The organism is Oceanospirillum multiglobuliferum (assembly GCF_900167095.1).
Classification (GTDB): Bacteria; Pseudomonadota; Gammaproteobacteria; order Pseudomonadales; family Halomonadaceae; genus Oceanospirillum; species Oceanospirillum multiglobuliferum.
The window spans coordinates 1-48,964 of sequence record NZ_FUXG01000024.1 but is presented as its reverse complement, the minus strand read 5'-3'; the positions used below and the strand labels follow the sequence as shown (position 1 = coordinate 48,964).

Sequence of the window (48,964 nt, the reverse complement as noted above, 5' to 3'; positions counted from 1 at the left end):
GTCTTGGCGGAGTAAGTGGGAAAATCTCTCAGTTTACTTCAAATACCCAGAGCAAGTGCGAAGGGCGATTTATACAACGAATGCGGTTGAAGCGGTGCACCGTCAGTTCCGTAAACTGACCAAGACGAAAGGGGGCTTTGCTAATGAAAATGCATTGCTCAAGCTGCTATACGCGGGTATGTTGAAGGCATCAGAGAAGTGGACGCATCCGGTGCAAAACTGGAACCTGACATTGTCTCAGTTGAGCATCCACTTCGAAGGCCGAATAGACCAGCACGTCGATCTTTAAGAAATGGGTGACACAGAACTATGAACACCCTCGACATTCCACACGATATTGCCACTGCTGCTATTTCTCGATTTGATAAATCAGCCTGCTTACCCATATCAAATAAACTTTGATTTGATAAATCTATACCAACATCAGCGTCATCAATTATCATAACTGGAGTTTCATTTTTATATGCTTCAGCTAATTTTTTTAGCCAACCATCTTCACTTGTTCTTATAGTTATGTTTGCCATGGTTTCTCCTTTTGGCTTAACGTCAAATTCAGGGGCGCCACAGGCGTCCCATGGAATTTTTTGTTAGCCGCCTTGTTTGAGGTAGCGTGACTGTTCAATAAAGTGCTCTGTCTTTGCAATTGCATCTTGCATTGCAAGTACAGTAGCATTTCTAATTTTATCTAATTCTGAAATTGTTAAATTCCTACAGGACTCTTTAAACATTACCTCGCCATGAGCAATTTTGTTTCTGAGATTTTTCACTATTAGCAATTTTTCTCTTTTCTCAGACTGGATTTTACCGATACCATACTTTGATAAAACATTATCTATTTCTCGCGCATCCAAATTTCCAGAGAAAGTTTTAACTCTCTTATCAAATTCATTAAAAGAGGGGAATTGTGCGTTATTGAGCATTATCATATCTAAATGCTGCTTATGCTTATTCCCACTCTGGCTGACGAAATAGTATTCTACAAACAATAATTTTAACTTATCAGAAAGTTCGCCATAATTATGTATAGAGGCAGTTTCGTGAACCTTTTCGAGTAATAATGATATCGTTGACTCTATTGTGTTATAGAGCAGGAGCATAAAAGAAGATTTAAGGATAGCTACTTTATGAACATTAGCCCCCTTAGAAATAGATACCTCATTGATATGGTTCAATAAAATATCGATATCAATCTTCTTTTCTTCAAAGTCCGACTTCACAGAAATCAATTTAATACCCCTAGCGATTAATTAGCTTATCTTTAACATAATCAATTCGCTGACGTATTTTTTCTGGAGTATGTGTCCTATGCTTTCCCGATATAAGCAATTTAAAGTCTTTATCCTTCAACCACACCCCAGGATCAATTTTATCTCTGCTTATATTTGGGTTTTCTTCAAGGGCAAAGTGAACACCAGCAGAAAGTGCTTCGACAAAAATTCTAGATACACCTTGATCAGCACGTTTTGCGAATCCATTTACAAACGCATCGTTCACAAATTTAATCATTCTTTCATATTGTGCTGACTTAATTTTCTGCTCATTAGCATCAAAACTATTGTTTTTCTTGTCCATATACTCATCAAGAACTACACCAATACCACGGCTATGAGTTTTAAACCTTGGATAATCGTCAATCAGTAAGAAGAAGCGTAAAATCAATTCTTCATGTTCTTGCCTATTTTTAACTGACTTTGATAAGGGCGCGAGTTTTTTCAATAAGTCATTTTTGGCACAGTTATTATAGATAAATCCATTGAATGGACCTTGATAAATACCTTTTCTTTTCTCCATGTTTCTTAGAAGATCACTTCCTCTATTAATTCTTTCAAAAAGATCATTTCTAACCTCTTCTGTAGCTGCTTCTGAAAGCACAATCATTCTAATGGGAGTATTATTTATTTTCTTCTGCCTTGACTTAGGCAAATCAGAGTATTTTAATTCATTAAGCTCGGTCAATCTATCAAGTGCTTTTAAAGTTAAATCATCTTCAAGAAATGCAGCAAGAGTTCTTATTCGCTGCGAGCCATCAACTATTTCTAACCTTCCATTGCTGTCTTCTGCCATAAAAACTATTGGGATAGGTAAACCTAAGGTAATCGATTCGATTAGCTTTGACTGCCTGATCTCATCCCAAACAAAATCTCTCTGATAATCAGGAACGAAAATATCATTTTCATCTGTTTCAAGATCTTTTAAATATTTTCCAACTAAGAATTCCACAGTAAATTCTCTTGTATCAAAGTCAACGGCTTTCTTCTCTTCAATAATTTGTTCTTCGATACGTTGTAATTTTTCTTCAGTTATCATTTCTGTCAACTTCCTCTTTGTTGAGTGAGATATTGTGAGCTAAACCTGGCGGCTAACGCCGCAAGCAGCGGCGAGCGTTAGCGAGTCCAGCACCAAAGGTGCGATGCTGACTTGCCTTGTTATATTTCATTTTGAAAATTCACCAACTTTATCAATCGCTTGTTCTGGTGTAAAAATTCCTGCGCCTATAAACAGAACCATTAATAGGCCAAGAATTGCGATTAAAGTTACTATATTGTCTTTGAACTTCATATGAACAGACATAGCTGCCAATGTAGCGAAAATTAAGCCCACAACAAAAACATAGCTGCTTACCGATGGACTAAACGGAGGCTGCCAAAATTTTATTGCAGCTATGGCTAGGAGCACAAAGGTGATGCATCCGATCATGCTAACTAACGGCCAGTCTCTCTCTGATGTTGATTTTTTAGAAGGAGAAACCTGTGCATTTAGTAAACTAGCATCAAAATTATGATTTTCTGCAAAGTCTTTTATAAGCCGAACATCTTCTGCAAGCGCTTTAATTTGGTCGACTGGTACGTTATTGGTCATGCTGTTTTACCTCCCTGCGAGGTAGAAACGACACGCTGAACATCTTCTAAGACAGCATTTCCGGACCAGCTAGATGAATCATCTTCACCCTTAATTATTAGTATCCTGTTGCCTTCGAGATATAAGTTTGTTCCACTAAATCTGACACTGTCTATATTTCCTACGATTAATCTCTGAGGAATTTCAGATAAAACGCTCCCTACCGTTGGGCGTGCTTTTTCGATTACCTCATTATTATCATTGGTGTTATTAAGTAGGAACTCGAATACCGCTCCTTCTGATTCCACTGGATAGATAGTTGATCTGATCTCAATGCCATCAGCGAGGTATCGACTAATATTTTTTTTAAACAGCTCAACGTACTTTTTTAATCGTGAAGCTTTCTGCATAGTTGAACCTTAAGAAATATAACTATTAAGCGGTTATACAGATGGCGAAGCCATGGCTATAACCGTTTGTTGAACGGCCGCTGGCACTCTAGGGAATTTGCTTTTTAACATGATGTTTTCCCTGTCAACCTGTGGCTTATCTACGCGCTACTTTCTGGCCTGTTCCACGCCTAAGTCGCTCGCTTGGTTCACTATTTTTTCTAATAAAGCTATCTTCTACCTGTTTTTTGATGCGCTGGCAACAATCACCCCTCGGGCTATACCCAAAGCGCTTAACACCTTGCTATTGATCAAGGTTTCGGTGCTAAGTCGTATTAGCTATTTTTAATATCAGGGTTATCACTTTTCTGACCTGATTCGCTTCACCTAAGCTGTGAATGTAATCACACTTTAAGCAATGAGGCCGTGCTTACTAACATTAGGGCTGATTCTTACGAGCGTCCTATTTTCTGGTATTCCTCCACTCCACTAAAGAAAAATCGACACACTATGCAGTCATGATGAGAGCGTTTAGATTGCGTTCACCATACATATTTCAGGAAAACAAAGAAGTGTTTGATTAGAAAGGAGAATTCCATCTCTTGATCTGGCCGCTTCCTTGCCAAGTGCGCTTGCGCTTTGATCCATACAACGCCTGTATCAGGGCGGGTTTGAGTCTATCCGATGCCACTCAACCCGTAAATCACGTATTAAGTCTAAGAAGAGAACACCCACCCTTCAATCAGGGTGGGTGTTTGTGCTAGGAGGGGGATTATAAGCGCGCGAATCCATCACGGGTGTAGTTTTCGCTGCCGCTGTCTTGCACGCAGAGGTTGTCTTCAATGCGGATACCGCCATAAGGCAGTAGTTGTTCTACCAATGCCCAGTTGATGTGTTGGCTGTTGGGGCTGTTACGCAGTTCGTTCAGCAGTTGCGGGATAAAGTAAACCCCCGGTTCGATGGTGATGACGTAGCCCGATTGCAAGGTGCGGGTTAAACGCAGGAAGGGGTGTTCCTCTGGTGGTGTTAAGAGGGTGCCTGCTTCGTCTTGTTGCCAACCGCCCACGTCGTGTACTTGTAAGCCTAGTAAATGCCCCAAGCCGTGCGGGTAGAAGGTGCGGGTTAAGCCCAGTTCCATCTGTACTTCTGGGTTGGCGGTGATGATGCCAAAGCGGTTCAGCAGGTCGGCGATCATCAGGTGCATCTGTTCGTGCAGGGCGATAAAGTCGCTACCCGCGCTGATCTGTTGGCACAGTTGCTGTTGCAGGTCATCTAGGCCGCGCACTAGGTCAGCAAATAGGCTGCCTTGACGGGTAAAGGTGCGGGTGATGTCGGCTGCGTAGCCGTTAAAGCGTGCGCCTGCGTCGATTAACAGGGTGCGGTCTTGGGCAGGGGCGCTACGCTCTTGAAACTGGTAGTGCAGCACGGCGGCGTGTTCATTTAAAGCTACGATATTGTCGTAAGGCATATCGCGCTCATTATGACCAATGGCGCTGAGGTAGAGCTGGTTGATCTGGTATTCGCTTTTACCCGCTTTAAAGGCGGCTTCTGCTGCGCGATGGCCTTTTACGGCAAGGTAGTTGGCTTGGCGTAGGCAGTGCTGTTCCCACTCGGTTTTAATGGCGCGGTGGAAGTTAAGCGCTTGAATGAATGCGTTGGGGTTATGGCTGACCTGCGCTGCTTCTGCCTGAATGTTTTGTTCGTTGATTAGGGCATTGTTGTGGCCGTTTAACAGGCTGGCGATGTCGGCAAAGTTGTCATACGCCTGTAGGTCAAAGGCGCTTGTCCACTCGCCCGTTGGTAATGCGGGGGTTAAGTGCCAAAAATCTGTTGGGGTGTAGTAAAACAGCTGCGGCTTTTGGTTGGCTTTAATCAATAACCAGCAGTTGGGGTGTTCGGTTAAAAAGGGTGCCCATTGTACAAAGTGCGGGTTAGGGCGAAAAGGATAGCGGGTGTCGTCTAAAAAGTGGGTATGCAAACTGCCTGAGCCAATCAACAGTTGATCAAATCCTTGTTGGGCAAGCAGCTCGACGCTGCGCTGTTGCAGTTGAGCAATATGCTGGAAAAACGCTTGAATCATGATAGGCAGCCTGTGGCAAATGTCGTGATTAATGAGCGGGGTTACACCGACAGCGATTGATGCTGTATGGCGGTTTCTAACAAGCTCCAAAGCTGGCGCAAGTTAGGCTGTATATTTTGTCGATTACGGTAAATTCTAATCTGCAATGGCACATGCCATTGGGCATCGCCCGCTAACTGTAGGTTACCGTAGTCCAGATTGTCTTTAACCAAACGCTGCGGTAGCCAACCAAAACCAAAGCCCTCTTTGATCATCGCTTTAACGCTGACCGAGTGGACGTTTTCATTCATGGTGACCAGTTGCGGTGGCTCTGGTTGCTGCTGTAGGAAATGTTCCAGTACCGCGCGCAGCATAGAGCTTTCGTAATAGCCGATATAGGGCAAGGGTTTGGTTTTTTGGCCGGGCAGTTTGAAGAGCGGCATGCCGTCGCTGTTCAGTGCGGTAACGGGTACGAGCAACTCTTCGGCGATCACTAAGTTCTCGAAACGCTCATCGTCTAAGTCTCTCGCCACTTTCATGGCAGGGTGCCAATAACACAGCACCAGATCACACTCCCCTTGCGCCAGTGCGTTAACAAAATCTGGCCCCACCCAAGAGGTTGATTTTAAGTTCAAATCAACGGGTAGGTTATGGCGCTCAGAAAAGGGCAGCAATAGGGCGCGGTACAAGGTGAGGTAGAGCGTTTGTGAGGTGGCAAAGATGAGGCGGTTGCTCTCTTGTTCGCGGATCTCGTTGCAACGCACTTTGGTTTCGCGGGCGATGCGCGACATCTGCTCGGCACCCGCTAAAAACACTTCGCCTGCCGGAGTCAAAGACAACGGCAGGCTGTTGCGGTCGATGAGCGTGGTGCCCATCTCTTCCTCAAGGAGTTTAATACGGCGGCTTAAAGTCGGCTGAGTCACATTGCGCTCATCTGCCGCACGGGAGAAATGTCGCGTGCGGGCTAAGGCAATAAAGTCATCTAACCATCTTACTTCCATAGACCGACTACTCGTTTACAGTTGGTGAGGTTGAACGAAGCCACTGAGCAATCGGGAACAGCAAGCTTTCACCCAACTGAATGGAACGCTCTGCTGACCAACCTGCGTAGTGATCTGGGCGCAAATCGTAGTCTTTAAACGGCATCTCTAAGGTCATAGAGGGGCAGTTAAATTCACGCCCTACCCAAAAGCCTGCCACGGTATAAGCTTCTGCCCCAAATTTGCCAACGGGATAACCACGCTCCAGTTGGAAATCAGGGTTAATGGCGGCAAGTTGCTGTTTGAAGTGTAGTTCTTCTTGTAGCACTTGGTCGCTTAAATGCGGTGCGCCTTCTTGTCCGGCAATAAAGTTGCAAGGTAGCGCTTCGTCGCCGTGTAGGTCTAAGAACAGATCAACCCCAATTTGAGACATGGCAGCGCGCACATGGAACACTTCTGGGCTGCGTTCAAGGCTGGGTTCTAACCACTCGCGGTTCAGGTTGGCACCACAAGCGTTGGTGCGTAGGTGACCACGAATAGCACCATCGGGGTTCATATTCGGTACGATGTAGAACACCACTTGATCGAGCAGTTGTTTGCAGAGGGCGTCATTTTCATCTAACAGACGGCTGATCAAGCCTTCCGCGCACCACTCGGCCATGCTTTCACCGGGGTGTTGACGGGCGGTGACCCAAATCTTTTTCTTGTTGCTGTCGTCTTGTCCAATCTGCAACAGATTAAGGTCACGGCCATCTAAAGTTGCCCCTAAATCAAACACTTGGCATAGAGGCGACTGCTGGGCAAAGGCGATCAGGTCAAGGTGGCGCTCAAAGCTGTAAGGGGCAAAGTAAGCGTAATAGACGCTGTTTTGCTCAGGGCTGTGCTGAATCAGCAGCTCACCCTCTTCAAAACTGGTGGGGACACGGAACCAATCTTGACGGTCGTATGAGGCCACCGCTTGGTAATCTTCCCAACCATCGGGATAGGCCGCTTGCGCTGCATTGGTGATGCGTAGCACTAAGCTTTGATCCGCAGCCCCCTGCACTCGAAAGTGGAACCACTGATAAAAGTTTGACTGGTGGTCTGGGCGAATTGCTAACTGAATATCATGGGGGTTGGTTTGATCCAACACTTCGATATTGCCGGAGTCAAAGGCCGCGCTGATTTTAATCGCAGAGTGGAGCATTTAGATTCGCCCCTCTTCTACCGCGTGACAGGCCACTTGGCCGCCTTCGCTGGTGGTGATCAATTTTGGAATCTCTTGTTTGCAGCGGTCGGTGACATAAGGGCAGCGTCCGTGGAACACACAGCCTGAAGGCAGGTTCACAGGCGTAGGCACTTCACCCGTCAGTTTAATCGGCTCTGGGCGGTCATCCTGTAAACGTGGAATCGCCGACAACAAAGCTTTGGTGTACGGGTGGCGCGGCGTGGCAAACAGGGTTTTGGTGGGGGCCAGTTCACACAGCGAACCTAAATACATCACCGCCACACGGGTGCCGAAGTGTTCAACCACCGCCAAGTCGTGGGTGATAAACAGATAAGTGAGGTTGCGCTTTTCTTGCGCGTCCATCAGCAGGTTTAACACCTGTGCTTGAATCGACACATCCAGTGCAGAGATCGGCTCATCGGCCACGATAAACTCAGGGTCTACCGCCAAAGCACGGGCAATACTGATCCGTTGACGCTGACCACCAGAAAACTCATGGGCAAAACGATCCGCCCAGCTGGGGTCAATACCCACAGAGAACATCACCTCATGTACCTTGTCGCGCACCTGTTGGGCGTTCCAATCAGGATTGTGCAAACGCACGGGTTCTTCCAGTGTTTGCCCAATGGTCATACGCGGATTCAATGACGCATAAGGGTTCTGGAAAATCATCTGCATTTTTTTGCGGTAGGGTAGCAGCGCTTTGTCATCTAAATGATCAATACGCTCGCCACGGTAGCTGATGGTGCCACCGCTAGGCGTTAACAAACCCATAACGGTACGGGCAACGGTTGACTTACCACAGCCTGATTCACCCACCACACATAGGGCTTCGCCCTTATGCACATCTAGAGAGACACCGTTGATCGCATGAACATGTTCTTGTTCACGCACGATCTTGCCGCCTTTGAACTTCAGCTGATCCAGAAAATCACCTGAGATATTGAATTTCTTATACAGACCACGAATTTGGACTAATGACTCTGGCTGTGTCGTATTTTCAGTTTGGTTCTGGCTCATCACTTACACCCCTTCCTGCGTTTGTTCAGCTTTTCTCATGGCCGCAACCATGTGACAAGCCACCTGACAGTTACCAGAACGCGTAAAGGTTGGTAACTCTCGTTTGCAGGCCTCTTCTGCGTAATCACAACGCGGATTAAACGCACAACCTGTTGGAATACGTTGCAAAGGCGGCATGGCACCTCGAATCTGATTCAAACGCTGCCCCGGTATTGCCATTTGTGGCAGCGCATTCATCAAACCTTGGGTGTAAGGGTGCTGTGCATCGTTGATAATCTCTTTAGTTGGCCCTTGTTCAATAATGCGGCCTGCGTACATCACGATGGTTTTTTGGGTGGCTTGTGATACCACGCCCAAATCATGGGTGATTAAGATCAGTGCAACGTTGTTGCGCTCACAAAGCTCAACCATCAGTTCCATGATCTCGGCTTGAATGGTTACATCCAAGGCGGTGGTTGGCTCATCGGCAATAATAATGTCTGGATCAAGCAGTAGCGCAATGGCGATCACGATACGCTGACGCATACCGCCCGACAGCTCGTGCGGATATTGATCAAAACGGGTTTCTGGCGATGGAATGTATACCTGCTTCAACTTTTGCACTGCAATGGTTTTTGCCGCGTCAAAGCTGATCTTCCGGTGGGCTTGTAAACATTCCACCATCTGCTGGCCGATGGTCAGCACAGGGTTTAGGGTCATCATTGGGTCTTGAAAGATCATCGAAATTCGGTTGCCCCGAATCGCGCGAATACCCTCGGCAGACAGATTGGCGAGGTTCTGACCATCAAACCAGATCTCACCGGCGCTGATACGCCCCGGTCTAGAGATTAAGTTTAGAATGGAGAAGCCCAACACCGACTTACCTGCACCAGATTCACCCACCAAGCCTAAACGCTCACCACGGTCTAGGTTAAAACTGATATTGCGTAGTGCTTTGACTTCACCGCTGCGTAAACCAAAACTCACTTCAAGGTTTTTTACTTCTAATAACGCCATGATCTTAGCCCTTATAAAGTTTTGGATTGAGGACGTCACGCAGCCAGTCGCCTAGCATGTTCATCACCAGTACTAATACCACTAAGATCACACCCGGAATCACCGTGATCCACCAAGCACCAGAGAAGATATATTCAAAGCCGCTGGAGATTAAAGAGCCTAAAGAGGGTTGCGACACGGGCATACCCAAACCTAAAAACGACAGCGAGGCTTCAGAGATAATAGCGTTAGCCACCTGTACCGTTGAGATCACCAAAATCGGCGACAAGGTATTAGGTAAGATATGACGGAACATGATGCGAATCGGGCCTAAACCCATTACACGAGCGGCATCAATGTATTCTTTTTTCTTTTCGGCCAGTACTGAGGCGCGAATGGTACGGGCATATTGCGGCCACTCAGCGATACCGATCACCAAAATCAGCATGGTCATCGCCAGTTCTTGATACAACTCTGTACCAAAGCTTGCCTGAAAGATTGCCAAGACAATGATCGCCACCATCATGGTGGAAAACGACAACTGTACATCTGCAAAGCGCATCAGCAGGCTGTCTACACGGCCACCGCGATAGCCCGCAATCAAACCGATAATAATCCCAATGGTCGCTTGCAGCAGAACAGCGCAGATGCCGATGGTCAACGAAATGCGGGTGCCGTACAGAATGGTTGACCACAGATCACGACCCTGTGCATCGGTGCCTAACCAGAACTGTTCATCACCATTCTCGGCATCCCAACTAGGGGGTAGCTCAGAGTTCATAATGTCGATCTGATTGGGATCGTAAGGATCAAACGGGGCGATCAACGGCGCAAATAGCGCCATAATCACGTAGCCTAGGAAAATAGTGAAACTGATTTGCGCCACACGGTCACGAATAAAGCTGTGGCCGATATTGCTGTCTTTGAAACGCTGCCAAGCGCTGGGCGTAGGCTCTGGCAGTTTGTTTTGGCTTTGAGTTGTCATAATGTTCTGCCTATTATTTGCCTGCGAGTTTAACGGTTGGGTTCACCAAGCCGTAAATCAGGTCAACAATGGTGTTGGTGACGACGAAAACAGCACCCACCACAATCAGGTACGCCACAATCAACGGCGTATCCACACGGTTGACCGCTTCTAAGAATAGAAAGCCCATCCCCGGCCATTGGAAAACGGTTTCAGTTAAAATGGTGTACGCCACCATCGTACCGATCTGCACACCACCAACGGTGATGACAGGCAGCATGGTGTTCTTTAAGGCGTGTAAGAAATAGATACGACGTGAGTGCAGGCCCTTGGCCCATGCAAATTTCACATACTCCGATTGCAACACTTCCATCATTTCAGAACGAATCAGACGGATAAACAGCGGCAACATAATCGAAGCCAGTGTAAAGCTTGGCAAAATCAGATGGTGTAAGCCATCAAGGGTGAACAAGCCACTGTCCCAACCCCAGAACATGTCAACGGTGTCGCCGCGACCGTAAGAGGGCATCCAACCTAGCTCAATGGCAAATAGATAGATCAAACCGATAGCGGTTAAGAAAACGGGTACAGAAATCCCCACAATACTGACGCCCATCACCACGCGCGAGAACCAGCTGAACGGCTTAATGGCGGAATACACGCCCAGTGGTACTGAGAACAACACAATAATAATAGTCGCGCCAAACACCAGTTCTAAAGTGGCGGGCATTTTCTTTAAAATCACTTCTAAGGCAGGTTCTTTAAAGAAATAAGAGGTGCCTAAGTCCCCTTGTAATACATTACCGAGAAAGCGACCGTATTGAATTAAAAACGGATCGTTCAGCCCCATCTCATCCCGTAAGGCTTGACGCTCTGCTTCAGATACGGATTGCCCCACCATTTCACGCAGGGGGTCACCCAAATTATCTTGGATTGAAAAGCTAATCAGGCTGATGACAAACATCACGATAATGGCCTGAAACAGCCGTTTAATAAAAAAAGCAATCATGGTAGTTCTGCCTTTATCACCGAGCATTCCGTGCGCTGGCTTATTGTATGAGAGTTGATAGTGCCCAGCTTATCAGCAGTCGCCCTAACTCGACTGCCGACAAGCTTTGCACAGGGTACTAGACCCTAATAGGCGGCTTACAGAGTGTAAGCCAGCCCATCATCAAAAATTACTTTTTGATGACCAGATCACCCAAGTATGGGAAATCCATTACGTTTAACACAGGCTCGATTTCTACGTTTTTCGCAGCTGCCCAAGCCAGATTCTGCCAATGTAGCGGAATGAAAGCCGCGTCATCGTATAGAATTTGCTCGATCTCTTGCATCAACGCCGCACGTTTCTTCGGACTGGTTTCAGTATTCGCTTGAACCATCAGCGCATCTGCTTTCGGGTTGCAGTAGTTGCCGCTGTTGTATTGGCCTAGACCTTTCTCAGCATCTGGGCAAGCTGTCAGGAACTCGAAGAAGTTGTTTGAGTCTTCAGTATCCGCGTGCCAGCCAATCATCATCATGTCTGCTGCACGGGCATCAAATTCACCCCAGTATTGCGCTTTAGGCATGGTTTTCAGGTCAACTTTGATGTTGATTTTCGCCAACATTGCCGCAGCCGCTTGTGCGATTTTCTCGTCGTTCACATAGCGGTTGTTAGGTGCCATCATGGTGATGCTAAAGCCTTTCTCGTAACCGGCCTCTTTCATCAGCTGTTTAGCTTTTGCTAAATCAAAACGTGGCTTCAGCGCAGCGTTATGACCTAGGTAACCCCAAGGGCTCATTTGTGCCGCTGGTGTTGCAAAGCCTTTCATGATCTTTTTCACGATACCTTGCTGGTTAATGGCATAAGCCACTGCCTGACGTACACGGGCGTCTTTGAAGGCTTCAACACGGTTTTGGTTCATCTGGAATGTGATGATACGTGTGCCGCCCATAGTGACTAGGTCAACTTTTTTGTTGCCCTGAATACGCTCATGGTCGGTTGGTGGTACAGGTGCGATAAAGTCAACATCACCTGAAAGCAGTGCAGCTACACGTGTTGGCGCTTCTTTAATCGGAGTCAGTACGATTTTGTCAACGTTGCCTGGTGACTTAGTATCCCAGTAGCCACTGTTACGTTCAAACTCAACACGAACGCCTTGCTCACGGTATGACACGGTGAAAGGGCCTGTACCTGACATGTTGCGAGAGGCAAAAGAGTTACCGTGCTTGATCAGCTTGGCCTTGTCTTCTCCGTTCTCGTCTTTACCGCTATAGAACTTGCTGTCCATTGGGAACAGGTAAGTAACGTTGTTTAAGACAAGAGGGAAAGGTTCTGCGGTTTTCAGTTCGATCGTGTAATCATCAACAACTTTTATTCCAGAGAAAGGCGCGAATACACCTTTGAAGTCTGGAGATTCACGTAGACGCTCAAAAGTAAACGCCACGTCTTTAGCGGTAAAATCATTACCTGAGTGGAATTTTACGCCTTTGCGTAGGTGGAAACGCATGGTTAGCGGGTCAACTCGCTCCCATTTTTCCGCCAAACGGGCTTCAAAACCCAGTTTACGATCCCAGCGTACTAGCGGATCAAAGGTCATATGAGACAGCTGCAAAGTACCGCCAGACAGTTGCTCATGCGGGTCTAAGGAAACTGGGTCAGCATCGTAGGCCATTTTCAAAGTTGCTGCCTGTGCGCCAGTCATCAGACCTAGGCTAAGCACAGCGCCAGCAAACAGGGATACGGTTTTCTTCATTTTGGTGTCCCGTTATTGTTTGTTGTTCATTGTTATTAGAGGGTTTTGCTGGGTATTAGATACCCTTTTGAATCATCAAAAAGTCTAACTACAACTTGCAATTGTCACCAATTGGAATTACGGAACAGGTTATGCAGAAATTAAATACAGGCGTAAGAATGCCTATTTCAGCCCTTTTGATGCGTAAAAAAGCCTAAGTTATGCAGGGGTAATGAGGTGAAATCTTGGTTTTTTATGGCTTGTAGGGCTATGATGCGAGTGCGATTTTCCCCTGCATTTTAAGATAGAGACAAACCATGGAATACGATTTTACCCGTGATAAAGATGGCCGCTTAACCGCAGAATTATCAATGGGACATGAAGCTTTTGGCCACTGGTTAAACAGCGAAAAAAATGCCGGATTACCACTGCTAGAAGAGATTGAACAGACCATTGCCAAGCTGCAATCGGGTGAAATCCGAGAGAAACAGTTTGTCGGTACAGAGTACAGCTTGCAGCTTTCCCAAGATGAAGTAGAGGTGCGCGCCAACCACTTGTTTTATGCTGATGACTATCAAAACCAAGAGGAGCAGGATGAGGCTCTCTCTAATGATGATGAACAAAGCTTTGCAGCTTGTGGATTAGACGATTTTTCTGCATTACTCAGTGAATGGCGCGAGTTTGTTGAGCGCTATGCCTAACGATAGCCAATGCTTTAACGGGTGTTGTTAAGCTTCAACCGAAACTAGCTTGACTTGATTCCAGTGTTTTACGGGTAACCAGTCTAAAGCGACAGGAGCAGCACTCAGCTGGTGCTGTTTCTGATAGTTTTGCCAATGTATTTTTTTATCTTCGTCGATACTCAGGCGCTCTAAGTTAATTTGCACTAGAAACTCATCTAACGCAGTTAATAGCTGCTTAGGTTTGAAACGGCTCTCACCTTGAATCAGCAGCAAGACCCCCGTTTGCTGTGCAATCTCTTGATAGCCAAGATGAACGATATAACCTAAGCGCTGCTTCACTCTCAACTGGTAATAAGCTGTTTGTTGATAATGCCAGACAAACTGATGTGCAATCTGTTTTTCAGCCTGTTTAAACTGTTGTGGGGTAATTTCAGGTATTAGCGTGTTGGCATTCAGCGTAGGTTGCAGCCAGATCAGAGCGGCATGATTAAAAGGGTCATGGCAAGGTACAGATTGTGGCTGATCAAAGTTCAATTCGCCGCCTTTCATCAGCGTGTTGCGTAATGTGATAAAAGGCATCTGCACAATTTCAGTATTCGCAGGTAAAGCGGGGAAGTCAGCCTCTATTAACTGGAATCTGGTTGGAAAAACTTCGGTTTGTTGTGTGCCTTGTACCTGCGGATGACAGATCAATTGTAGTTGTGCAGGGCGGTTTAAATAGCGCATTAAGCTGTTTTTCAGAATATCAGGCTGAATAATGGGTAGATCATAATGATGATAGAGCGCTTGTTGTACCACCTGTGCCAAGCTTAGGCAGTGGCTGCTTAGGTATTTTAGCTCTAGCTGTTCTAACAAGAACTGGCGCTCATTTTCCATATCGTTTAGCGACAGTGTTAATGCACTACTCAGCTGTATCCCTAAAATTAACTGTTCTGGACTGAGCATCCTTATACGTGCTTGGAAACCATCGGGTAAACTGAGCTGATCCACCGCAGGTAATAATAAACTAGGTAGCGCCCAACACCACTCATAGCCGGAGTGACTTGTTTTGATAGCATATTGTTGTGAGGCTAAAGGTAACGATGGGCAGTCGGGCATTGAAGAGGACTGCAAATTTTCAGCCGTTAATGGACAAGGTAATGGCGCTAATAACCTAACCTCTGAGGTTATGGTCGAAAGTGTATCCGCACAGTAATCAAGCAAGTGCTGTCGACTGAATTGAGCTTGATCAAAAGCTTCGCTAATCTGCTTTTCAACGTAGTATCTCAGCGTAATTTCATCTTTGATCAGAGGTTGAGAGGCGTAGAGCTGCTGAAATAAACTCGGATCATGATCAATGGCTGGATGCTGTATAAATAAGCTGATATTGCCAAGTTGATACTGTTGTAGATAAAACTCACTTAAGGCTTTGATAAGTGCAGTATCAGAGCCGCCTAAGCTGGTTTTGTTACCCGCACAAAAATGATGAAACGGATGTGTCTCTAGGCTGATCTGTTGAATAACAGCTTGCACTTGTTGCCAGCTATCACCACAGCGAGCTTGATATTCCGCTTCAATAATATCCAGCTCTGCGATCACCGAAGCTAGATCAAATATTGGATTGAACACTAATAAACAGAGTAGCGCTAAGGCTCTCTCAAACTGATTGGCAGGGCACTCTAGCATATAGCTGGTATGAAATAGCTGTGTGCTGGCGTTAATACTACCACCCATCTGCAACAGTTCGGCTTGTATCGCTCCCGCCTGTAAAGATTCTGTTTGGCTTTGGCTACCTAAGAACAGGCTATGTTCAAGCAGATGGGCAAGCCCTTGCCAGTGCTCAGGCTCATGGGCACTGCCGCTGCCAACCGTCAGTACAATTTTGCAGTTTTGGCTATGTTCGCCCTGCAACAATATTTTAATGGCATCCATGACTCAATATCCCTTTTGCTAGGTAGAACGCATACTCTGTTTTGAGCTGATGCAGCCGATTATCGAAGGCTCTAAAGCCGTGCCCCTCATTATCATAGACTACGGTTTCACAGTTGTGGCCTAAAGCGCGATAATGTTGTGCAAATAGGGTAACTTGGTCTAAAGGTACTACAGGGTCTTCTGCGCCTTGAAACAGTAGCAGGTCGGGTAATTTAGCTTGTTGATTGAGGCTATAAAGCGGTGAGCGTAACTGATAGAGCATAGCGTCCTCTTTGGGGTCACCAATCAGCCAGTTTAAATAGTAAGACTCAAACTTATGGGTACTGGTGGCCAATCGCTGTAGGTCACTGATGCCATACAAACTAACCGCCGCTTGAAAATAGCCTAGGGTTGCAGCCCGTAATGCACTGTACCCCCCCGCACTTTGGCCTCTAATCACAACTTTATCAGGCAAAATACGGCCACTTTTAGTTAACCAATGCACCATCAAGCGAGCATCCTCTAAATCGACCTCTCCCCATTGTCCTTTCAATGCTTGTCTATAGAGGCGACCAAAGCCCGTACTGCCTCGATGATTCAGGTCTAATACACTAAAACCTTGTTGGCACCAAAACTGAATATTGGCTTGTAAACCGGGGAAGGCAGCGGAGGTTGGCCCGCCGTGTACGTTAATCATTAGCGGGGCTTGGGGCAGCATGGGATTAGGGTAAAAAAGCCCTTCTACCTGATGAGCTTTTAAATTAAGACTTATTGTTTCTGGTTTCACCGCATTAGAGCAGTAAACCCCTTGAGCAAGAAACTGAGCGGATGATGTATCGGCTGATTGGGTGTCTAAATCAAAAGTGAGAATAGATAGCGCATATTGTTCAGAAGCGACTAAAGCCAACAGGCTATGTTTACTAGGTTGATCAGGACGCTTTAGGCTGCTGATCTGAGCGAAAAAACTAAACGAATGGGCTGGAAAGGTAAGCCTTGAGACTTGCTGATCAAGTAGATTACCTTGTTTATCCCTTGTCAGTGTGACCCGCTCTAATTGCCATTGGCCGCCACGAGTTACACAGATCAAAAGCTGAAGCTTATCAGCCTTTTGTTCTAGCAGTTGAAAATGCTGGTTACCAAACTGCCAAGGTGCAGAGGCGCAGTCGGCCTCTACGCTGTAGAGTCTTTGTAACTGTCCATCCAAGCGTTGCAAATAAAGATTCCAGTAACCCTCATGGTCTGAGATAAACAGCAATTCACCTTGAGCGTTAAAACAAGGCTGTTGCACTGAAGCAGCTTGTTGGTGCTGAGTTGGAAAGATTGGCTGTTTAGTCAGTATTGTCCCAGTTTGCCACGGCGCTTTACAAAGCTGAGTCTCAGTCCAGGGTTGATGCGGATGTTGCCACTCGATCCAAGCAAGCTCAGAACCATCGGCATTGAAACAAGGGCTGGTGTAAAAATCAGCGCCACAAGCTATGACCTGCTGTTTGCCTGTTGTGAGTTCAATGGCGACCAATCGGTTGATGATGGGTTGTGCTTTAATCTCTGGGTGCTGCTCTTCAATGGCGACTACCCAGTTTTGAGTGGGGTGAAAAATTGGCTCACCAAAACGGCTATTAGGGCTGTCGGTTAACACTGACAGGCTGTTTAAATCAATTGGGCTATTAACACCGTTGCCGTTGAGGTTACGGGTCGTATCAGCGCTGGCACGGGTCAACCTGTTAGCGCAGAACAGCTGCTGGCTCTGCTCATCCACCCAAACGATTCGAGCCTCACTCAAGCCATAGGGCAACCCACCATATTCATGCACTTTCGAGCGTACGCCATAAGATTCCGGCAGCGCCAATAGGCTTTGCCCCTGAATATGGCAATAGAGCTGAGTGAGTGGATTTCTTTCAGGGTCATGCTTAAGCCAAAAATACTCCCCCGCGTGCTGACGTGGAAAACTCACCTGCGCCAAAGCCGCCACCACTTGCTCTGGGCTAAGTGGTGGCGTGGTGTTAGAACTTGCTTTAGAGGTTGTAGCGGTCAGATGCGATGAAACTGACCCTTGCACAGAGGGCATATAGACGATTATTCCATCTCAACTTGTTGTGCCGGAATCAGATCAGCGGCTTGTGTTTGGCTGAGTTGCTGAGAGTTTTTCCGATTACGGTAGATCATGCTGCCTTGCGCAGGCTGTGCTAAGTCAGCGTTATCACGCGCTTCGGTAATCAGGTGATGATGCGGTGATTTGGCACAAACGGGATCAGCGTTACTGGCGTCCCCTGTCAGCATAAAGGCTTGACAACGACAACCTCCAAAGTCTTTCTCTTTTTCATCACAAGAGCGGCAAGGCTCTTTCATCCAGCCATAGCCTCGGAAATGATTGAAGCCTGTTGAGCGATACCAGATCGACTCAATACTTTCCTCTGTCACTTTAGGAAACTGAATGGGAAGTTCACGGGCACTATGACAAGGTAACGCCGTGCCATCTGGTGTGATGGTTAAAAACAGATTGCCCCACCCGTTCATACAGCCTTTTGGGCGCTCTTCGTAATAATCCGGCACCACAAAAATTAGCTTAGTGCGGCTTTTGCCTTTGATCTGTTCACGGTAGCGATTGGTGGTGGCTTCTGCGGCCACAAGCTGCGCTTTTGAGGGCAGTAGATGATCGCGGTTTTTCAGCGCCCAGCCGTAGTATTGTGAGGTGGCCAGTTCAACGTAATCGGATTCAAGCGCTAAGGACAGCTCGATGATTTTGTCGATCTGGTCGATATTCTCGCGGTGAATCACACAGTTGAATACCATCGGATAACCCAACTTTTTCACCGTGCGCGCCACTTCGAGCTTCTCTTGAAATGAACGTTTGTTGCCTGAAAGGTAGTCGTTCATCTCGGCATCACTGGCTTGAAAGCTGACCTGAATATGGTCTAAACCTGCCTCTTTAAAGGCTTGCATCCGCTCAAGGGTTAACCCCATGCCGGAGGTGATCAGATTGGTATAAAAGCCTAATTCACGAGCCGCTTTGATCAGTTGCTCTAAGTCATCGCGCAGTAAAGGCTCGCCGCCGGAGAACCCCAACTGTGCCGCACCCATCTTGCGAGCCTGCCGAAAGGTTTCAATCCACTGCTCGGTGCTCAACTCTGTTTTATTGAGATCATAATTCAGCGGGTTTGAACAATAAGGGCATTGTAGCGGGCAACGATAGGTCAGCTCAGCCAATAGCCATAAGGGCTGGCCGACACCCTCAGGTAAATTCGATCCAATGCAATTCATGGTGCGCCTCGGTGAAAAAGTCGATGACATCCTGAATTAAGCTGTCGTCAGCCTCTGGGAACTGAGCCTGTAGAGCCTCAATGATTTGGGCAATTGAACGTTCACCATCCACATGGGTGAGAATTGCGCCCGCGCTTTCGTTCAGTTGCACCATTCCTTCTGGATAAAGCAGTACGTGACGGTGGGAGCTAGGCTCCCACTGAAAACGAAACAGCCTGTTCAGGATAGGAATCTGAGTCAGTATGCTGTTTTCGGTCATGGCGGACTCCTAAACGATCCGGCTGTGAAAGATCGTTTGATCCGTAATAGTATGGTAAGGCGGGCGCTTAAGCTCATGCGCCATCGACAGCGAATCTAGTAAACACCAGAGCACATCCAGCTTGAATTGCAGGATATTCAGCGCACGCTCTTGCTGTTCACGGGTGGTGAAGTGTTCTAGGGTGATCTGAATACCATGCACCACATCACGACGGGCTTCTGTTAGGCGGTTACGGAAATATTGTAAGCCTTCCGACTCAATCCAAGGGTAGTTATCCGGCCAAGTGTCTAAGCGCGACTGGTGAATTTTAGGTGCAAACATCTCGGTCAAAGAGGAGCAAGCCGCTTCTTGCCAAGTGGCTTTACGGGCAAAGTTCACATAAGCATCAACCGCAAAACGAACGCCGGGCAGCACATGACGGTGGTCTAGCAACTCTTCTCTTGGAATACCTACCGCCTCACCTAAGCGCAACCAAGCTTCAATACCGCCTTCGGTGCCTTCACGGCCATCATGGTCGATAATGCGTTGAATCCAGTGACGACGTACCGCTTGATCATGACAGTTGGCCATAATCGCAGCATCTTTAATCGGGATGCTCACCTGATAATAAAAGCGGTTAGCAACCCAAGCACGAATCTGCTCAGGTGTGCATTCGCCTTGATGCATGGCCACATGATAAGGGTGATGGATATGGTAAAGCTCACCTTTGGCACGTAGGCGGGTTTCAAACTCTTCTCTGCTCCAAGGCATGACATCAGTGGGTTGTGGTTGGCTCATGGTCTGCTCCGTTATTGTTGTTGTATAGCGTCAGCATTGATTAGGTTGCAATGGCTTGACGCAGGTCTGATGTAGCTGACGTTAAACTCTGCCTTGAGTGGTTATAGTATTCCTGAGTGTCTTCTAGTTTGTGCGGTTATAAATGGATATCCATACCGTCATAAGAGACTTCAATACCCGCGGCATCCAGTTGCGCCCGTTCAGGGGAGTCTTCCACCAAAATTGGGTTGGTGTTGTTGATATGGATCAGCACCCGTTTTTTGTTGGGGTACTGGGACAGGAACTCAATCATACCGCCTGCGCCATTCTCACCCTCGCCATATTGCGGCAAGTGGCCGATGTCACTGCCACGTTTGTCAGCACCCATCAGTTCAATTAATTCATCATCACGCCATAAGGTGCCATCCACTAGCAGGCAATCGGCCTGTTCTATTAATGGCAGCAGGTGATCTTCAATCTCACCCAGCCCAGGCGCATAAAACAGTTTGCCGCCTGTATTGGTGTCGGTGATCAACACACCAATATTGTCTCCGGGATGCGGATCATTACGATGCGGTGAGTAAGGTGGGGCTTTACTGCTCAGCGATACCGCTTGCAGGCGAATATTGGGTACTTCTGGAATATAAAAATGCTCGCCATATAGTGGGATCGGACGGCGTTGTAAGCCGCCATTCCAAGCCTCTAGCATTGGAAAAATAGGATAGCCCTTGGTCAAATCCTGAAACACCATATCGGTGCAATAAACCGTATGAGGACAGCCTTCACGCAGCATGAGTAAACCTGTTGTGTGGTCAATTTGGCTGTCGATCAGCAACACCGCAGAGACGCCTGTGTCACGGATTTTGCGATTCGGTTGTAACGGCGCAAAAGACTCTAATTGCGCACGAATATCAGGTGAGGCATTAAAAAGTAACCAGTGTTCACCATCGCCACTGACGGCAATAGAGGATTGCGTGCGGGCTTTAGCGTTGATTGTGCCTTGGCGAACACCTGTGCAATTGGGGCAATTGCAATTCCATTGCGGAAAGCCGCCACCGGCTGCTGAACCTAAAATTCTGATATGCATGGCGTGGCTCCTGCGGTAAGGTTTTAAAAAAGAGAAAAACAAAAGCGCCTGAAATATTCAGACGCTTTTTGCGTGCTTAGCGGTGGCTGAAGTACATTGTCACTTCAAAACCGATGCGCAAATCTCTATAGCTTGGTTTCTTCCACATAACCGTTACCTCTGGCTGTATTCTCACTGAAATAGTGAGCTTTTTTGTTGTTAAGCCTTTGCTAATTGCAAAGCCGAATAGCAGGATCAATGTTAGGCAGGAGAGGCGGTAGTCCAATATAGTACTTCGGGACTATATCGAACCCCTTATAGTCGTAGTAAAAAGGTTGGCGAAATAACGTGCGACGGTCTAGTCTCTTTGGCTGACCGAAACTGCACTGAACGAATCATGGTGGACAGGCGTGACAAGTATTATAAAAACTGCTCTGTATGGCCAAGCTGCGTCGTTGTCAGATCATACTGTTGCTCAGGAGGAGCGCAGGAAATCAGACGGCCACAGCCAAGGAGCATCAATGACTTTGGCAATACCCGATCAACATGATCAATCCAATACAAGATCATTTCAACCTAACCCCTCGGTTGTTCGCGTGATGTCTTGCCAGCAAGAAGCTCAACTCTGCGCGCAAGAGCTGGCTGGGCAACTGTACGATGAGCAGATCCATTGGGTTCTATTTTTCTGCTCAGCTCAACAAGATATTCAGCTTTTGGCTGACCACCTTCAGCTTTGCTTGCCAGATAAGGTGATTGTTGGTTGTTCTACAGCAGGCGAGATTACACCGCTGGGTTATCGTCAAGGCAGCGTGAGTGCGGTGGGCTTTTCGCGCGAAGGGTTCTCTATTGAAACGGCTTTAATTGAAAACTTAGATCAGTTTGATTTTAACTCAGCTCAACACCTGATGAGCCGTATGCTGGAGTGTTGTCAGCATCAACAAAAAGCGCCCGTTAAGGGACATACCTTTGCGCTGGCCCTGCTTGACGGTATGTCAGAACATGAAGAAGTGGTACTGAACACGCTGAGCGCAGCCTTTGGCAGTATTCCTCTATTAGGTGGTTCTGCGGGTGATGACTTAGATTTCACGCACACAAAAGTCGTGTATCAAGGCAAAACTTACCAGAATGCCGCCGTTTTACTGATGGTGAACACCGCGTTTCCTTTTATGGTGTTTTCTCAAAAACATGTCTTAGAAACCGATGAAGTATTTGTCGCCACTGAAGTGGACAGCGAACACCGTCGAGTGTATGAGCTCAATGCTGAGCCAGCCGCAGAAGTGTACGCCCGAGCCATTGGTGTTCCATTATCGGAGTTAACCCCTGCGATATTTGCACAGCATACCTTGAGTGTACGCATCGCGGGTGAAGGCTTTGTACGTGCCGTTCAAAGTGTCAACGAGGATGGCAGCTTGAGTTTTTATTGCGCGGTTGAGCGCGGAATTGTGCTACGTAAAAACAAACACCTTGATATACCCAATGAACTGCAACGGCTATTGGATCAGGTCAATCAAGAGCTGGGTGAACAGCAGTTAATACTGGGGTTTGACTGTATTTTCAGGCACTTAGAGCTAAAGGCAAAGCATCAGCTTGGACAAGTGTCTGACTTAATCGCTCAAAGTCCAATGATTGGTTTTAACACTTATGGTGAGCACATCAACGGTATTCATCTGAACGCGACATTTACAGGAGTTGCCATTGGTTACTGATCCGCGTACCGCCTTAGATCCAAGCTCCACAGATGAGCTACACCAACAGATTCAACGTCTTGAGCTGGAAAATCAGCGGCTGAAGAAAATCAATCTTGCGCTCATTGACCGTGTAGAGGCTGCCCCGGATATGGGGGGGCGTGCTTATGCCGCCTTTGAAAACTCTGCACTATTGGCCGAACAGGTGAGAGAACGCACTGCGGCTCTAAATCAGGCATTATCTGAACTGCGCAACAGTAACCAAGCTCTAAAACACGCCCATATTGAAATTGAAACGCTTCACCAGCGTTTAATGGATGCAATCGAAAGCATGAACGATGCTTTTGTACTCTTTGACCGCGACCGTAATTTGGTGTTGTGCAACAGTCGTTATCGTGAAATCTGGCTGCGCTATGGCTACCCCATTCAACAGGGAATGACACAGAAAACCATTAGCGAATACGCCCGTGCAGGGGTTTTAGACAACACCGCAACCGATGATGAGCTGGCCTTATATCAACAAGCTTTTGGTCAGGTGGTGCGCCTTAGAGATGGGCGCTGGCTACAGGTTAATGAGCGAGAAACTGCAACTGGTGATCAGGCGGTGTTATACACCGATATTACCGAATTTAAGGCCATTGAAACCCAGCGCCGCGAAGCAGCCCTAGCCGAAAAATCTCGTATTCTACAAAGTACCCTTGAGAATCTTGCGCAAGGGGTTGTACTGGTGAACGATCAAGGCTATCCAGAGATCTGGAATGAGCGCTTACTGCAACTAACAGGCTTAAAAGCAGAACAGTTAGAAGAAAATACTGACTTTATCGCATTACTAAAGCAGCAAGTGCATATTGATCAATGGCCTCTGCCTGAAAACCATCAGACCTCGTTCAAAAGCCCTGCCGAAATTAGGGTTGAGCATCTACGACAGGGACAAGGCAGTTATGAACTGACCTTGCCGGATGGTCGAGTGCTGGAGCTGCGACAGCGAGCTCGCCCAGAAGGTGGGCGCGTGATTACCTTTTCTGACATCACCGAGCGCAGCCTATACGCCAACGCCCTGCGCGATAGCGAACAGAAGATGCGCCTAATCACTGATGCGCTGCCCGCTATGATTGGCTATGTGAATGCTGATCTTGCTTTTGAGTTTACCAACCGTGCCTATCAAGAGTGGCATGGTATGACGCGTGATGAGTTACAAGGTCGTCCCATCGCAGAGGTTTACTCTCAGGCACAACTCAACCGCCTACAAAATTACATCGCCAGTGTATTGGCCGGCAATACTGTAAGCTTTGAGCTGGAGGAAGTGAATAACGACGGAGAGGCACGCTTTGTACACAAATCCTATGTGCCTAGGGTTGATAACCAGCAGCATACCACTGGCTTTTTTGTGTTGACCCAAGACATTACCGAGCGCCGCTTAACGGCAGAGGCGCTAAAAAATGCCAATGTGCTTTTAGAGCAACGTGTGGCCGCCCGAACCGCAGAGCTGACCACCCTTAATGCTCACCTACTGGAAGCCAAAAAGCAGGCTGAGCAGGCCAACTTATCCAAAACTAAATTCTTAGCGGCCATCAGTCATGATCTGTTGCAACCCATGAACGCGGCGCGCTTGTTTAACAGTGCGCTGGCTGAATACCCTTTAGAAAAAGCCGCCAAACAGCTGGTGCGCTCTACACAGAGCTCGCTTAATGATGTTGAAGGGTTGCTTGGCGCTTTAGTGGATATTTCTAAACTTGATGCAGGGGTAGTGGAGCCTCAAATCAGCGTGTTCTCCGTAGATGCGTTGTTGAACAACTTAGCCAATGAATATCGAGAGATCGCCCAAAGTGTCCAGCAGCGCTTTCGTGCCCGTATTTTACCTTGCGCTGTGCGTTCAGACTCTCAACTCCTTGGCCGCATTTTGCGTAACTTCTTAACTAACGCCAGTCGATATACTGAGGCGGGAGGGCAGTTGATGCTTGCCAGTCGTCGTCGTGGTGACTGTTTGAGAATTGAAATTTGGGACACAGGCGATGGCATTGAGCAAGAGAAGCTAACAGAAATTTTTCAAGAATTTAGCCGCCTAAAGCGCCGTCCCTCGCCTAATGATCGTGGCTTGGGCTTAGGTTTGGCCATCGTTGATAAAATTGCCCGAGTACTACAGCATAAAATCACAGTGCGCTCAGTGGTTGGTGTCGGTTCGGTTTTTGCGGTGGACGTTCCGATCTCCACAGAAGTGGTAAAGCATGAAACTCCTGATCTTTTCCAAAGCAGCCAAAGCGATGCTCTAACAGGCACACCGGTACTGGTATTGGACAATGATCCCGCTATTTGTGCAGGCATGGAGCGTTTGCTGGATGGTTGGGGAATTGATGTGATGACCGCACTTGATTTTGAGCAATCCGCTCAACTGATTCAAGATGGATTCGAGCCCAAAATGTTATTGGTCGATTATCACCTAGACAACGATGCGAATGGTATTGATGTGGCAGGTAAAATCAATCAGCTACTACCCACCCCAGTTCCAGTTATGCTGATAACCGCTAACTATTCAAAAGAGCTGAATACTCAAGTAGAAGCCGTGAACTATAAACTGTTAAACAAGCCTGTTAAGCCACTCAAACTCCGCATGATGATTGCCAATCTATTGGGGCAGCATGGCAAAATGCCTATCCATTAGGCTCTATACTTTGATCAGGCCTGTTAAACTCATAAGTGCTGTCTAAGGCGCTGAGCGTTGCGGTTAGCTCATCAAAGAGTAACTGCCTGAACCAGATGTGTGCAGGGTCTTTAATGTAGCGCTCATGCCAAACAATAGAGTAGGTGAAGTCCTGTTGTGGCATAGGAAATGGCAAAAGCGTTAGTTTATACAATGGTGCGCAGCTTTTTGCGAGGCCGTAAGGAATCGTCAGTAATAGATCGCTTTCTGCCACTAATGCCAATGCCGCAACAAAGTGTGGTACACGTAAAGCGATACGTCGTGATAAACCATAGTCTGCCAGCAAATAATCAATTGCACCTTTACGAGCGCCCCCCATAGTAATAAGTGCATGGGGATGCTTGGCGTAAGTTTCTAAATCTAAACCCTTTTTAATTAGAGGGTGCCCATCACGTAATACGCAAACAAACCGATCATTACCTACCCCTCGACCATGAATCCCTGCGGGAGCAGTGTTTAGCGTACAAAGGGCTATATCAATATCGGCCTGATCAAGCTGAGCCAGCAAAGGCTCGTGCCAAGGCACAATCTCAAGATCAATGTTAGGGGCTTCCTCTCTTACTCGTTTTAACACTGAAGGTAGTAAAACTTGAGTGCCATAGTCGGTTGTTGCCACACGAAAACTGCGCTGTGTTTCTGCGGGTATAAACTGTGGAGGCTCTATTAATTGACTTAGTTCATTCAGTAATGGGCGTAATTGCTGAGCCAGCATTTCTGCTCTCGGTGTTGGGGCTAAACCTTTAGGGGTGCGGGTGAACAACGGATCATTAAACAACTGCCTCAGGCGCGCCAAACTACGGCTTATAGCTGGCTGTGTAAGACCAAGCCGAGCGGAAGCTCTGGTGACATTACGCTCTTCAAGCAATACCTGCAAAACAGGCAATAGATTTAGATCTGTGGCGGAAAGAGGTTTAAGGCTCACGATATAACTCAGGGTAATGATGATTATATTTCAGATGCATTGGATGCATATCAAATGAAAGCTTAGAGTAGCCAGCATTGCAAAACAAGTCAGCCTGTAGCACAGAGCAATGGATTAAGGCTGCAATTATTTATGATCAGAATTGAAGTGAGACCAATATGTATATTCAAGATGCCCGTGAGATCCACTTAAAAAGCCGCCCACAGGGCATGCCGACCACTGAAGACTTCGCACTGACTACAGTGTCTATTCCTGAGCCTAAAGCAGGTGAGGTGCTGGTTAAGAATTTATGGATGTCAGTTGATCCTTATATGCGTGGGCGTATGGTGGATCGTAAAAGCTATGTACCTCCTTTTGCTTTAAATGAAGTGTTAGCTGGCGGTGCTATTGGTGAGGTGGTTGAGTCTTTTAATCCAAATTTTCCTGTAGGTACTCATGTGTCAAGCATGAACGGCTGGCGAGAGTATTTCACTAGCGCAGGTGAAGATCTTCAGCCTTTGCCTAAAACTGAGCTACCACCACAGGCGTTCTTAGGGGTGCTGGGTATGCCGGGTATGACCGCTTATACAGGTTTAACCAAAATCGGTGAGTTGAAAGCAGGCGACAATGTTTTCGTCTCAGCCGCATCTGGTGCGGTAGGGGCTATTGTCTGCCAAATCGCCAAGCTAAAAGGCTGTTATGTGGCAGGTAGTGTTGGCTCTGAAGAGAAAGCCCGTTATTTGATCGATGAGTTAGGGGTAGATGCAGTGGTGAATTACAAAACCACAGACAACCTCACTCAAAGCATTGCACAAGCTTGCCCAAATGGCATTGATGTTTATTTTGAGAACGTGGGCGGTGAACATTTAGAAGCCGTTTTAAATGTGATGAACGATTATGGTCGCATTGCCGTATGCGGCATGATTGATCAATACAACAACACCGCACCCAGTGCTGGCCCCTCTAATCTTGCCTTGCTGATTATGAAAAAGCTGAAAATGCAGGGTTTTATCATTTTTGATCATTGGGCGGGCTATCCTGCATTTGTTGAGCAGATGGGGGAATGGATCAAGTCAGGTCAGATCAGTTGGAAAGAGACTGTCTATGAAGGTATTGAGCAAGCGCCAGATGCATTTATCGGACTATTTAACGGCAAAAATACTGGCAAGATGTTGGTCAAACTGGCCTAAAGTCGTTCTCATTAAAACTTCCTGACATCGTATTTTAAAATTATTGAGCGTGACCATGTTAAATTTTAGCTTCCAGAACACCACCCGAATCCATTTTGGCGAAGGCAAAATCAGTGCAATTAGCCGCGAAATTCCAATCGATGCCAAAGTATTGGTCACTTATGGTGGCGGTTCGATTAAAAGTAATGGCGTGTATGACCAAGTTGTTGCGGCATTAAAAGATCATCAATGGTTTGAGTTTTCAGGTATTGAACCCAACCCGAGTTACAACACACTGATTAAAGCCGTTGACCTGATTCAACAACATAAAATCGACTATGTTCTGGCTGTTGGCGGTGGCTCTGTCATTGATGGTAGCAAGTTTATTGTTGCTGCCGCTTGCTATAAAGGTGACGACCCTTGGCATATCGTGAGCAAGCAAGAAAAAATTCAACAAGCCTTGCCGTTGGCTGCCATTTTAACTCTGCCAGCGACAGGTTCAGAGTCTAATACGGGCGCGGTGATCACCCGTGATGGTCACAAGTTGCCTTTTGGCAGCCCCTTAGTCCGTCCAGTCTTTGCGGTATTAGACCCAACTGTTACGCTGAGTTTGTCTGACCGTCAGATCAGTAACGGTGTGATTGACGCCTTTGTACACACCATTGAGCAATATTTGACTTATAGCGTAAATGGCAAAGTGCAAGACCGTTTTGCGGAAGGTTTGCTACTAACCTTGATAGAAGAAGGCCCTAAAGCACTACAGGCAGACACCAAAAATGATCTGGATGTACGCAGTAACATCATGTGGGCGGCAACTATGGCTTTGAACGGTTTAATTGGTGCGGGTGTGCCTCAAGATTGGTCAACCCACATGATCGGTCATGAGCTGACGGGGCGCTACGGTATTGATCATGCGCGTACATTGTCAATTATCTTGCCTGCGGTGATGAAAGTACGCCGCACTGAAAAGCACGATAAACTGTTGCAGTATGCAGAGCGCGTTTGGCAACTGACCACAGGAAGTGATGATGAAAAAATTGATCAGGCAATTGCACTAACGGAACAGTTTTTCACCTCAATGCAGGTGCCAACTCGCTTGAGTCAGATCGAGGTTGGCGTGGATGCTATTGATGAGTTACTGGATCTACTAGAGCAGCACGGTATGGTGGCGCTGGGGGAGCATCAAGACATTGACTTGGCCGTTAGTCGTCAGATTCTAATCACCGCTTTATAACGGCTAAGGGGTTTAAAATAGTCGATCTAGAGAGCTGGTTAATCACACCAGCTTTTTTCTTTTGGCGGATTCCAGTTTGTGGCACAACACCCGCTTACTAAGCCTACCTTATTGCAAACAGCGCCTCCTTGGGCATTTCAATGTTGCCTAGACAAAATTTCTCGTAGCAGTGACGTTTTGTCACACTGACATCACTACAGTTCTGGCGGTATGCTGCGCTTGCTGAAAGAATTTCATCGAGCGGTATCGGAGTAGTTTTGTAGCCTCAATACCCGCTCGGCCCATATCTTCTTTTAGCGCTGCTTTTACTGCTGTCAATCATGACGTTATCCAATTGGATTTGTCACTTTTGACAATAAAAATAAGAAACAGCTGCCCAGAAAAAACCATAAAACCAAATAATTACAATAGGTTATAGAGCTAAAACGGGCATACACCTTGCTATACGCTAATTAGACCACCTGATATCAGGTCAATCGGTTTGATTATTTAGATCCGGAAGGCGAGCCATCGCCGACCATCACTGCAGGATCAGAATGCTATGCAACGGAATACGCTGTTTGTGCAAACAAAGCGGGCTTTTGGCCAACGCTGGAAAACATCTTTGTTTGCCCGACAAAAACTGGTACGTGAACTCAGTATCGTACTGCTGATTAAGCTGGTGCTGCTCTACGGCATCATCAACTTTGTCGTCCCTTCCGCATCTGTCATCAATGACAGCGATGTCAGCACTCGCCTGCTTAATCCTCAACTGCCTGCCTCAGAGCAATCTTCCGCTGACGCTTCCGGCTCAGCACCCCGCTCCACAGCCACTGAGGCAGACCTGTTAAAGGCCGCCACTTCGGAACCTACGGCCTCGACACAACGGGAAACACCATGATTACAGAAGAAGTTGTTGATCTGTCCCGGCTACAGTTTGCGATTACCGCGCTGTATCACTTTATCTTTGTCCCTCTGACTCTGGGTCTGGCTTTTTTGCTGGTCATCATGGAGTCGGTCTATGTGATGACCCGCAAACAGGTCTACAAGGACATGACCCAGTTCTGGGGCAAACTCTTTGGTATTAACTTTGCCCTTGGCGTGACCACGGGTCTTACCATGGAGTTCCAGTTCGGCACCAACTGGGCCTACTACTCCCACTACGTGGGTGATGTTTTTGGCGCGCCGCTGGCCATTGAAGGCCTGATGGCGTTCTTTCTGGAATCCACCTTTATCGGCCTGTTCTTCTTTGGCTGGGATCGCCTGTCGCCACGCCGTCACCTGATGGTGACCTTCCTGATGGCGCTGGGTTCCAACCTGTCAGCGCTGTGGATTCTGATCGCCAACGGCTGGATGCAGAATCCGGTGGGTGCTGAGTTCAGCTACGAAACCATGCGCATGGAGATGACCAGCTTCGCCGAGCTGGTGTTCAACCCTGTTGCTCAGGTGAAGTTTGTGCACACGGTAGCAGCGGGTTACGTGACCGGCTCCATGTTTGTGCTCAGCATCAGCGCTTATTACCTGCTGAAAAAACGCGATCTGCCTTTTGCCCGCCGCTCCTTTGCTATTGCATCGGCCTTTGGTCTGGCATCGATTCTGTCCGTTATCGTACTGGGTGATGAATCCGGTTATGAGCTGGGTGATGTGCAGAAAACCAAACTGGCAGCTATTGAAGCGGAATGGCATACCCATCCGGCTCCGGCGTCCTTCACCCTGTTTGGTATTCCGAATCAGGAAACCCAGACCACCGATTACGCGATCAAAATTCCGTATGCGCTGGGCATTATTGCCACCCGCTCGCTGGATCAGGAAGTGACCGGTATTAAGGATCTGATTGAGCAGCATGAAGTGCGTATCCGCAACGGCATGATCGCCTACGGCCTGCTCACCAAGCTGCGTGGTGGCCAGACCGATGACGCTACCATCGCCGCCTTCGAAGAGGTGAAAAAGGATCTGGGTTACGGCCTGCTGCTGAAGCGTTATACCGAAAATGTGGTGGATGCCACGGAAGAACAGATTAAAGCCGCAGCCCACGACACCATCCCGAATGTTGCCCCGCTGTTCTGGAGCTTCCGGGTGATGGTGGCCTGTGGTTTTGCCATGCTGCTGATCTTTGCACTGGCCTTTTACTTTAACGCCACCCGCCGACTGGAAAGCAAACGCCGCTTCCTCAGAATCGTCACCCTTGCCCTGCCACTGCCGTGGATCGCTGCAGAAACCGGCTGGGTGGTTGCTGAATACGGCCGCCAGCCCTGGTCGATTGGTGAGATTCTGCCGGTGCATCTGAGCACCTCAAGTATTGAGGCCAGCAGCCTCTATACCAGCATCGGCGCTATTGTCGCTTTCTACACCCTGTTGTTGGTGATCGAAGTCTTCCTGATGGTGAAATACGCCCGTCTCGGCCCAAGCGCCCTGCATACCGGTCGTTATCACTTTGAGCAGAATGGCGAACATTCAAACCAGGCTAAGCCTGAAATCGCCGGAGGTGCGGCATGATTCTGGATTATGAAACTCTGAAACTGGTCTGGTGGGTGCTGGTTGGCGTTCTGCTGGTCGGCTTTATGATCACTGACGGTTTCGATATGGGTGCCGGTATTCTGCTGCCCTTCCTCGGTAAAAATGATGCCGAACGCCGCATCATCATCAACACCGTTGGCCCACACTGGGATGGCAATCAGGTCTGGTTTATTACTGCCGGTGGCGCACTGTTTGCCGCCTGGCCTGCGGTCTACGCCGTTGCCTTTTCCAGCTTCTACTTTGCCATGATGCTGGTGCTGTTTGCGCTTTTCTTCCGTCCGGTGGGCTTTGATTACCGCAGCAAGATCGCGGATCCGCGCTGGCGCAGCACCTGGGACTGGGGACTGTTTATCAGTGGTGCGGTTCCGGCGCTGGTCTTCGGTGTTGCCTTTGGCAACCTGCTGTTGGGTGTGGATTTCTATCTGGATGACTTCCTGCGCCCGCACTACACCGGCAGTTTCTTTGATCTGTTCCATCCCTTTGCGCTGATCTGCGGTGTGGTTAGCCTGAGTATGCTCGCTGCCCACGGAGCCATCTGGCTACAGATGCGCGCCGATCAGCCAGTGGCAGATCGGGCCGGTAAAGCGGGTCTTATTATGCTGGTCATTATGCTGATCGCTTTTGCTGCCGGCGGCCTTGTACTGCTGAACGGCATGCCGGGCCTGCATATCGATATGATGCCCGCTAAAGATGCGCTGCCGAACCCACTAAACAAACAGGTGAGCGTGGTGGATAACGGCTGGCTGGCCAACTACCAGACCTACAGCTGGATGATCGCAGCGCCGATCACCGCCTTTATCACCGGTCTGCTGACCCTGCTGCTGGTAAAAGCCCGTCGCTCCGGTCTGGCTTTTGCGACCCACAGTATCACCATGACAGCGATCATCTGCACGGCGGCTTTCTCCCTGTTCCCCTTTGTACTGCCATCCCTGTCAAATCCGAACAGCAGTCTGACCCTGTGGGATGCGGCATCCAGTCATCTGACCCTGAACGTGATGTTTATTGCCGCCATGATCTTTGTGCCGATTATTCTGCTCTACACCCTGTGGACCTATAAGGTGATGTGGGGTCGGGTGACCAGCAAACAGATTGAAGGCAATCCGCTGGCCTACTAAGCCCGGAAGCCTGTGAACCGCTTTTATTGTTATAACTGAGAGCAGCCGGAACGATCCGGCAGCTCCCAAGGAGAAAAGACTATGTGGTACTTTGCCTGGATTTTAGGTGTATTACTGGCGATCTCTTTCGGCATCATCAATGCGATGTGGCTGGAATCCGACCCGGCGTTTGATCTGGATAACGATCAGCCACAAGGCTGATCATCCTTACAGGCCAGCTCTCACCCATACAGCTGGAAGCTGGCCGGTTTTAAAATAGCAATACCGGAACCCCGATAATGAACATTCCCTATCCCAAGTCCGGCTGGACTCAGGCGCTGTCCCTGATCAGCGCCATCGCCATCAGCGTTGTGCTGACGGCATATCCACGACTGATTGCTGAATCGATTCACGAAGTGGATCACGGTCTATTCACCCTATTTATGTGGGCGGTCAGCGCAGGTTTTATTCATGGTGTTGGCTTTGAGCCTAAGGCAACGCTTTGGAGGGTTATGTTCCACCCAGTTATTGCTTGGTTGGTGATCGCTTACGGCTTGATTCAGTATCTTTCACACTAAGTACTTTGTTTAAGACATCTGTTGCGGTGTTCAGGATCTGATAACTAAAATAAAAGCCGCCTTTACAGTTGCTGCAAAGGCGGCTTTTAGTGGCTTGGCGCTAAATTATAAAATTAGCTGAACACCCAGAATTCTGCGTCAAGATCTAAAGCCTCTTCACCAACGATGACCTCTATAGGTGCTTTAGGCTCTTTGCGTAGGTTCGCCTTGAAATCTTCGTAAGCAGCAACTTGCACAACTAGGTCGCCATTGTCGTCAGTCATCAGCACTGCTTCGTTGCTAATTGCCTGCTGTAGCTTCTTTTTTTGACTGTTGGATACTGCTATTTCTTGAATACTCATAATTTACCTGATCAATTAATCGGTACAAACCTTGTGTAGTATACTCAATTTAATGCCGAAAGCGGCTATCATAGACAGCAGATCAGTAAATAAAGCCAAAAAATCCTGTCTGATCAAACATATTTCATAATTTATGCGTAAAGGTCTACAAAAAAGGTTTAGTTATCTTGTATACTTGCGCGCAAATTTCACTCTGACTGAATGTAGCGTAGAATAATGTCAAACTTATCTCTTTATAGAAACATCGGTATTTTCGCTCACGTAGATGCGGGTAAAACCACAACTACTGAACGTATCCTAAAACTAACTGGTAAAATCCATAAGCTGGGTGAAGTACACGAAGGCGAGTCCACTATGGACTTCATGGATCAAGAAGCTGAACGTGGTATTACCATTCAGTCAGCGGCAACCACTTGCTTCTGGAAAGGTCACCGCTTCAACGTTATTGATACTCCGGGTCACGTTGACTTCACTATCGAAGTATACCGTTCTTTGAAAGTACTAGACGGTGGTATCGGTGTATTCTGTGGCTCAGGTGGTGTAGAGCCTCAGTCTGAAACTAACTGGCGTTATGCGAACGACTCTGAAGTTGCACGTTTGATCTTTGTTAACAAATTGGATCGTACTGGTGCTGACTTCTATCGCGTTGTAGGTCAAGTTAAGAAGGTTCTGGGCGCAAATCCATTGGTAATGACTTTGCCAATCGGTATCGAAGACCAGTTCAAAGGTGTTGTAGACGTTCTGACCAAACAAGCTTACGTTTGGGATGAGTCTGGCCAACCAGAAAACTACGAAGTTAAAGAAGTTCCAGAAGATATGGTTGATCTGGTTGAGAAATACCACGAGCAACTGATCGAGACTGCTGTTGAGCAAGACGATGATCTGATGGAAGCTTACATGGAAGGTGAAATTCCTTCTATTGAAGATCTGAAGCGTTGTATCCGTAAAGGTACGCGTGACCTAGCATTCTTCCCAACATTCTGTGGTTCTGCGTTCAAAAACAAAGGTATGCAGTTAATTCTGGATGCGGTTGTTGATTACCTGCCATCTCCAACAGAAGTTGATCCACAGCCTCTGACTAACCCAGAGACTGGTGAAGAGACTGGTGAAGTAGCTGTTGTATCGGTTGACGAGCCATTCCGCGCGTTGGCGTTCAAGATCATGGACGACCGTTTCGGTGCTCTGACGTTCATCCGTATCTACTCAGGTAAACTGGCTAAGGGTGACACCGTACTGAACTCTGCGACAGGTAAAACTGAGCGTATTGGCCGTATGGTTGAGATGCATGCTAACGACCGTAACGAGATCGATTCTGCACAAGCAGGTGACATCATCGCGGTTGTTGGTATGAAGAACGTACGTACTGGTCACACCCTGTGTGATGTTAAGCACGAATGTACACTTGAGCCAATGATCTTCCCAGATCCAGTAATCTCTATCGCTGTAGCACCTAAAGACAAAGGTTCTTCTGAGAAACTGGGTGTTGCACTAGGTAAGATGATCGCTGAAGATCCATCATTCCAAGTAGAAACTGATATCGATTCTGGCGAAACCATTCTGAAAGGTATGGGTGAGCTACACCTAGATATTAAAGTAGACATTCTGAAGCGTACTTTCGGTATTGATCTAGTAGTAGGTGCTCCTCAAGTAGCTTACCGTGAAACTATCACGGCAGCGGTTGAAGACAGCTACACGCACAAGAAACAGTCTGGTGGTTCTGGTCAGTTCGGTAAGATTGACTACCGCATCCGTCCAGGTGAGCCAGGCTCTGGCTTCAAGTTCCTGTCAACAGTTGTAGGCGGTAACGTACCAAAAGAATTCTGGCCAGCAGTTGAGAAAGGCTTCAAGTCTATGATGGACGAAGGTACTTTAGCAGGCTTCCCTGTTCTAGACCTTGAAGTTGAACTGTATGACGGTTCTTTCCACGCGGTTGACTCTTCTGCGATTGCGTTCGAAATTGCAGCTAAAGGTGCATTCCGTCAGTCTATTCCTAAAGCGAAACCACAACTGATTGAGCCTATCATGAAAGTTGACGTGTTCTCTCCAGAGGACAACGTAGGTGACGTAATTGGTGACTTGAACCGTCGTCGCGGCATGATCAAAGATCAAGAGCCAGGCGCAATGGGCATCCGTATTAAAGCAGACGTTCCACTATCTGAAATGTTTGGTTATATCGGTCACCTACGTACTATTACTTCTGGTCGTGGTCAGTTCTCTATGGAGTTCTCTCACTACCTGCCTTGCCCTAACAGCGTTGCTGAGAAGGTTATCGCAGAAGTTAAAGAGCGTAACGCAGCTAAAAAGTAATTTTTTAACTGTTCGTACGGCTTGACTTAAAACCCCGGTGATGAAAATCATCGGGGTTTTCTTATTTAAGACTACAGAAGTTTTTGGCAGAAACTAGAAAGTTATTTAAAGTTCAGTCTGGTAGTATGAAGAGGAACATCTCCGATATTCAAAATATCAAGTACGTTAATAACTGATAAAGTCAATGTTCTTTGGATTTAAGCGGCAAGCCATGTCCCTACCCATCTTATATTCCTTTCGTCGTTGCCCCTACGCCATGCGCGCCCGCTTAGCTTTAATCTTTGCTGAGCAGAAGGTTGAGCTACGCGAGATTGTGCTAAAAAACAAACCTGTCGCTATGTTGGCACTCAGTCCCAAAGGTACTGTGCCTGTATTGCAATTATCGGCAGGGCAGTTGAGGCATGGGCAGAGCGTGCTTGAAGAAAGCCGAGATATTATGCAATGGGCGCTAGAGCAGTACGATCCAAAAGGACTGCTGCAAGTGCAGCCGGATAGCAGCCAGAAACTGATGGACGAAAACGACCAAAGCTTTAAATACTGGTTAGATCGCTATAAATATGCAGATCGCTACCCAGAACAAAGCCAAGCTTATTATCGTGAACAAGGGGAATTGTTTTTACAGCAACTTGAAAGTCTTCTAAGCAAGCAACCCTACTTGCTTGGAGCCAATATCAGCTTGGCTGATATTGGCATAATGCCCTTTGTACGCCAATTTGCTCATGTTGATCGGCAGTGGTTTAACGCAGCGCCTTACCCTCGATTACAGAGTTGGTTAAATCAATGGCTGGAAAGCCGAGAGTTTAAAAAAGTGATGACCTCTTACCAGTCTTGGCAAGAGGACGAAAAAGGACAGGTGTTTTGTTTATAGGCTTAAAAAGTTAAGCTCGAACGACCTTTGAGATTTAATCAGGGTTTCTCTTAGCAATTTGTTTATCAACGACTAGCGGTAATTGTTCGTTCAGGCTTGCAACTGCACGTTTGATTTTACTTAGCAACTCTTGTTTAGTTTCTTGAAGTTTAATCAAACTCTCACTTTTTGACTGTTTGCCCGACAGCTGCTCTTGTAGGCCCTTCAGCTCCGCTTTAAGCTCATCCACTTGTACGGGGATCTCATCCAGCAACTGAGATTGGGCATCGAAATACTGGTCAAATTGGCTTAGCGTTTCCTGCACTTCTTTTGAGAATGACTTAAACTCTTGTGAAATATCATTGTCATGCTTTATCGCAGAGTCTCCACCGCTTTCTTCGATCAATAAGCGATTTTGGAACTCTCTTAACTGGGATTCAAATTGCTCAATCTGAAACTTCATCATGTCGATAGCATCATTACACTCATCCTGGAATGTATCTGCTTCAATACCGTATGTACGGTATATCTCGTCATAATGGCTGAATTTCTCGAAAATTGCTGCAATTTGCAGCATCACCATGTTAAGCGTGAGCGGCTCAACAACTTCTTCTTGAGCAGGTGCTTTTGAGGCGCTCTCTTGATATTTGTTGTCTATATAAGCAATAAGCTCGTCTTTAAACTGCGCAATACTTTCGTCAATTAGCAGTTTGATTTGGGCTTCTAATTGCGGTGATAGAGATGGACTGTTGCTCATATAATGCCATAAACCTTATCTTTGTCTGCTTAAAACCAAGCGCACTGTTTCAATTTTAACACTGATTTGAGGCGCTTGTTTATTTCTGAACAAAAAAACAATAGTGAGTCATTTTTAAAATGCTGAATAATTTATCCAGCCTTAACCCAAATATCCCTAAGCCTTATTTAGCATCTGCAAAATAACGGTTTGCACCTCTGCGATCTCTTTATAGCTTTGATCTCGGCCAGAGCCACCTGCGTGACCAGAGTCCATACGGGTGCGTAGATGCAAATTCTCGACCTGCTGGTTCAATAGGCGGTATGCCCATTTGGTTGGCTCCCAGTACTGTACTCTAGGGTCGTTAAGGCCTGCCTCAATCCATAGCTCTGGATTGTTTTTTGAATCTTGATGTAGCTGAGGTTTGAGATTGTCCAGCGGACTCCAATGCTGAATACGCCAGTATGCCTCTGCTTGTTCAGGATTACCCCACTCCTCATATTCGGTTAGGGTGAGCGGAAGCTCTGGCCTTGACATGCTACGTAGTACATCGACAAACGGTACTTCAGCAACAATGCCTTTTAACTGTTCTGGAATACGATTGTACATAGCGCCAAGTACAATGCCTGCGGCACTCCCACCTTGTAAAACGAGTTGTTCTGAGTTTGTGATGCCTAAAGCAATAAGCCCTGTAATGCAGTGTTGTAAGTCTCGAATACTGTTTTCTTTGTAGCCTAGGCGCCCCTGTTTGTACCAATCTTCACCACAGTCGCTCCCGCCTCGAATATGTGCAATGGCAAAAATAATGCCGCGCTCAAGCAAGCTCAGCCGACTCGCAGAAAACCAAGGGTCAAGCGCATCACCATAAGCACCGTAGGTATAGAGTAGTATAGGTGCTGGTTGTTGATGATTAATTGCAGACCCAAGCAGATCACGTTGCCCTATTAAGCTTACAGGGATTGCACTGCCGTCCCAGCTAGGTAGCAGAATGCGCTGGCAGTCAAACTGGCTCAAATCTGTGTTATTCAGTGGAATCTGTTTTAAACAGTTCAGTTTCTTTAGGTTTAGATCATAGCTGTATAGCGCAGCGGGCTGTGTAAAGGACTCAAGCTCTAGGCGTACTTGCTGGCTACAGCTTTTTGGATTGTCTGATAAATTAATAGAGGCTAAAGGAAAGGGGGCAACAAACTCATGCTGTAAGGTGCCGCTCAGTTTGTGAACACTGAATTGCTGTTGCCCCATTTGATGCTCACGACTGAGAATAAGCAGGTGTTGCTCAAATAGCTCAAAACCTTCAAATGTTAGGCTGCCATAGGTGATGCTCTGCGGGTAGAGCTGTTCTGCTTGCTGGTTAAATAACTCTATAGTGCAAGGCATTACAGATTTATCAATTTTAAATAAAGCAAAGTAAGGTGAGCGAAGATTACTACGGATAAAAAGTTGTTCACCAAGACTATCAACATGGTATTCATGTTGCTCTACTCTTGGGCAAACCAGCGTAGGTGTTGCGTAAGGTTGGTCTGCGGGCAAAAAGTAATACTCTGTGCTTTGCTTGCTCAAACTTTCGATAAATAAAGTTTTTCGATCTCGACTTTTGCTACAGCCCAGCCAGAAGCGCCCATCAGGTTCGGTAAAGATCACTTGTTGTGTTTGAGTCTGAATATTGAGCACCAAAACTTGCCAAGGACGTTGGGTGTCATCCAAAGGGTAACAAATGAGCAGGTCTTGGTCTTCGCTCCAAAGTAAGTCCGATGCAAGAGGCGGTAGTTCTGGAAGCGCCAACCATTGCTGTGTGTTGAGATCGATTATTTTGAGCTGATACTGTTCATCACCCTCTGTATCAACACTCATGGCCAGCAAACTTTCATCAGGGGAAATGGCAATATCCCCTAAGTCAAAATAGTCTTCACCTTCAGCCAAGTGGTTTTGATCAAGGTAACAGGTTGCTTGCTCTGGTTTACCAATTGGGTAGCGCCAAAACTGAGGATAGTTTAGTGTTTCACTGGTGCGTACAAAGTAGCTAAAATGCTCTAAATCAGAAGGGTAGCTGTCGTTGTTTAAAGGCGTACGATGTTTGATCTCTTGAAATAAGTCATTCTGAACACTGCTATTAAGCCACTGATCTGCGCGCGCATTCTGCGACTTTAAAAAATTGAGCGTTTTAGTCGATTTTTTCTCAAGCCATTTATCCTGCTCAGGTACAAGTGTTCGGTTTAAAAAGTTGGGGTGGTCGTTATTTGTTAAAGCTTGAGACATAATAGGCTGCTTATGACGAAAGAGAGCGTAATGGGTGCATCAACTGAAAATATTTTTTGGTTCAGTCAGTTAACTTAATAGACGCGCTATGTTAAACGGAACACGAGAGATATTAAACGGAAAGCAATATGACGTTTGAAGACTATCAAGTTTGGGGCTGGAGCTTTTATGCGCTGGCAGCAATTATTGTATTAGGCGTAACCTTACGAATCACTCTATCTTGGCCTTTGTTTCTACGGAGCTGGCTGCGAGTGACTGCTTTTGTCATCATGGCAGTACCTTGGTATGTGCAAGGGAATGCTGGGCCGATGGCACCTGCTATTATCATCAGTTTTTTTGAAGCGCTCACTCTAGACCTTGAGTCATGGGCAAGGGCAGGAAAACCATTACTATTAGCAATGGCAGGAGGTTATGTGCTGATGTTGCTGTATTGGTTTTATGCTCGAAAGCAGGTTCAAGAGGATGCTGAGCCAGTTCCGGCACGTACAGAGCCACATCTGTAGTTGAACTCAGTAGTAATCGCTGGTTTTTTTCTATTGCGCATTGTTTGTGTAACCCATCTGGCACACAATAACGCCATTCAATCAATGAGTATGGTAGGGCCTGAGCTTTAACTCCCTGTTACTTCTAACGATTTACTGCTATTTGCTAGATATATAGGGGAAATAAGTTTTCGGGATACTGGAAGGCTTCGGAAAATAGGATCTGGAAATAAACATGGTCGCACACGTCGTTATTCTAACTGTGGTAATGCTGCTAGCAGGTGTTTTTGGTGGTTTAATCAACTACTACCTGCTGAATCAAAACAATAAAGACACGGCCGCAATTGCGCGCTGTCTTGTTGTTGGTGTTGGGGCATCTTTCTTAGTGCCCGTTGTTTTGGATATGGTTGGCAGCAACATTGTTGTTTTAAGCCAATCTGATTCATCTAAGATGCTGATTTATACAGGGATTTGTTTAATTGCAGCCATCGGTTCTCGTGTTGTGGTAACCAATACAGTAGACCGTACAATGCTGGCAGCAGAAAGTGCTAAAACCTCTACAGAAGAGTTACGTTTACAGCTAAAGCAACTGCAGGATGCCATCGTACCGCTACTGGAAACAGAAACTGAGCGTGACGATACGTTAGAGGTGTCAAACTTAGAGCTTGATAGCTTAGATGTTTCCTCGACTGCGGTATTAAAAAGCTTGGCCAGTGGACGCCATATTTACCGTGCGCTACATGGTTTAAGCAAAGAAACTGAATTTGATGAAACAGATCTACAAAAAAGTTTATCTGTACTTGTAGGTAAAGGTTTAGCGGGTCGAGTTAATGGTGGCTGGGGAGTGCGTTGGTATATTACTGAGCGCGGTCGAAAACTATCTGAAACACTGGTTTAAACTGACTTAAAGCGAATAAGGATCGGCAATGGCATCCTCAGTGAGATCGATACGTAATAAATTCACTCGTTTGATAACACAGACTGCTTTGCAGCTTGTTGTATTGAGTGCTCTGTCAGGATTGATAATGACAAACGCATGGGCTGCAGATGTAAAGCCCGATGTACGCGTGTTAATTGATATTTCAGGCAGTATGAAGGAAAACGATCCTAATAATTTGAGGGTGCCAGCACTGAATCTGCTGGTTGATTTATTGCCAGAGGACAGTCGTGCGGGGGTCTGGACATTTGGTGCCTACGTCAACTTGCTCGTACCACATGAAAAAGTAAATGAAGATTGGCGGCGATTGGCGCGAAGCCATAGTCGAGACATCACCTCTAATGCTTTGTTTACCGACATTGAGAATGCATTAGAGCGCTCTACTTATGATGCAAAGCGTAAACGCGAAGGCTTTGAGCGACACATTATTCTTCTGACAGACGGTTTGGTTGACATCTCTGAAGCCAGCACTGAGCGGCAAAAGAGGTTTGAAAATAACAAATCCCGTGATCATATCTTGTTAGATCTTTTACCTCGTTTGAAAGATGCAGGTTTCACCATTCATACTGTTGCGTTATCAGATAATGCCGATAAAGATCTAATGTTAAAGCTTGCTCAGCGCACAGGTGGTTTGGCCGCAGTTGCAAATAATGCAGAAGAACTGATGCAGTTATTTGTACAAGCTCTTGATCGTACCGCCCCAAGCGAGCAAGTACCGCTAGATAATAATAGATTCTTAGTTGACAGTAGCATTAATGAATTCACCGCATTGGTATTCCATAAACCGAATAGTCAACGTGTGTTTTTGATCTCCCCTAAGGGTGAACGCTATACCTCACTCACTCACCCATCGACGGTGCGCTGGCACTATGAAACACGCTACGACTTGATTACGGTGACAGACCCAGAAGATGGTGAATGGCTGATTGAAACAGAGCTACACCCTGATAATCGTGTCACAGTTGTATCAGACTTAAGCTTGTCGGTTAGTGATGTACCTGCCACTCTGTTTCGGGGTTTAAGCTTAGATCTAGAAGCCTCCATTAAAGAGGAAGGTGAAGTTATCACCCGCAAAGAGTTCCTAAAAGTTGTCTCTATGGAAGCAGAGCAGGTTGGCGATAATGATCAAAGCCTGCAAAAAGATATAATGACAGGCAAGCCTGGTAGTGTAGGTGTATTCAATACTCAGCTTGGCCCGTTTAATAATACAGGCAACTACCGTATTAAAGTGAACTTAGACGGTAAAACCTTCCAGCGATCAATTTCTCAGCCTGTCTTTGTACAAGATGTTGTAAGTAGCGAGGTTCAGTATGATCAAGCGAATCAAGCCGAGCGCATTTTGTTCAATAAAGTTTTCCCTGAACTGAAAGCCAATGAGATTCAGATCAGCGCTGAGGTGATGGGCTTAACTTTACAAGCGCAGTTAAACAGCAAAGATCAGTGGCGCTTAAATGTCCCAGAGCTTGACCGTAGCAAGCGCCAAGTGATTCGTGTTTTTGCTAAAGGTACAGTTCAAGGCAAGCCTTTTGATGTTGAGCTTGACCCTGTTGTTATCCCTCCACTAAATGCTGATGCAAAAGTAACCGCTCTTGATGAAGGCTCTGCGCTTAACGCACAGCCTTTAAATGATGGTAGTGGCAGTGGTCGTAACAACAGCAATAGCTCTTCAGCTGAAGATAAAGAGCCAATGCCACGCATGAACCTACTTGATCCAAACGATCAACCGTTGAACCCTAGCAAGCCAAGCGGAGACAACCTGCTTTGGGTTTATGCAGGTGTTGCGCTAGCCAATATCGCGCTTTTTGCAGGCGCATTCTGGCTATATCGCCGTTTTGTTCAGCGACGTTTAGCATCCCGCCAACAGGCTAGCAAAGACAGTGACGACCTGACACTATAATTGGAGAGTAAAGGCTGCGTTATGTGTGAACTGATGGGAATGACCGCCAATGTGCCTACTGATATCTGCTTTAGTTTCAGTGGGCTGGTGAAGCGTGGCGGTGGAACAGGCCCTCATAAAGATGGCTGGGGTATCGCATTCTATGAAGGGCGTGGCTATCGAGAGTTTCGCGATCCCAATCCATCAGTTGACTCTGAGATTGCACGCCTAATACAGCGTTATCCTATTAAAAGCCGTGTCGTGATTAGCCATATCCGTCAGGCAAACGTGGGTGGCATCTGCTTAGAGAATACTCACCCTTTTAATCGTGAGTTATGGGGTCAGCATTGGAGTTATGCCCACAATGGGCAGTTAGAAGAGTCTGCATTGCATTTCCCTGCAAGTTTTTATCAACCCGTTGGCACCACCGATAGTGAGCAGGCATTTTGCTGGTTATTGGCTCAGTTAAGACTGAACTTTCCTATAGGCACTAATAGAGTTGATAAGAGCAGTACATCAGATTTAGGTGGCTGTGTAGAGCGTTCAGGCTGTATTGAGCAAATAAGCACAGCAATTCATACTTGGTGTGAACAGCTTAGAGGTAAAGGCGTTTTTAATATGCTGCTCTCCAATGGCGAGTATCTATTTGCCTACTGTTCAACAAAGTTACACCATATTACGCGTTGTGCGCCCTTTGGCGAGGCAGTTTTATCCGATACGGAACTGCAAGTTGACTTTAAAAAAGTGACCACGCCTAATGATATTGTCACCGTTATTGCAACGCAGCCACTGACCGATAATGAACAATGGACACCGATGCAAACAGGCGAACTTGCTGTTTTCAAAAATGGGGAACTTATTTTACAGCGATTCGGTCAATAGGAGCTAAGCCAATTACATCTTCTATCACTCCTCGATGATTAATGCTAAACCGATATGAAATTGGTCGCTTAATGGTGCTGACCGAACCCAAACGACTTTTGCTTCCGCTTGAAAAGGCGCTAAAGGATTAATCAGCTCCACTTTGACCTCAGTACCAATTTTTAGCTGAACAGGGGATCGAATAGAAAGCCCAGAGTGGCTAAAGTCTAGACAAAAAACAGTCACTGATGACGGGCTATGCTTCGGCGTAACCAAAAGAGGGCTGTTAAGCTTGATGCGTGAAGACTGTCGCTTCTCTACTGAAAGTACAAAATCCATCAAATTCACCTTCACATTTTGTATACATATCATTGCTAGAATTGAAGTCTTTATTAACTATGGCACAAAGATTAACGAGATATCACCTGAGTGTTTCCCTAAAAATACCTAGGTATTACACTAGGTGTTCATACATTTGAGGGTCAAAGGCTATCATGTTTTCTACAATCACAGATGCGGCTTTGATCCCTTCAAATAGTAGCCAATGCAAAGGGAAGTCGCCATTTGAGCAGCTATGCCAAACCATTACTATTCAAACCCTCGCATCAGATTTCTCTCCTGAAAAGCTTAGCTCAAATATTGAACTTGTCATATTCGAGCTGTCTAGCTTTGGTGATTTGTTCAGGTTAGAGCCTTGGCTCGATTCACAACGCACTTATGCACTAGTATTGTGGGCTGATGAATGTCAGCATGACGTTGTGATTAAAGCGTTAGAAGCAGGAGCAGACGATTATATTTTAAACCCTGAAAGCCACTCAAAATTGGCGTCATTAGTGTTAAGTCGCGCAGTTACCCGTATGCGAGATGCACGACAGAGCATACAGACCTATACTGAACTAGAGCAGATTAATCTTGAGCTGATGACAAGCCTAGATGTTTTGCGCCAAGACCAGCAAGCCGGACGCTACGTGCAGCAGAGAATGCTACCCCAAACCCCTTGGCAACATGGCGGTATGACGTTTGAGCATACAATCTGCCCATCTCTTTATTTGAGTGGTGACGTCGTGGATTACTTACCTATAGACACAGATCGAGTGCTATTTTATTTGGCAGATGTGTCAGGGCACGGAGCCTCATCCGCCTTTATTACAATTCTGTTAAGAGTGTTTATTCGTCGCTATGTGACTAGGCGTTTGGAACGAGGCCAATTGATCTCAACGGCTCAGATCCTAACAGAAGTGAATCAAGAACTACTCGATACCTCGCTAGGCAAGCATCTCACTATATTTATCGGCGTAATAGACCAACGCCAACATCTATTGCGTTATAGCAATGGTGCTCAATTTCCTACTCCCATACTACATAGTGTTGACCAAACGCAATTTATTGGAGAAAAAGGTCTACCTGTTGGACTTTTTGCCGATGCGACTTACGAGGAGTTTGAGTTATTGTTGCACCCGCGTTACCATCTCTCGCTCTTTTCAGACGGGGTTTTTGAAGTGATGAAAAATAACACCCTTGCAGAGAAAGAAAGCCAACTGTTATCACTTGCACAACAGTTTGCTGGAGATCACGCTGGATTAGTGCAATGGTTCAATCAGATGGGTATGAAAAGCTCACCTGATGATGTCACAATGTTGACCATATCGGACACTTGATATGCAAAATGGCAAAATTCTAATCGCTGAAAATCAAGGCGTTTATGTTCTGAAGTTTATGGGCGATGTACGCTTGACACTTTGTTCGACGATTGATGCCTTGCTGAAACGAATTTTCTGCCAAGGTTGTCTAAAATCCGTAGTGATTGACTTGACTGAAACAGAAGGCATTGACAGTACAGCCCTAGGGTTATTAGCTAAAATTGCGGTAAGTACAAAAGGGCAAATCAGTCAAAAACCCACCATCATCAGCACCCGAGAAGACATTACACGTATTTTGATTTCAATGGGCTTTGAACATTATTTTCTAATGGTACACGAACCAATAGAGCTTAATCAGCCTTTAACTGAGGCGCCTATTTTAGATGAGTGCGTTGAAAGTATTAGGCAAAAAGTGATAGACGCACATCGTGTGCTAATGGGGCTAAACCCTCACAACAAAGAAGAATTTGCACCTGTTGTCTTTGCCCTAGAAAGTTGCCAACCCAATATTACCTCTCATTAAGTTGGCAACCTTATCTGACACACGCTTTAAAATATTAAGCGTGCTCTTTTTCTGGCGTATCTAAAAGCGCTTGCTCCGAAACTAATGCCAATGCTTGCTCTAATACCTCAGGGCCAGAACCCGGTTTATGGGCATTTTCACTAAGGTAGCGACGAAACTTACGGCCACCTGCACAGCCCTGAAAAATTCCTAGCATATGACGACTGATATGATTCAAATAACAGCCCGCAGAAACCTGTTGCTCAATATAAGGCAGCATTAAGCGCACAGCATCGTGGCGTGAAATCATAGGGGTATCGCGGCCAAACAACTGCTGATCAACCTGAGCCAAAATATAAGGATTTTGGTACGCCTCGCGCCCAACCATCACCCCATCTACATGCGCCAAGTGCTGATGCATTGCTTCGAACTGCGTAATTCCGCCATTGATCACAATGTTCAGCTCTGGGTAACGCTGCTTCATCTGGTAAACAATGTCGTAATCTAAAGGCGGAATTTCACGATTTTCCTTAGGACTTAACCCTTTAAGCCAAGCTTTACGGGCGTGAATTGTAAAACTGCGACACCCAGTCTTCGCAACGGTCTCAATAAACTCAGGCAAAATCTGATAAGGGTCTTGCTCATCAATACCAATACGGCACTTAACCGTAACAGGCTTGTCAGTCGATGCTTGCATCGCCTGCACACAATCAGCAACCAGCTGCGGATGCGCCATTAAACAAGCCCCAATCATATTGTTTTGCACCCGATCACTGGGGCAGCCCACATTTAAATTGATCTCATCAAAACCATATTCGGTAGCAATAGCAGTGCTTTTAGCAAGCTCTTCTGGATTGCCGCCACCCAACTGCAATGCAACAGGGTGCTCTTGTGCGTTAAATCCTAGAAAGCGCTCGGTGTTATTACCAAATAAAATTGCACCTGTTGTGACCATCTCGGTGTAAAGCAGCGCCTCTTTTGACAACAGGCGCGCAAAATAACGATAGTGCCGATCAGTCCAGTCCAGCATAGGGGCAACGGAGAAGCGTTGGCAGCCGTAATCTATTGATTTTAAAGTATTTTCTTCTAATTCAAACGTGTTTAGCACTGTGCATATACCCATTATTAAATGCGTGTTTTCTAGCTTTTTCTGTATATTGTTGCACCCAAAGTGCACCATTTTTAGCAAGGCGCACCACTTGTTTTGGGGCGCATTATGGCGACTATTACAAAGAGAGGAACCACAGAGGGTACAATCAAGTACAAGGCAGATATACGGATAAAGAAATCTGGTCGAATTATACACAGAGAATCATGCACATTCGATATAAGACTTGGGTCAAAAAAACAGGACACTCATAAAAACTAGGCCCTCTAGAAAACATGGTCTACATTGAACTCAACCGCTAAGGAATAGCTTGTTCATCAAGGAGGATACACCATGACCCGCGCTCGCTCAGAACAAATCTGCCCATCGGATACCCCTTACTATCACTGCATTGCCCGTTGTGTTCGCCGTACGTTTTTATGCCGCCAGATGGGTTGAAACTTAACCGAGCGATAGGCTGTTTAAACAAGCTAAAACAGTACGCCGAACGAGTGGATTGTGCATGGCTGCACGGTGAGGCACAGTCTAAGCATTTATATCATGACGGTGTCGTATGTTGATTTTTCAGATACAAATGAATGGGTGTCCGAATTTTCTCCAGTTAAGTTGTTATGATCAAAAATAATAAGAAAGGGATAGTTGCTGTCTTGTGGTACTAGTTTTGATGATCTTGTACTCATAGGCGAATACATGGTTTTCTCTTCTAGCAATACTGAGAGATTGTGCGTCAAGGTTTTTTGTTTCATATTTTATCGAGAAGGCGTTGGACTTAAACTGAATGCCAGAATAGACGGGAAAAGTAGCAGAGTTTGAGAACTCGATGCAGGGTAAACTTTAATCTTTACTGATAAAACAGAGAGCCCATCCAAATCCTTGTCATCGATTTTTGGTGTAGTGGGGTTTTGATATTTGGATTGGTTATTACAGATGTTTCTGTAATTAAGGCTAAACACGTCAAGCAGCCTACTCCACCAAAAGAGTTTAAGCTGCATCTTGTGAAGTAAAAATCAAGAGTCTGTCACAATCAGTGCGGGCTCTTAACTATTTAAATAAAAAAGTCCACAAAGCCGTATGAATTAAATCGCCATATCCCCAAATGATAGTACCAATAACCATCAAAGTATACCTATAGCGACTCACCCAAACTTCAGAACCATAGAATTTATTGCTCAAATACAAACTGCAGCCAAGCTGCATACCGTAAAAAGCCTGATCGTTCTTCGCGTCTTCAAGCAGCTTTCTACCTTTCGAGAAAAAAAGCTTGGTTTATATAAAGATGAAGCAATAGAAATAAAAAAAATAGCAGTCAAAACAATGCGTTCTATAAAAATAGATTTCGATATTTTTCCAACGATGTCTTTTTGACTCTCGCTATAAGAGTAACCAGATGATATATCAAGCAATTCATTAAGTTTGCCAATAAGATTGAAATCATTAGTACTCTTCGCCAAATTAAAAACGGTGTCGATAAGAACCTCTTTATCATCCGATATAGCATACTGATAACCTATCCTTATCAGGGATTCTTTTTCCAAGTAAATCATACTGGATTTCTCAATTAAAACTAAAATCTCTCCTTTATAAACACCGTGATAAGCAATCATTTATATAATCCTGAAAAATTAAAATAATATTAGCCTATCATTTTTTTACTACGATAGAAATCATATAAATTACAAGGCTATCAGCGGATAACACGTTAATTCAGCGTGTTATCCGGTGTGGCTTTGCTACACCTTTTCAGAGCTATTTTCCCCGCGCGCTGTCGTTAGAGCGTAGCGTTAGCGGGGCTTTTTAGTCTGGCTATTTATAACCAAGCACGGCCATTTATAAAAGGGGCGGTTGCAGACTCTGAGTGCAACACGCTACTGAACTAATGTGGTGGTATTATATTCTTTCGCCATCACTTCACTAATTACTTCAATGGGGCATCGGTATTCAAAACGCTGCCGAGGCCTGATATTCAACTCATAAGCAATCGCATCCAACTGCTCCTGACTGTGCACTGACAGATCCGTTCCTTTAGGTAAATATTGGCGGATTAGGCCATTGATATTCTCATTGCTTCCCCGCTGCCACGGACTGTGTGGATCACAAAAATAGATCGCTACACCTGTACGTTGCGTGATTTCCGCATGCTTAGCCATCTCTTTGCCTT

The 48,964-nt window shown here is 46.3% G+C and carries 46 protein-coding genes and 1 pseudogene; 20 read left to right on the top strand and 27 right to left on the bottom strand.

From position 1 onward, the window contains the following. Positions 1 to 289, top strand: a 289-nt coding sequence (locus B5D26_RS13830; RefSeq protein ID WP_143833123.1) for a transposase, incomplete at its 5' end; no start/stop codon positions are given. Between the two features lie 298 nt (positions 290 to 587). Here B5D26_RS13830 and B5D26_RS13825 read toward each other — a convergent pair. The 12 genes from B5D26_RS13825 to B5D26_RS13770 all read right to left on the bottom strand — a co-directional run bounded on the left by B5D26_RS13825 (position 588) and on the right by B5D26_RS13770 (position 13,167). After that, entirely contained in the window at positions 588 to 1,217 is a 630-nt protein-coding gene (locus tag B5D26_RS13825; RefSeq protein WP_234985307.1) for an MAE_28990/MAE_18760 family HEPN-like nuclease, read from the bottom strand. 19 nt (positions 1,218 to 1,236) lie between these two features. Continuing rightward, entirely contained in the window at positions 1,237 to 2,307 is a 1,071-nt protein-coding gene (locus B5D26_RS13820; protein WP_078746315.1) for a DUF262 domain-containing protein, read from the bottom strand. Positions 2,308 to 2,433: 126 nt separating this feature from the next. Beyond that, entirely contained in the window at positions 2,434 to 2,859 is a 426-nt protein-coding gene (locus B5D26_RS13815) for a hypothetical protein (protein ID WP_078746314.1), read from the bottom strand. After that, the gene (locus B5D26_RS13810; protein WP_078746313.1) at positions 2,856 to 3,248 is read right to left on the bottom strand and encodes a hypothetical protein; all 393 of its coding nucleotides are present in this window, start codon (positions 3,246 to 3,248) and stop codon (positions 2,856 to 2,858) included. Before B5D26_RS13810 ends, B5D26_RS13815 begins: the two co-directional genes overlap by 4 nt. A gap of 751 nt (positions 3,249 to 3,999) precedes the next feature. Next, positions 4,000 to 5,307: a Xaa-Pro dipeptidase gene (pepQ, locus tag B5D26_RS13805; RefSeq protein WP_078746312.1), complete on the bottom strand. Its 1,308-nt coding sequence runs from the start codon at positions 5,305 to 5,307 to the stop codon at positions 4,000 to 4,002. A gap of 41 nt (positions 5,308 to 5,348) precedes the next feature. Continuing rightward, positions 5,349 to 6,287, bottom strand: a complete 939-nt coding sequence (locus B5D26_RS13800) for a LysR family transcriptional regulator (protein WP_078746311.1) — start codon at positions 6,285 to 6,287, stop codon at positions 5,349 to 5,351. 7 nt (positions 6,288 to 6,294) lie between these two features. Next, entirely contained in the window at positions 6,295 to 7,452 is a 1,158-nt protein-coding gene (locus B5D26_RS13795; RefSeq protein WP_200810687.1) for a M14 family metallopeptidase, read from the bottom strand. Continuing rightward, complete coding sequence (locus B5D26_RS13790) at positions 7,453 to 8,493, bottom strand: ABC transporter ATP-binding protein (RefSeq protein ID WP_078746310.1); 1,041 nt, start codon at positions 8,491 to 8,493, stop codon at positions 7,453 to 7,455. It abuts the gene before it with no gap. A 3-nt stretch (positions 8,494 to 8,496) separates the two neighbouring features. Then, the gene (locus B5D26_RS13785) at positions 8,497 to 9,489 is read right to left on the bottom strand and encodes an ABC transporter ATP-binding protein (RefSeq protein ID WP_078746309.1); all 993 of its coding nucleotides are present in this window, start codon (positions 9,487 to 9,489) and stop codon (positions 8,497 to 8,499) included. A gap of 4 nt (positions 9,490 to 9,493) precedes the next feature. After that, positions 9,494 to 10,453: an ABC transporter permease gene (locus B5D26_RS13780; RefSeq protein ID WP_078746308.1), complete on the bottom strand. Its 960-nt coding sequence runs from the start codon at positions 10,451 to 10,453 to the stop codon at positions 9,494 to 9,496. Between the two features lie 13 nt (positions 10,454 to 10,466). After that, positions 10,467 to 11,441, bottom strand: a complete 975-nt coding sequence (locus tag B5D26_RS13775) for an ABC transporter permease (RefSeq protein WP_078746307.1) — start codon at positions 11,439 to 11,441, stop codon at positions 10,467 to 10,469. A gap of 169 nt (positions 11,442 to 11,610) precedes the next feature. Then, positions 11,611 to 13,167, bottom strand: coding sequence for an ABC transporter substrate-binding protein (locus B5D26_RS13770; RefSeq protein ID WP_078746306.1), 1,557 nt, complete (start codon positions 13,165 to 13,167; stop codon positions 11,611 to 11,613). A 296-nt stretch (positions 13,168 to 13,463) separates the two neighbouring features. Here B5D26_RS13770 and B5D26_RS13765 point away from each other — a divergent pair, with 296 nt between their 5' ends. Then, on the top strand, positions 13,464 to 13,847 hold the full coding sequence (locus tag B5D26_RS13765; protein ID WP_078746305.1) for a YacL family protein: 384 nt from the start codon (positions 13,464 to 13,466) through the stop codon (positions 13,845 to 13,847). Between the two features lie 27 nt (positions 13,848 to 13,874). Here B5D26_RS13765 and B5D26_RS13760 read toward each other — a convergent pair whose 3' ends face one another. The 7 genes from B5D26_RS13760 to pqqA all read right to left on the bottom strand — a co-directional run bounded on the left by B5D26_RS13760 (position 13,875) and on the right by pqqA (position 21,227). Continuing rightward, a complete protein-coding gene (locus tag B5D26_RS13760; protein ID WP_078746304.1) occupies positions 13,875 to 15,740 on the bottom strand; it encodes an insulinase family protein in 1,866 nt (621 codons plus the stop codon). Continuing rightward, positions 15,727 to 17,784, bottom strand: a complete 2,058-nt coding sequence (locus B5D26_RS13755; RefSeq protein WP_078746303.1) for a S9 family peptidase — start codon at positions 17,782 to 17,784, stop codon at positions 15,727 to 15,729. The genes B5D26_RS13760 and B5D26_RS13755 overlap by 14 nt, the downstream gene beginning before the upstream one ends. Before the next feature lie 8 nt (positions 17,785 to 17,792). Next, entirely contained in the window at positions 17,793 to 18,977 is a 1,185-nt protein-coding gene (gene pqqE / locus B5D26_RS13750) for a pyrroloquinoline quinone biosynthesis protein PqqE (protein WP_078746302.1), read from the bottom strand. Then, positions 18,949 to 19,236: a pyrroloquinoline quinone biosynthesis peptide chaperone PqqD gene (gene pqqD, locus B5D26_RS13745; RefSeq protein ID WP_078746301.1), complete on the bottom strand. Its 288-nt coding sequence runs from the start codon at positions 19,234 to 19,236 to the stop codon at positions 18,949 to 18,951. Before pqqD ends, pqqE begins: the two co-directional genes overlap by 29 nt. Positions 19,237 to 19,245: 9 nt before the next feature. Beyond that, positions 19,246 to 20,013, bottom strand: coding sequence for a pyrroloquinoline-quinone synthase PqqC (gene pqqC / locus B5D26_RS13740; protein ID WP_078746300.1), 768 nt, complete (start codon positions 20,011 to 20,013; stop codon positions 19,246 to 19,248). 136 nt (positions 20,014 to 20,149) lie between these two features. After that, positions 20,150 to 21,079 carry a pyrroloquinoline quinone biosynthesis protein PqqB gene (gene pqqB / locus B5D26_RS13735; protein WP_078746299.1) on the bottom strand — a complete coding sequence of 310 codons (930 nt, stop codon included), beginning with the start codon at positions 21,077 to 21,079 and terminating at the stop codon, positions 20,150 to 20,152. A gap of 76 nt (positions 21,080 to 21,155) precedes the next feature. Next, positions 21,156 to 21,227, bottom strand: a complete 72-nt coding sequence (pqqA, locus tag B5D26_RS16700) for a pyrroloquinoline quinone precursor peptide PqqA (protein ID WP_139776679.1) — start codon at positions 21,225 to 21,227, stop codon at positions 21,156 to 21,158. A 241-nt stretch (positions 21,228 to 21,468) separates the two neighbouring features. Between pqqA and nosP the strand changes: the two genes are divergently transcribed. Both nosP and B5D26_RS13720 read left to right on the top strand, forming a co-directional pair. Continuing rightward, a complete protein-coding gene (nosP, locus tag B5D26_RS13725; RefSeq protein WP_200810685.1) occupies positions 21,469 to 22,764 on the top strand; it encodes a nitric oxide-sensing protein NosP in 1,296 nt (431 codons plus the stop codon). Then, complete coding sequence (locus B5D26_RS13720) at positions 22,754 to 25,402, top strand: hybrid sensor histidine kinase/response regulator (RefSeq protein ID WP_078746296.1); 2,649 nt, start codon at positions 22,754 to 22,756, stop codon at positions 25,400 to 25,402. Before nosP ends, B5D26_RS13720 begins: the two co-directional genes overlap by 11 nt. Here B5D26_RS13720 and B5D26_RS13715 read toward each other — a convergent pair. Then, positions 25,392 to 26,363, bottom strand: coding sequence for a LysR family transcriptional regulator (locus B5D26_RS13715; protein ID WP_078746295.1), 972 nt, complete (start codon positions 26,361 to 26,363; stop codon positions 25,392 to 25,394). The genes B5D26_RS13720 and B5D26_RS13715 overlap by 11 nt on opposite strands. 158 nt (positions 26,364 to 26,521) lie before the next feature. On the opposite strand from B5D26_RS13715, the gene B5D26_RS13710 reads away from it, so the two are divergent. The 7 genes from B5D26_RS13710 to B5D26_RS13680 all read left to right on the top strand — a co-directional run bounded on the left by B5D26_RS13710 (position 26,522) and on the right by B5D26_RS13680 (position 32,913). Continuing rightward, complete coding sequence (locus tag B5D26_RS13710; RefSeq protein WP_078746294.1) at positions 26,522 to 27,532, top strand: NADP-dependent oxidoreductase; 1,011 nt, start codon at positions 26,522 to 26,524, stop codon at positions 27,530 to 27,532. 55 nt (positions 27,533 to 27,587) lie between these two features. Further along, a complete protein-coding gene (locus B5D26_RS13705) occupies positions 27,588 to 28,745 on the top strand; it encodes an iron-containing alcohol dehydrogenase (protein ID WP_078746293.1) in 1,158 nt (385 codons plus the stop codon). Positions 28,746 to 29,286: 541 nt separating this feature from the next. Beyond that, a complete protein-coding gene (cydP, locus tag B5D26_RS13700) occupies positions 29,287 to 29,625 on the top strand; it encodes a cytochrome oxidase putative small subunit CydP (protein WP_078746292.1) in 339 nt (112 codons plus the stop codon). Continuing rightward, positions 29,622 to 31,220 carry a cytochrome ubiquinol oxidase subunit I gene (locus B5D26_RS13695; RefSeq protein WP_078746291.1) on the top strand — a complete coding sequence of 533 codons (1,599 nt, stop codon included), beginning with the start codon at positions 29,622 to 29,624 and terminating at the stop codon, positions 31,218 to 31,220. The genes cydP and B5D26_RS13695 overlap by 4 nt, the downstream gene beginning before the upstream one ends. Further along, positions 31,217 to 32,356, top strand: coding sequence for a cytochrome d ubiquinol oxidase subunit II (cydB, locus tag B5D26_RS13690; RefSeq protein WP_078746290.1), 1,140 nt, complete (start codon positions 31,217 to 31,219; stop codon positions 32,354 to 32,356). The genes B5D26_RS13695 and cydB overlap by 4 nt, the downstream gene beginning before the upstream one ends. Before the next feature lie 81 nt (positions 32,357 to 32,437). Next, on the top strand, positions 32,438 to 32,557 hold the full coding sequence (cydX, locus tag B5D26_RS13685) for a cytochrome bd-I oxidase subunit CydX (RefSeq protein WP_078746289.1): 120 nt from the start codon (positions 32,438 to 32,440) through the stop codon (positions 32,555 to 32,557). 77 nt (positions 32,558 to 32,634) lie between these two features. Beyond that, the gene (locus B5D26_RS13680) at positions 32,635 to 32,913 is read left to right on the top strand and encodes a cyd operon YbgE family protein (protein WP_078746288.1); all 279 of its coding nucleotides are present in this window, start codon (positions 32,635 to 32,637) and stop codon (positions 32,911 to 32,913) included. A 113-nt stretch (positions 32,914 to 33,026) separates the two neighbouring features. Here the strand turns inward: B5D26_RS13680 and B5D26_RS13675 are convergent, their stop codons facing one another. Next, complete coding sequence (locus B5D26_RS13675; RefSeq protein ID WP_078746287.1) at positions 33,027 to 33,254, bottom strand: FIG domain-containing protein; 228 nt, start codon at positions 33,252 to 33,254, stop codon at positions 33,027 to 33,029. A gap of 216 nt (positions 33,255 to 33,470) precedes the next feature. Between B5D26_RS13675 and fusA the strand changes: the two genes are divergently transcribed. Next, a complete protein-coding gene (fusA, locus tag B5D26_RS13670) occupies positions 33,471 to 35,561 on the top strand; it encodes an elongation factor G (RefSeq protein WP_078746286.1) in 2,091 nt (696 codons plus the stop codon). Between the two features lie 211 nt (positions 35,562 to 35,772). Continuing rightward, positions 35,773 to 36,429 (top strand): glutathione S-transferase, encoded by a 657-nt coding sequence (locus B5D26_RS13665; protein WP_078746285.1) that lies wholly within the window; start codon positions 35,773 to 35,775, stop codon positions 36,427 to 36,429. Between the two features lie 34 nt (positions 36,430 to 36,463). Here the strand turns inward: B5D26_RS13665 and B5D26_RS13660 are convergent, their stop codons facing one another. Both B5D26_RS13660 and B5D26_RS13655 read right to left on the bottom strand, forming a co-directional pair. Next, on the bottom strand, positions 36,464 to 37,165 hold the full coding sequence (locus B5D26_RS13660) for a hypothetical protein (protein ID WP_078746284.1): 702 nt from the start codon (positions 37,163 to 37,165) through the stop codon (positions 36,464 to 36,466). A gap of 156 nt (positions 37,166 to 37,321) precedes the next feature. Continuing rightward, positions 37,322 to 39,400, bottom strand: coding sequence for a prolyl oligopeptidase family serine peptidase (locus B5D26_RS13655; RefSeq protein ID WP_078746283.1), 2,079 nt, complete (start codon positions 39,398 to 39,400; stop codon positions 37,322 to 37,324). Between the two features lie 128 nt (positions 39,401 to 39,528). Here B5D26_RS13655 and B5D26_RS13650 point away from each other — a divergent pair, with 128 nt between their 5' ends. The 4 genes from B5D26_RS13650 (at position 39,529) to B5D26_RS13635 (ending at position 43,577) form a co-directional block, all read left to right on the top strand. After that, on the top strand, positions 39,529 to 39,903 hold the full coding sequence (locus B5D26_RS13650) for a hypothetical protein (RefSeq protein ID WP_078746282.1): 375 nt from the start codon (positions 39,529 to 39,531) through the stop codon (positions 39,901 to 39,903). A gap of 214 nt (positions 39,904 to 40,117) precedes the next feature. Next, positions 40,118 to 40,780 (top strand): YEATS-associated helix-containing protein, encoded by a 663-nt coding sequence (locus tag B5D26_RS13645; protein ID WP_078746281.1) that lies wholly within the window; start codon positions 40,118 to 40,120, stop codon positions 40,778 to 40,780. A 127-nt stretch (positions 40,781 to 40,907) separates the two neighbouring features. Further along, positions 40,908 to 42,716: a VWA domain-containing protein gene (locus tag B5D26_RS13640; RefSeq protein ID WP_159445670.1), complete on the top strand. Its 1,809-nt coding sequence runs from the start codon at positions 40,908 to 40,910 to the stop codon at positions 42,714 to 42,716. A 21-nt stretch (positions 42,717 to 42,737) separates the two neighbouring features. Continuing rightward, positions 42,738 to 43,577: a class II glutamine amidotransferase gene (locus B5D26_RS13635; protein WP_078746279.1), complete on the top strand. Its 840-nt coding sequence runs from the start codon at positions 42,738 to 42,740 to the stop codon at positions 43,575 to 43,577. A gap of 24 nt (positions 43,578 to 43,601) precedes the next feature. On the opposite strand, the gene B5D26_RS13630 is transcribed toward B5D26_RS13635, so the two are convergent. Then, on the bottom strand, positions 43,602 to 43,895 hold the full coding sequence (locus tag B5D26_RS13630) for a PilZ domain-containing protein (protein WP_159445669.1): 294 nt from the start codon (positions 43,893 to 43,895) through the stop codon (positions 43,602 to 43,604). A 155-nt stretch (positions 43,896 to 44,050) separates the two neighbouring features. On the opposite strand from B5D26_RS13630, the gene B5D26_RS13625 reads away from it, so the two are divergent. Together B5D26_RS13625 and B5D26_RS13620 are read left to right on the top strand one after the other, a co-directional pair. After that, the gene (locus tag B5D26_RS13625; RefSeq protein ID WP_078746277.1) at positions 44,051 to 45,214 is read left to right on the top strand and encodes a PP2C family protein-serine/threonine phosphatase; all 1,164 of its coding nucleotides are present in this window, start codon (positions 44,051 to 44,053) and stop codon (positions 45,212 to 45,214) included. 1 nt (position 45,215) lies between these two features. Continuing rightward, positions 45,216 to 45,719 (top strand): STAS domain-containing protein, encoded by a 504-nt coding sequence (locus B5D26_RS13620; RefSeq protein WP_078746276.1) that lies wholly within the window; start codon positions 45,216 to 45,218, stop codon positions 45,717 to 45,719. Between the two features lie 34 nt (positions 45,720 to 45,753). Here B5D26_RS13620 and dusA read toward each other — a convergent pair whose 3' ends face one another. Next, positions 45,754 to 46,815 (bottom strand): tRNA dihydrouridine(20/20a) synthase DusA, encoded by a 1,062-nt coding sequence (gene dusA, locus B5D26_RS13615; protein WP_407668537.1) that lies wholly within the window; start codon positions 46,813 to 46,815, stop codon positions 45,754 to 45,756. Positions 46,816 to 47,139: 324 nt separating this feature from the next. Here dusA and B5D26_RS16305 point away from each other — a divergent pair. Beyond that, positions 47,140 to 47,229 (top strand): annotated as a pseudogene (locus tag B5D26_RS16305) (Type I secretion system protein TolC); the annotation flags it as partial. Between the two features lie 746 nt (positions 47,230 to 47,975). On the opposite strand, the gene B5D26_RS13610 reads toward B5D26_RS16305, so the two are convergent. Further along, positions 47,976 to 48,410 carry a hypothetical protein gene (locus B5D26_RS13610; protein ID WP_078746274.1) on the bottom strand — a complete coding sequence of 145 codons (435 nt, stop codon included), beginning with the start codon at positions 48,408 to 48,410 and terminating at the stop codon, positions 47,976 to 47,978. Positions 48,411 to 48,671: 261 nt separating this feature from the next. After that, positions 48,672 to 48,964 (bottom strand): IS30 family transposase (locus B5D26_RS13605; protein ID WP_143833122.1); only part of this gene is annotated, 293 nt, incomplete at its 5' end.

Excerpts from the sequence above, each read along its gene's own strand:
- B5D26_RS13820 (WP_078746315.1), bottom strand. The coding sequence starts at position 2,307 with ATGATAACTGAAGAAAAATTACAACGTATCGAAGAACAAATTATTGAA.
- B5D26_RS13815 (WP_078746314.1), bottom strand. The coding sequence starts at position 2,859 with ATGACCAATAACGTACCAGTCGACCAAATTAAAGCGCTTGCAGAAGAT.
- B5D26_RS13810 (WP_078746313.1), bottom strand. The coding sequence starts at position 3,248 with ATGCAGAAAGCTTCACGATTAAAAAAGTACGTTGAGCTGTTTAAAAAA.
- pepQ (WP_078746312.1), bottom strand. The coding sequence starts at position 5,307 with ATGATTCAAGCGTTTTTCCAGCATATTGCTCAACTGCAACAGCGCAGC.
- B5D26_RS13800 (WP_078746311.1), bottom strand. The coding sequence starts at position 6,287 with ATGGAAGTAAGATGGTTAGATGACTTTATTGCCTTAGCCCGCACGCGA.
- B5D26_RS13795 (WP_200810687.1), bottom strand. The coding sequence starts at position 7,452 with ATGCTCCACTCTGCGATTAAAATCAGCGCGGCCTTTGACTCCGGCAAT.
- B5D26_RS13790 (WP_078746310.1), bottom strand. The coding sequence starts at position 8,493 with ATGAGCCAGAACCAAACTGAAAATACGACACAGCCAGAGTCATTAGTC.
- B5D26_RS13785 (WP_078746309.1), bottom strand. The coding sequence starts at position 9,489 with ATGGCGTTATTAGAAGTAAAAAACCTTGAAGTGAGTTTTGGTTTACGC.
- B5D26_RS13780 (WP_078746308.1), bottom strand. The coding sequence starts at position 10,453 with ATGACAACTCAAAGCCAAAACAAACTGCCAGAGCCTACGCCCAGCGCT.
- B5D26_RS13775 (WP_078746307.1), bottom strand. The coding sequence starts at position 11,441 with ATGATTGCTTTTTTTATTAAACGGCTGTTTCAGGCCATTATCGTGATG.
- B5D26_RS13770 (WP_078746306.1), bottom strand. The coding sequence starts at position 13,167 with ATGAAGAAAACCGTATCCCTGTTTGCTGGCGCTGTGCTTAGCCTAGGT.
- B5D26_RS13765 (WP_078746305.1), top strand. The coding sequence starts at position 13,464 with ATGGAATACGATTTTACCCGTGATAAAGATGGCCGCTTAACCGCAGAA.
- B5D26_RS13760 (WP_078746304.1), bottom strand. The coding sequence starts at position 15,740 with ATGGATGCCATTAAAATATTGTTGCAGGGCGAACATAGCCAAAACTGC.
- B5D26_RS13755 (WP_078746303.1), bottom strand. The coding sequence starts at position 17,784 with ATGCCCTCTGTGCAAGGGTCAGTTTCATCGCATCTGACCGCTACAACC.
- pqqE (WP_078746302.1), bottom strand. The coding sequence starts at position 18,977 with ATGAATTGCATTGGATCGAATTTACCTGAGGGTGTCGGCCAGCCCTTA.
- pqqD (WP_078746301.1), bottom strand. The coding sequence starts at position 19,236 with ATGACCGAAAACAGCATACTGACTCAGATTCCTATCCTGAACAGGCTG.
- pqqC (WP_078746300.1), bottom strand. The coding sequence starts at position 20,013 with ATGAGCCAACCACAACCCACTGATGTCATGCCTTGGAGCAGAGAAGAG.
- pqqB (WP_078746299.1), bottom strand. The coding sequence starts at position 21,079 with ATGCATATCAGAATTTTAGGTTCAGCAGCCGGTGGCGGCTTTCCGCAA.
- B5D26_RS13710 (WP_078746294.1), top strand. The coding sequence starts at position 26,522 with ATGTATATTCAAGATGCCCGTGAGATCCACTTAAAAAGCCGCCCACAG.
- B5D26_RS13705 (WP_078746293.1), top strand. The coding sequence starts at position 27,588 with ATGTTAAATTTTAGCTTCCAGAACACCACCCGAATCCATTTTGGCGAA.
- cydP (WP_078746292.1), top strand. The coding sequence starts at position 29,287 with ATGCAACGGAATACGCTGTTTGTGCAAACAAAGCGGGCTTTTGGCCAA.
- B5D26_RS13695 (WP_078746291.1), top strand. The coding sequence starts at position 29,622 with ATGATTACAGAAGAAGTTGTTGATCTGTCCCGGCTACAGTTTGCGATT.
- cydB (WP_078746290.1), top strand. The coding sequence starts at position 31,217 with ATGATTCTGGATTATGAAACTCTGAAACTGGTCTGGTGGGTGCTGGTT.
- cydX (WP_078746289.1), top strand. The coding sequence starts at position 32,438 with ATGTGGTACTTTGCCTGGATTTTAGGTGTATTACTGGCGATCTCTTTC.
- B5D26_RS13680 (WP_078746288.1), top strand. The coding sequence starts at position 32,635 with ATGAACATTCCCTATCCCAAGTCCGGCTGGACTCAGGCGCTGTCCCTG.
- B5D26_RS13675 (WP_078746287.1), bottom strand. The coding sequence starts at position 33,254 with ATGAGTATTCAAGAAATAGCAGTATCCAACAGTCAAAAAAAGAAGCTA.
- fusA (WP_078746286.1), top strand. The coding sequence starts at position 33,471 with ATGTCAAACTTATCTCTTTATAGAAACATCGGTATTTTCGCTCACGTA.
- B5D26_RS13665 (WP_078746285.1), top strand. The coding sequence starts at position 35,773 with ATGTCCCTACCCATCTTATATTCCTTTCGTCGTTGCCCCTACGCCATG.
- B5D26_RS13660 (WP_078746284.1), bottom strand. The coding sequence starts at position 37,165 with ATGAGCAACAGTCCATCTCTATCACCGCAATTAGAAGCCCAAATCAAA.
- B5D26_RS13655 (WP_078746283.1), bottom strand. The coding sequence starts at position 39,400 with ATGTCTCAAGCTTTAACAAATAACGACCACCCCAACTTTTTAAACCGA.
- B5D26_RS13650 (WP_078746282.1), top strand. The coding sequence starts at position 39,529 with ATGACGTTTGAAGACTATCAAGTTTGGGGCTGGAGCTTTTATGCGCTG.
- B5D26_RS13645 (WP_078746281.1), top strand. The coding sequence starts at position 40,118 with ATGGTCGCACACGTCGTTATTCTAACTGTGGTAATGCTGCTAGCAGGT.
- B5D26_RS13640 (WP_159445670.1), top strand. The coding sequence starts at position 40,908 with ATGACAAACGCATGGGCTGCAGATGTAAAGCCCGATGTACGCGTGTTA.
- B5D26_RS13635 (WP_078746279.1), top strand. The coding sequence starts at position 42,738 with ATGTGTGAACTGATGGGAATGACCGCCAATGTGCCTACTGATATCTGC.
- B5D26_RS13630 (WP_159445669.1), bottom strand. The coding sequence starts at position 43,895 with ATGGATTTTGTACTTTCAGTAGAGAAGCGACAGTCTTCACGCATCAAG.
- B5D26_RS13625 (WP_078746277.1), top strand. The coding sequence starts at position 44,051 with ATGTTTTCTACAATCACAGATGCGGCTTTGATCCCTTCAAATAGTAGC.
- B5D26_RS13620 (WP_078746276.1), top strand. The coding sequence starts at position 45,216 with ATGCAAAATGGCAAAATTCTAATCGCTGAAAATCAAGGCGTTTATGTT.
- B5D26_RS13610 (WP_078746274.1), bottom strand. The coding sequence starts at position 48,410 with ATGATTGCTTATCACGGTGTTTATAAAGGAGAGATTTTAGTTTTAATT.